The following is a 57,671-nucleotide window of genomic DNA, read 5'->3' on the forward strand; positions in this document are numbered from 1 at the left end:
TCGTGCGCGAGACGACGCCATTTGCGGAGGTCATGCGCGATTACAAGCCGCAGATCGTACTAGCGCTCTCTATGATCAGCGTGGTCGGCACCTATAACGCGTTCTTGCTGGCGTACCTGCCCGCGTACCTGATCCGGGTTTTGCACTACAGTGGCGCGGAAACTGCGGCCGGCGTTGGAGTCGGCATCACGTCACTGGCCATCTTCGTGATTGGGATGGGCGCGCTCGCCGATGCCACGTCCAGAAAATGGATGTTCAGGCTTGGCGCTTTGTGCATGACTGCTGGCGCATGGCCAATGTTCCATGCGCTCGCGACGCATCATGTCAGCCTGACGGTGCTGTTCATACTGTATGGAATTTTCGGGGGCATGACGCACAGCTCGTTCGTCGCGATGCTCGCAAAGCTGTTCCCGACCCGTGTGCGCTTCACAGGCGTTGCGTTCTGCTACAACATCGGTCTGGCAGTGTTTCAGGGCTTGACGCCTATCATGGCTACGCTACTGCTTCTCCGGAGTGGTCATTCGTTGGAGGCGCCTGCGTTCGTGCTGATCGGCACCGCTTGCGTGGCACTAGCCGCATCATTTTTCGTGCATCGCTTTACGCCGCATTTGTGAACTGCGTTCGAGCCGGGGGGCGATCCGTCTTTGAGCGTGAACCGCCGCGACCGGTACCGCTCCGCCAGAGTTATCCGTACCGGTTCCGCGCGTTAAGCCGCATTATGCATGCGCAGGGATTGGCGTAATTGCACGCGTACCTGCGTAGGATTCGCTAGTTGGATTCGTGCAGCGTTTCCAGAATGACGTCTCTTAGCCATGCCGTTGCCGCGACATTATGTTGTCGCGTGTGCCAGTGCAGAGTTACATCGAACGTGGGCATCTCGATCGGAAGTTCCAGCACCCTTAAAGGGCCGTAAGTGAGAAAGACCTTTCCGACTCGGGACGGCACTATGGCAACGAGGTTGGTTCTGGCAAGCAAGCCGGGAAGTCCGGTGAAATTTGCGATCTTTGCTTTGATGTGCTGGGCCAGGCCGTGCTCTCGCAGTGCCTCCTCGATCATTCGATGGCCGGTAAACGGCGACGAGACAACGACGTGGCGCGCGGCGGTGAATGCGTCGAGTGTCATTTGATCGCCGATCGAACCGGAGTGCCTGCTTAGCAGGCAAACATACCGCTCTCTGAACAGAGTCGTGCGCGTTGTGCTGCCGAGCCGGACACCTGCCAGGTTTCCGATGGCAGCGTCTAGCCGTCCTGATGCAAGCATCTCGGGAATCGCTTCCACTACCGTTGGTACGACCTCGAGAGCGACGTGCGGAGCCTCGGCGGAGAGGCGCTCGAGCAAGGGAGGCAAAAACACCAGTTCGCCTATATCGGACATCGACACGCGGAAGCGGCGCTGCGACTGCGCCGCAACGAATACCTTGTTTGAGTCGACGGCGTGTTCGACCAATGCCAGGGCGCCGCAGAAATCGCCATAGATTCGTTCTCCGCTTTCCGTTGGGCGCATGCCACTTGGCGTACGTTCAAAAAGCGGATCGTCGAATAGCTCTCTTAGTTTGGCAAGTGAATAGCTGACGGTCGGCTGAGTCAGGCACAGGCGCTGCGCGGCGCGAGTGACGCTTCCCTCGTCGTAGATGGCGAGGAAAACCTTCACCAGATTCAGGTCGATGTTAGTAGGTAGCACGTGTCTGTCAGATCAGTTGGTGATAAGCAAATGGGTGAATCGACCGCCTCTATAACGGTATCAGAGTCGAACGCGTTTGCAGCACGTAAGAGATCACAAACTAGCAAGTAAAGCCCTTATTTCAGGGCATACCCTTATTATCGATGAGATCTATGAGGACCGTAAAATCATTCGATTAGATGGCGTTCGATTTCACGGTTAGCCTTGTATGCACATAAGGACACCACCCCGGCAAGAAAGAGGTGGCGGTCCGCCATACAAGGAGAAAACGTGGAACGCTCGTTTCAAGAAGAAGTGCGTAGTCTTTCACTGGGGAAGGGCGAAGTTTTTCGCGGCGAGGGCATTCTTGCCGTCACAAAAGCGCTGTTGCAATCTGGCGTTAGCTACATTGGCGGCTATCAGGGTGCGCCAGTCTCGCATTTGATCGATGTGCTCGGCGACGCGCGAGACATGCTCGACGAGCTCGGCATTTACTTCGAGAACAGCGCGTCCGAAGCGGGCGCTGCCGCCATGCTTGGCGCGTCGATCAACCATCCGGTGCGCGGAGCGGTCACCTGGAAGTCAACTGTCGGCACCAACGTTGCCTCGGATGCCTTGTCGAATCTCGCGTCGGCGGGCGTGATCGGCGGAGCGGTCGTCGTGCTCGGTGAAGACTATGGCGAAGGCTCCAGCATTATTCAGGAGCGGACTCATGCCTTCGCGATGAAATCGCAAATGTGGCTGCTTGATCCTCGGCCGAATCTCACGTCTATCGTCGATGCGGTCGAGCAGAGTTTCGAATTGTCGGAGGCGAGCAACACACCGGTCATGCTGCAGTTGCGCATTCGCGCGTGTCACGTGCACGGCGAATTCACGTGCAAGGATAATCGCGCTCCGGTGATCTCCCGAAAGCATCTGATCGAAAGCGCGAAATTCGACTACGGCAAGATTTGCCTTCCTCCGTCGACCTATGCGCACGAAAAGCAGAAGATCGAGCAGCGCTGGCCGGCGGCCGTGAATTTCATTCGGGATCGCCAATTAAATGAGACCTTCGAGGGTTCGTCCACGCAGTCGGTCGGCGTGATCCTGCAGGGCGGCCTTTATAACGGCGTATTGCGTGCGCTTCAGCAACTAGGACTTGCCGATGCGTTCGGCGACAGCCAGGTTCCGTTGCAGGTGCTCAATGTCGTCTATCCGCTTGTGCCCGACGAGATCATAACGTTCTGCAGGGGCAAGACCGACGTGCTGATCGTCGAAGAAGGACAGCCCAATTACATCGAGGACGCGATCGAAGCGATCCTTCGCAAGAGCGGTGTATCGACCCGGATCCTGGGAAAAAGCGTCTTGCCGATGGCAGGTGAATACACCGGCGAAGTCCTGTTGCGTGGCATTACCACCTTCCTGACGATGACCAGCCCTGAAGGCATCGACCTGCAGCGCTCGGTCGAAGTGTCGTCGGATCTTATCGCTCTGCGGGAAAGCGGTGCCAGGTTGCTCGACGGCGCCGTGCCGAACCGGCCGCCCGGTTTTTGCGTCGGTTGTCCGGAGCGGCCGGTGTTCTCGGCGGTCAAGCTCGTTCAGGAGACGCTCGGGCAGATTCACGTCAGCGCGGATATCGGTTGCCACACGTTCGGCACGCTGCCACCGTTCAACGTCGGCAGCACCGTGCTTGGCTATGGACTCGGATTAGCCAGTTCGTCAGGCATCGCACCTTTGATGAACACTCGCGTGCTCAGCATCATGGGCGACGGCGGGTTCTGGCATAACGGCTTCACCAGCGGCGTGATCAACGCGGTCCATAACAAGCACGATTCCGTGCTGTTGATCATGAAGAACGGCTACACCTCCGCGACCGGTACGCAGAACATTCCGTCTTCCGTCAAGGCCCGCGAAACGGTGCAGTTGCCACTGGATATCTCCAGGGCGCTCAAGAGCGTTGGAGTCGATTGGATCAAGACGGTGACGAGCTATAAGGTGTCTCACATGGTCGACGCCCTTACCGATGCCATGACCACCAACACACCCGGCCTGAAGGTGATCATCGCGGACGGCGAATGCCAGCTCGAGCGCCAGCGCCGCATCAAACCGGTCATTGCAAAGCGCCTGAAACAAGGCAAGCGGGTCGTTCGTACCCGCTTTGGTATTGATGACGACGTGTGTACTGGAGATCATTCATGCATCCGCTTGTCCGGCTGCCCGTCTCTGACGATCAAGCCTAATCCGAGCGCCTTGCGCACCGATCCCGTTGCGACCGTCAATCAGAACTGCGTGGGTTGCGGACTCTGCGGCGAGGTCTCGCACGCCGCAGTGTTGTGCCCGTCTTTCTACAAGGCCGACGTGGTACAGAATCCCGCGCTCGGTGAACGCATGCTCGCACGAATCAGGGCGTTCGTAATCGAGCGGTTGGCGAGCTCACGTTCACTTTCGATGACGGCCTGAGACCATGACAAAACCCATCACTATCCTCGTCGCGGCGCTCGGCGGCGAAGGCGGCAGCGTGCTGGCGGACTGGCTCATCAGTGCCGCGGACGCGCATGATTTCCCGGTGCAGAGCACGTCTATTCCCGGCGTCGCGCAACGCACCGGCGCAACGACGTATTACATCGAGATCTATCCCGTTCCACGTTCGGAGCTCGGCGGGCGTCAGCCGGTTTTCTCGTTGACGCCGAATCCCGGTGACGTTGATGTGGCGATGGCGTCGGAGCTGGTGGAGGCGGCCCGGATCGTTCAGAACGGCTTTGTGCATTCGCAGCGAACGGCGGTGATCGCATCGACTCATCGTGAATATTCGGTGTCCGAAAAAATGGCCATGGCCGACGGTCGCTACGAGTCGCACAAGGCACTGGACGCGCTGCGCACCATGGCTCGGATTTGCGTGTTGTTCGACATGCGCGAAATGGCCTGGAGAAACGGTACGGTCATCAATACAGTGATGTTCGGTGCCGCGGTCGGAACTGGCGTCCTGCCGTTGTCACGGCATTCATGTGAAGCGGCGATCCGCGCGTCGGGTAAGGCGGTCGAGGCGAGTCTCAAGGGATTCTCGGCAGGTTATGCGGTTGCCAAGGAGGCGCTTCGATCGTCTGGAGACGGTGCCGGGGCCGTAGTTTTACCGGCTGGCTTGCGTGAGGTGATCCAGTCGGGCGCAGACCTGACTGCCGACTATCAGGACGAACGTTATGCCCGGGACTATCGCTCGACAGTAGAGTCGTTATTGCACTTTGAGATTGATGCGGGCGGCGGCCCTGCCGAGTGCCCGGTCACGCGGGAAACCGCACGTTTCCTTGCGCTCTGGATGAGCTACGAAGACGTGATACGCGTGGCGGATCTGAAGACACGGCGCACGCGGCTGGAGAAGGTTCGAAAGGAAGTGTCGGCACGACCGGAGGACGTGGTGAAGGTGACTGAGTTCCTTAAGCCGGGCCTCGAAGAAATGCTCTCTGTCCTCCCTCCGAGGCTTGCTCACTGGGCTGCACAACGCAAGGTGCTGACGCGCAGGCCCCTCAATGTCGGCCTGCATATCCGCACGGACACCGTGACCGGTTTCATGATGTTATGCGCGTTGCGCAGCCTGCGGCGCGTTCGCCGCCACACATCGCGCTTTCGCAGCGAACATGAGTTGATCGTTAAGTGGCTCGACGCCATCCGCCGCTTGCTGGCTACGCCGAAGCTGACGCAGGCTGCGTATGAACTGGCGCTCTCCGGCAATCTGGTCAAGGGGTATGGCCAGACGCATGCACGCGGCAGGAAGAATCTCCAGGCCATTCTCGCCGATGTCGACAGGCAGGATTTGACCCAGGCCGGCGGACTGGCCGCACGCATCAAGCAGGCGAGGGAGGCGGCGCTAGCCGATCCAGAAGGACGCAAGCTTGCTCAGGCGCTGGGGTTGCCTGTGCCGGAACCAGCGTTCAAGCCGATTAACTTTGTTCGCAACAAGCGCGCGGCATAGACGCTGCGAAATCTTGAGCATGACGTCATGGGAGCTGCACCGGCTATCTTTGCCTGCGGCAGCTTCTCAAGAATTCAATGAATCCATTGCCGAATGATGGGATCGCGGAGACGTTGACGAGGGAACCGGTACTGGTTGCCCTCGGTATCCAGGTTCGCCTGTTACGCGCTCGCCGTGGCATGACGCGGCGTGATTTGGCGCGGCAAGCGAGCGTGTCCGAACGCTATCTGGCAAATCTTGAAATGGGTGCGGGCAATTCATCAATCCTCGTGCTGGAGCGCCTCGCACAGGCGCTCGGAAGTCCGCTGGTCAACCTGCTCGGCGATCCGCTGACCCGCTCGGCACAAGGGGCGCAGATTCGAGAATTGCTGTGCGATCAACCACCCGCTACGTTACAGATCGTTCTTGACACGCTCAAACACGTGCTCGCCGCGGTACCGGCAGACCCTGGCCGTCATCGTCGCATCGCGCTGGTCGGTCTGCGTGGCGCTGGCAAATCGACGCTGGGCAGGATGTTGGCCGACGAACTATCGGTGCCATTCATCGAGATCACGAGTGAAATCGAGCGAATCGCCGGATGCGTGCCCTCGGAGATTCATGCGCTGTACGGAGCGACCGCTTATCACCGGTATGAATATCGCGCACTCAAAGAAGTGCTGGAGCGCCATTCGAAGGTGATCATTGCATCGCCATGTGCGCTCTTGCCGGAGACCCGGACACTCAACTTCTTGCTCTCGCACTGCTTCACCGTATGGCTGCGTGCGACGCCGGAGGATCACATAAAGCGGGTGATCGGCCAGGCTGCCCCGAGCCTGATGCAAGATACGAGCGAAGCGATGAGTGACCTGCGGACCATCCTCGCTAGCCGCTCGGCGCATTACGATCGTGCGGATATCTCATACGACACGAGCGGCAAGACATTGGCCGAGTGCTATATCGGTATGCGTGATTTGATTCTGACGAGCACCGGCGACGGCACTCGGCCATCGCGGGATTGAGTTGTGGGGTCGTTCAGGACCTTGACGCGGACGTACGTGTCGCTTTTCTTAAACTCTGGTTTTTCAGATCGACCGCTAGCGAAGTGGAAAAGCGGTCATCCTCGGCGTTAATGGAATGGGGAATCGGGAATGGACGCCCTATTGAGCACGGAAAAAATAGGCGGGGAGTCTCCGGGTCGGTCAGGTCTGCCCGGATCGGCGCTCTGGCAACGCCTCCACCGCACTCAGTTTTTCCACCACCAGCCCAATAAACGCCGACACCGCGGTCGGCAAGTGCCGCCGGCTCGGATACAGCACGATCATGCCGCCGCTCGTGCGCTGGTACTGCGGCAGCACCGGCATGAGCAGGCCGGCCTGAACGTCGAGCCTGGCCATGGTGGGCGGCAGCAGCGCGATGCCCAGGCCAGCCACAGCGGCTCTGCGCAGTGCCAGGGCAGTGTTGCCGCTGAAGCGGCCGGCGACCTGCACTTCCTCCTCCACGCCATCGGGGCCGGCCAGGCGCCACGTGGCGCGGCCGCTGGGGTGGGCGGAGATCACGCACCCGTGCTTCGCCAGGTCTTGCAGCGTGCCGGGTGTGCCGCACGCGGCAATGTAGGCGGGGCTGGCCACCATGCCATCGGAGTGGGTGCCGAGGAGCTGGCGGCCGACGTAGCCCGAGTCGCTCAACGGCCCGCCGCGAAAAGCGACGTCGATCTGCTCGGCAATCAGATCGGCTTTGGCATCACTGAGCACGAAGTCAAGCCGCACCAGCGGATGTGCGGCCAGAAATTCGGCCACCCACTCCATCGGGAAGAAGTCGAAGAAATCGGCAGGCGCCGCCACGCGCACCAGGCCACTGGGTTGCTGGCTACCGATAAGCAACTCCTGGCCTGCTTCGAGCAGTCCGTCGACCGCGCCTGCGCAGCGCTCGTGAAAGGCCTGGCCAGCGCTGGTCAGCGTGAGCTTGCGGGTCGAGCGTTGCATCAGCCGCGTGCCCAGCTGGGTCTCCAGATGCTGGATGCGCCGGCTCACGGTGTTGGGCGGCAGGCCCACCCGCCGGGCCGCCTCGGCAAAGCTGCCGCAGCGCACCACCTGCACAAACATGGCGATGTCGTTCAGGTCGAACACGAGGTTATTCCTTCTATATATGGATGAGTTCAATACTACTACGCTATCTATTAAAGTAATTGATGCGATCCTAAACTCGTGAGCATTGGACCGAAAAGCCCTTCAGCGGCGCCAGGTACCCTTTTTCATCCATTTTTTCAGGAACAGCTCATGAGCTCACAAACACCCCGTATCGGCATCGTTATCGGCTCGACCCGCGAAGGCCGCTTCGGCGAAAAACCGGCACAGTGGATTCACGAGATCGCCCAGCAGCGCACCGACCTGGCCTTCGAGCTCATCGACCTGCGCGACCACCCGCTGCCTTTCTTTAACGAACCGATGTCGCCGATCTACGCGCCGGTGAAGAATGAGGCCGCGCAGCGCTGGGGCGCGAAGCTCGCCACGCTGGACGGGCTGATCGTGGTGACGCCGGAATACAACCATGGCCCGACCGCGGTGCTGAAAAACGCACTGGACTACGCCTACAAGGAATTCATCCGCAAGCCGATCGGCTTCGTCGGCTACGGCGGCGTGGGCGCGGCACGTGCCGTGGAGCAGCTACGCCTGGTGGCGACCGAGTTGCAGATGGCGCCGGTGCGCAACGCCGTGCACGTCGGCATGGTCGAATTCCTCGGCATCTGGCAGCAGGGCAAGAGCTTCGACGACTACCCGCACCTGGCGCAGGCTGCCATCGGGCTGCTCGACGACATGGCCTGGTGGGCCAAGGCGCTTAAGACCGCGAGAGAGGCCATATGAACGCCGCCGTCGCCACGAAAATCCGCGCCATCGTTCATCGCACGCGCGGCAGCGCACATGGGCCGATCACGCGGCTTGTGAGTCCGGGCGACCTGGGCGAGTTTCTGAAGCCCTTCGTGTTTCTCGACCTCGTCGACCATGACGGCGCGCCGTTCAACGGCAGCCTGCACCCCCACTCGGGTATCGCCACCTTGACCTACATCATGGAAGGTGCGGTCAGCTATATCGACCCGGACAACGCGAGGGGGACACTGCCGGCTGGCAGCATCGAATGGATGCAGGCTGGACGCGGCATGTGGCACGGCGGCGGTCTGGACAAGGCAGGGCGGACACGCGGCTTCCAGTTGTGGATCGCGTTACCGCCGGAGTTCGAATTGGGCCCGACCGTATCCATCTATCAGTCCCCTGAGGATGTGCCGGAAGACGGTCCGGCGCGAGTCCTCCTGGGCAGCTACGGGTCCGCATCAAGCGCCATCGCATCCCCTTCGCCGATCAACTATCTGGCAGTGCGCCTGAAAGCCGGCGAGCATTGGCGTTACCAGCCGCCGGCGGGCCACACGGTTCTTTGGACCGCCATCGCATCGGGTGTCGTGTCGGTTCCCGACGAACTGAGGCACGGCGATCTCGCCGCTTTCGAACCGTCGAGCGAATCGGTCGAATTCACCGCGCTAACCGACGCCGAATTCGTTCTCGGGTCGGCGGCGCCACACGAGCACGACCTCGTGCTGGGCTACTACTCTGTCCATACGAGCCCGTCAGCCCTGCGGGATGGAGAGGCGCACATCAATGCTATCAAGACCGGCCTTGTCCGCGAGGGTCGACTCTGATGGCCACCAGCAGGCCGGCCCAGCCTTCAAAGCCGCGCACCAACGGTTTTGTCGCGATGAGAAAGCACGGTTGGACGAAGCCTGCTGGTGGATGCGCTGTTTTATGGAACCAGGAAATAGAATTGCTGTGCGGCGCGGACAAAGGGGTTCTTCTGAGGGATTTCATCTGCCCCTTGGCGATCATGTGCATGTCTCGATACCACCCAAAATGATGCGCGCACAACGGAAGTCCTTGAAGCAGCCCAGCATTGGTGTGAGGATCTTCATCGCGCCGTCTTGACTCAGGCTTCCGGCACGTCCGGAATCGGCCCTGTGGCGTCCATATCGGTAGACACCGAGAAATCGCGCCAGCAATCCGCAGCGGCGCCTCGTGCCTGCTCTGCTTGGCGAGCGAACTGGAACGCGTCACTTCCGAGAAGAATGTGTGGCGGCAAAGTCTCCGCTTCCGCGACCTTGAGCACGACCTGCGCGACCTTGACGGGATCGCACGATTCGTTACCCCAGTATTGTTCCAACATCTTCGTGGTTGCACCGACAGATGCCTCGTAGTCGGGCAGCAATGGGGCTCGATCTGCATTGGCACGTTTGCCCCAATTCGTCCGCATCCCGCCCGGCTCTAGTGCGGTGACCTTCACGCCGAAGGGCGCAGTTTCGAGCGCGACGCCCTCGGTAAAGCCACCCACTGCCCACTTGGAGGCGAAATATGCCGCATTGCCCGGCACAGCGAAGCGTCCGCCAACCGAGGAAATCTGAATGATGTGCCCGCTGCGTTGTTGGCGCATCACCGGCAGTGCAGCGCGGGTGAGGTTGACGACCCCAAAGAAGCAGGTTTCAACAAGCATGCGAAAGTCGTCAGATGGAACCTGCTCAAACGGTCGCGTGTCGCCGTAGCCTGCATTGTTGACAAGCACGTCGATGCGCCCGAACGCCTCGACAGCCAAGTGAACTGCTGCGATGCCCTGCGACTCGTCCGTCACATCCAGCGATGCGGTTCGCACTCGCTCGCCGTATCTCTCGACGAGATCTGCCAGCGCGTTCGTATCGCGTGCCGTTGCCAGCACCTTGTGCCCTGCCTCGAGCGCCGCTTCAGCGATGTGGCGGCCAAGACCGCTTGCACTTCCGGTGATCAACCAAACTTTCGACATTTTCCAGCTCCTTAAAGTGCATAAATAGGTGACTAGACAGTCATAAAATGATGAAAATTAAATCGATTTCATGGGGACGGACCGTAAAGCGAACGCACGGCACGTTTCTGCACCTCGATGCCCGATTCGACGGTCTGAGAAGGGCAACTGCTCTCATCAGATTATTCACGGTGTGTCGTTACCAGGACACAAGAAACCAATAAATGAGTGACTAGACAAGTATTATAATGATAAAATTAGCTTCGATTGTCAAGCTCTTCCTGCATTGTGTGACGACCGGCTCGAATCAGGCATATAGCGGAGTCCTGACCTGTTCGCGACGTAAGGGTTTCTGTCCGCGCCGCGCGCCAATGCTCCGTATGGCGCCGGAATCAGCAGAACCGCAGGCCGATCCGGTGGCATCGGATTCTATGTCGACAGGCGCAGAAGCTTAGATGGTCTTTGCGGGAAAACGTGTGACGCCAATTCATCGCACGTACAAATGAATGGTCATATAGTTATCTAATTGAGTCGGAGAATCGCCTAATCATGGCCAGACAAAAGAATGAAGGCAGGCGCCAGGCAATCATCGACGCTGCGATCGTACTAATCGCGCGCGAAGGCCTTGGGGCTGCCACGGCAGCGATCGCTAAAGAGGCCAATATACCCAACGGATCATTGTTTACCTATTTCCCCACCAAGAACGACCTGCTCAATCAGCTCTATCTGGAGATCAAGTCAGAGGTGATCGAATCAGTCGACGAAGGTTTCTCGGACGCCATAGGCGAACGGGCGCAGATGCTGCACATGTGGACGCGTTGGACGGCCTGGGGCGCAAGGAACGCGGAGAAGCGGCGCGTACTCGCCCAGCTCAGCGCATCGGATCTGATACCTGAGGAGGTCAAATTAGCTGGCTATACCGCGGCCAATCGGTCTGTGAACCTTGTTCAACAGGTCGCGAGTCAAGGGGCTCTAAGAGATCAAGCGCCGGCCTTCGCTGGAGCGATTGTCGAGTCCTTCGCCGCCACGACGATGGACTTTATGATCCGCGATCCGGCACGTGCTGATGAGATTTCATTGTCTGCATTCGAGGCGCTTTGGAAGGCATTGCGTTGAGGATGTTGTGTTCATTGCGTCCGTGCCGCGAACTCTTCGCGCTTATTGCCCGGTGCCTCACCAATGATGGCAGAACGCCCGTAAAAACATAAAGGCAGCGCTACACGATACAAAGTGCGCAACGGTACTCACGCATGTGATGCTCGATGTGCAGTTCGAGCGCAGCGAGGTATGAATGGCGTGACGGCGTATGAGACCTTGATGCGCGGATGTCAGATCGTTAGCCGCGCGGGCAGCAAGATTCGTGGACTTGGTCATGACTCATCTCTGCGCGGGATTACAGTGTGCGGGCAACGTGCACGGCGAAGGTGTGACGAACAGTTCGCTACGGGAATGGGTGTCATCAGGATTCCCGAGACCGGCGATCGGATTCCCGTGCCGGAGACCGGGAGAACCAATAGCGCACAGTGGAGTATGTCCAGGCCACGGGAATACCGACGGAGTTAGGCTGCGCGCACAGAGGGAGTCGTTGCTTAGAGGAGAGATGCTGCCCATGACTGGCAAGAGACGGGTGGTCCATAATGCGACTGCAGAAAGACGCGCGAGGCTGTCGAACTGGCGATGCTGGAATCGGTGGCCTGGTTTAACCACAATCGATTGATGGAGCCGGTCGGCTATATCCACCCGCTGAAGCTGAGGCAAACTACTGGTGGTAACTCAGCAATTCTGCTGCAGTGCTGGTATCAACCTAAATTAAGCAGCCTCCACGATTCCCGGGGCGGTCGAGCGCTTCAGTATCTGAAGGACTGCATTGATGAGCGTAGTGGCGGGGCGCGCTAAAGGCGCAGCAAGAACAAGCGAACTACGAATGACGGGTGAATCAATTAGCGCAATCTGTACCTCAGGCTGCACCCCATATGCCAATATAGCGCCCTCCGGCAATATGGTGCAGCCCATGCTCCTGGCCACCAGGGGAATGATTGTCTGGGTCGCACCCACCTCGGCTATCACATCGAATTGAATCCCATGCTCGGCCAACTTTGAATCGATCAGCACGCGCAATGCGTTGGGTGGTGCAGGCAAGATCATGGAATATCGCGCCAGCGTATGCAGTGTCACGGGTTTCGAGATGGTCTGGTGTTCTGGTGCCACGAGGAAGAGGCGCTCCGTACGCACGGTCTCAAATGATAGAGCTGGTGACGGCTGTGGATCGAAGAGCAACGCAACGTCGAGCCGTCCGCCAATCAGCAGTTCCCGGAGATTGACGCTCAACCCTTCCTGGATCGACAGGGATGCGCGGGGAAAGAGTTTTCTGTACTGCTGCACTAGCGGCATTGTCAAGCCCCGAGCTATGCGCGGCGGCAAGCCTATGGTTACCTTGCCTGCGGGGCTGGATTGGAATTCCCGCAGCTCATCCCGTGCATCGCGCGCGAGGCTTAACATCGCTCGCGCATGAGGCAGCAGTGCACGCCCCGCCTCGGTCGGGATCACGCCTCTGCCGGTTCGGTCCAACAGACGCTGTCCAAGATCTCCCTCCAGCATCGCGATTTGCCTGCTGATCGTGGGCTGGGTAAGGTTCAGGCTGGCAGCGGCGCGGCTAAGACTACCTGCGTCGCACACGCTAACGAAATATTTCAGCTGAAGAAACTCCATGGTGCTTTCGGCAAGGACCTGTGAGTGAATGGAGCACTCCCCATAGAGAAGACGTATATCTGATATAGATGGGGCTTCACTTCCGCGTGGTAGTGCGGAGGGTCACAATGGTTCGAAACCCTCCCAGACGGATATGTCCATTATTTATAGCACAGATGCCGATAGGCACGATAAGTGTTTGGCTCCGCCAGTCAGCCAGCCACCAAGGAAAATCGAATTACCCGCCCATTCTTGGGATTGTCATGTCCATGTTTTTGGGCCATTTTCCGAGTATCCATTAAAGTCAGAAAGAGGGTATACACCTCCTGAAAGTATGGCCGAATCATTACTGGCTCATTTGCACACGCTCGGATTGGAATATGGCGTTATCGTGCAGCCGAGTGTATATGGCAATGACAATTCATTGATTACTCGTGTCGTGCGAGAAAATTCCGAAAGGACGCGAGGGGTGGTGGTCCTGAGGGCGGATGTCGACAAGAATGAAATTGCCCACTTGCACGCCAATGGAGTTCGGGGGTTTCGCATTAATGCACTTTTCCCCGGTGGTGCTGACATGCAGTCCCTAGAGCGCACTGCTGCTATTGTGGCCGATTATGGATGGCATGTGCAGCTATTGATCGATATCCGCAATTTGTCTCAATTGAGTGCGCGCCTCAGTCAACTCCCGATTCCCGTTGTTTTTGATCACATGGGACATTTTCCATATGAGCTCGGCATTGAGTGTCCAGGCTTTGAATTACTGCTTAGGCATTTGGATTCCGGTAAAACATATGTGAAGCTCTCGGGTTCTTACCGTATGTCCAGCTACAGCTCACATATCACGGATGTGGCATCCATTGCCGGACAGTTGATAGCAGCAGCACCTGAACGTATGGTATGGGGCAGTGACTGGCCACATGTGGGCCTGAAAAGCGGTATGCCGAGCGCGGCCGATCTGCTCGATGGACTGTGTGTATGGTGCCCTAACGCTGCGATACGCCAAAAAATCCTGTCAATTAATCCATTGAATATTTATTTTTGAAAAACTGGGGATACAAGTGACAGAAAAGAAGGTCAAATTTTTCAGTGATGGAATTCGTCTGGCGGGCACGCTGATGTTTCCCGATGATTATCGGGCAGGGCAGAAAAGACCGGCTATATTGATTTGCCACGGTCGTTTCGCCATAAAAGAATGGGTTCCATCGAGATGGACGCCCCACTTTCTGGCGGCAGGCTACATCTGCATGAGTTTCGACTACCGCAATCTGGGTGAAAGCCAAGGTTCGCCCGGAAACATCATTCCTCAGGAAGAAGTACGAGACGTCAGCCATGCCATCACCTTTTTGCAACAGCAACCTGAAGTGGACGCGCAATCCGTGGGTGTGCTCGGATGGGGACTGGGCGGCGGCGTGGCGGTGTGTGCGGCTGCACGGGATGATCGTATTAAGGCGGTCGTGTGCGCCAGTGGAGTTGCTAATGGCCGCGATTATGGGAAGGTTGGGTTGACCGAAAACCAGTGGCAGGAACGTCAAAAGGAAATTCGCGAAGATCGGGTGCGCCGCGTTTTCGAAGGCAGTTCCAGAAAGATCCCTCGCGCTAATGTACGGGGAGCGCCTGATCAGAGGACCGAGACGGTCAATCAGCGTCAAAGCTGGTTTGATAGCTTGGCCACCGTGGTAGGGGCAGAGCGCGCGGCTGATTCGGTAAAACTGGGTATTCCGGACGAAATCAGTCTAGAGTCGATGGAAGCCCTGTACGAATTTTTCCCCGATGCCCAAGTGCACCTGATCGCACCACGTCCGCTGCTCGTGATCCACTCCACTGAAGACCACGAGTTCCCCTTTGAGCATGTCCGCAAGCTCTACACCCTCGCGCAACAACCCAAGCAACTCATTGAAGTGCAAGGGGCAGGTCACCTTGATTGGATTGACCCGCAGCACCCGACCTGCCCGATCTACGTTCTCCAGGTGGTTTCGTGGATGCAGGCTCAGATCCCGTACCCCCTTATCACAAAGACCCAAGGCGCGAATGAAGCAAACGAAACGTAGTCGATCCATTACCGTAGCCGCTATTGAGTTGTCGACAAAAGCGTTGAGTCGTGCGACAGATTTGGCTGCGAAATAGTTTCGTGACGAGCAACCACTAGTGTCAGCGGACGCTGCTGGGCAAAGATAGGCTTCAGATTTTGGATCGTCAGCACATGCAGTCTACGCATTAATAGATGCAACATTCATTAAGAAGAGCTTAAGGGAAAAGATTTTACCGATTCGTGAAGAAAGGTGGCGCAAATGGTCGGCGTCAGCGCCTCTGTCTGGTGAAAAGGGGTCACCGGTGAGTTGCCGGGAAACACATATTTCGGCACGAGGTAGGAAAAGAATCGGAGCCAAACGTGGCCGGTACATGCATCGTTGCTCGTTAAGAAATCAAACGAAAGAGGTTGATGCGTGGATCGGAATCGCTCATCAAACTGTATCGATTTATTGATAGAAATGTTCTGGGCTAAAGGAGAGGCGAGACATGCATGCGAAAATGTCAACGATTCAGTTTTCAGGTGCTAAACCTAGGTTAAGAGAAGTTATTGCCGCGACGATCGGAACGTTATTCGAGTGGTATGATTTGGGGATATACGCGACTTTCACGGTAACCCTTTCTCATCAATTTTTCCCGGTGAGTGATAAAAAAATCTCGCTATTACTCGGACTGTTAACTTATGCTTCAGCTTATGTAATCCGTCCACTAGGCGCGGTTATCATTGGAAATTATGCAGACAAGGCTGGTAGGCGCCCAGCACTCGTACTTTCGGGTGGCCTAATGGCAATTGGAACGTTGATTACCGGAGTTCTTCCTAACTATGAAACTATCGGATTGGCTGCGCCTATTCTTCTTGTAGTTGCCCGACTCATACAAGGATTTTCTGCAGGAGGAGAGTTTGGTAGCGCAAATACTTATCTGACGGAACAGAATCCGAAGCGAAAGGGGTTTTACGCTAGTCTGCAGTTCTCCACCGTGGGTATTGCCATCTTGATGTCGTCGGCATTCGCCTATGTTTTGAATAACAGCATGTCCCACGAAAATTTTGAGTCTTGGGGATGGCGTCTACCATTTCTCTTCGGCCTAATCATTGCCCCGGTTACATATTATATTCGTAAGAATATTGATGAGTCACCGGAGTTCTCGAAAACACCGAATGAGTCTCCGTTACGACATGCCCTGCGGGATGATAAATGGAGTCTGCTTGTGGGCGCTATGATTGTAGCGGGAGGTACCGTCGCAAGTTACGTCAATATATATATGCCGACCTATGCGATGACTCATCTTCACTTACCGGCTTCGGCAGCGTTTATTGGTGGAATTACCGGAGGATTGGTGAGCGCCTTTTTTCCTCTCATCGCTGGTGCGTTAGCAGATCGCGTCGGCGCAGTGCGGGTCATGCGCATTGCAATGATCGTTGGTATAGCAATAGCGTACCCGATGTTCCTATTTCTCAATATGCATCCGTCCGCCGCGACGCTGGCACTTACCCAGGGAACGATGAGCTTCGTGTTTTTCAGTTTTTATTACTCGCCAGTCGGGTCCGTACTCACGCAACTTTACCCAGCAAGCCGCCGCACAACCTGCGTATCGATCAGCTATGTTGCGTCTCAAACTTTCTTTGGTGGAATCACGCCTGTCGTAGTCAACTGGATGATCACAAAAACTGGGAACCCAATGGCGCCAGGATTTTATTTGAGCGCGGTTGGAATTCTGAGTCTCTTTGCGCTTACCGCTGGAAAGAGGCTTGGTGCCCGATGAGATCAAAACGAATGTTAACCTGAACAGACCCGCAAGAAAGGTGAGATTTTTTCATCGTGTTAATCAGTATGCTGATAATTATAAAATTTCCTTGGAGATATCATGAAAAGGATCACGCGTTGCATGGTTGCTGCTGTGGCGGCCTCGTTGTCAGCAGCATCACACGCTCAAACTACAGTTACGCTTTACGGAATCATTGATGCAGGATTCGCCTACGTAAACAATGCGGCCGGCGGCAAGCTGTATACGATGAGCAGCGGCAATCTGCAAGGCAGCCGATGGGGCTTGCGCGGTAACGAAGACCTCGGCAGTGGCCTCAACGCCATGTTCGTGCTCGATAGCGGTTTCAACGTGTTCAATGGACGCCTCGGTCAGAGCGGCGACGAATTCGGGCGCCAAGCCTACGTCGGCCTCTCATCGTCGCGGCTCGGTAGCGTCACGCTCGGACGGCAATACGACTCGGTCGTTGATTTCACCGGTCCACTGGAAGCAGGCAGTCAATGGGCAACCTACTATGGCGCGCATCCTGGCGATCTCGACAATCTGAACAACTCAAACCGTGTGAATAACGCGATCAAATATACGAGTCCGGTAATCGCGGGATTCTCAGTCGGCGCGCTTTACAGTTTCGGCGGCGTGTCCGGCGATTTCAGCCGCAATCAGATCTGGTCGGTCGGCGCTGGCTATGCCATGGGCCCCCTCACACTGGGTGCTGGTTATCTACACGTGAAGGATCCGAACTTTTCGTTTTTCGGCAACAACGCGTTGTCGAGCGCGACTGCCTCGAATATGACTGGCTCCCCCGTCTATAGCGGCTATGCGTCAGCGGGCACTCAGGATGTGGTCTCGGTCGGCGGCTCATATGTATTTGGCGGTGCAACACTTGGTGCGACCTATACGAATACTGGCTTCAAGGATCTCGGGCAAGTGAATGCGGCCACGTTGGATCCATTGCATTATTCGGGCAGCGAACGCTTCCACAATGCCGAAGCCAACTTCAAGTATCAACTCACGACCAGTCTTCTGCTCGGTATCGCGTACGACTACACCAAAGGGTATGGCGTCCATGACGTGCAGTACCAACAGGTTATGCTTGGTGCCGACTACTTCCTGTCAAGGCGCACGGATCTGTTCCTTACCGGCGTATATCAGCATGCGAGCGGCACCGATTCAACCGGTGGTCAAGCGGTGGCGGCGATGAATTTCCTTACCCCGTCGTCGACATCGAGCCAGTTGCTGACGATCGCGGGCATTCGTCACAAGTTTTAATCGACGACGCGAGATAGCGCGTCAACATCGTTGGCAGGATCGTTTGATCGCGCCGATTCACCTCTTAGACGTACTGTGTCAGCGGCAAATGCGTTGTCGATTTGCCGGTTTGGACAGAACTCCTGCTAACGCATACATTCATTAGGATTACTTTAAAACTTACCGCTAACACTACACGACCTATTGTCATCGCAAGCGTCTCCTGCCAACCTGAATGGACAATGGCGCAGCCATCCGGCGGCCAAAGCCGAGATTCCCTATTGGATGGTGTCGAGCACGTCTTTGTCAAAGTCAGTGACCGGGGTGACGATCGGGCAAGGACAGCCGTCAAACAAGACGAAAACGCGAACACCGCACGCGTGGTCTCTTGATCTGAAGATCACTGCCCCGGTCTGATAACGTCGATTTTTTTAATCAACCGAAGCTCGCGGCTTGGACGCACGTCGGTGTTCCGACCTGGGCCGCATCGACTTGCTCGCCGAGCTGGCCCGTCAACGGATCGATGCGAAACGACACGAGCAAGTCGCTGTCCTGATTCGCCACGAGCAGGAATCTCCCCGATGGCGACAGTGTGAAGCTGCGCGGAGTCTTGCCACCGCTACTTTGAATGGTGGGAGGAAGAACGCGACCGTCGGGACCGAGTGGATAGCAGGCAATGCTGTCGTCGCCCCGGAACGACCCGTAGAGGAAACGCCCGTCCGCCGCGATCTGCAGTGCCGCAGAATGGCTTGGGGTGGCATGGTCCGGAAGCGCGGGCACTACATCGAGCAGGCGCAATGTGCCGTCCTGCGGCGAATAATCAAACCGGCCGATAGTGGTATTCAGTTCATTGATAACGTACACCAGGACGCCGTTTGGATGAAAGACGGCATGCCGTGGACCGGAACCGGGTGGCAGCTTGACGGGGGAGCCATCCACTCGGGTCAGGCAGCCGGCAGCAGCATCGAGCTGGTACGTGACCAATTCATCTGTGCCGAGATCCGTCACCACGGCGAAACGGTTGTCTGGACTGGGCATCACGCAATGCGCGTGCGGCAAGCTTTGCCGGGCTTCATCCGGCCCCCGTCCCCGATGAGAAAATGCACTTCTTGCAGGCCCTATCTCCCCATTTTCAAGGATCGGAAAACTCGCGACATGCCGCCCCGGTATCTCGTTTGCAACCGCGTGACCATAGTTCGCGACGAGCACGCACTGGCCATCCCTGTCAGTGTTGCAATGTGCGCTCAGGCTGCCGCGTGTCGCTTGCACATTGAGCAGCGTAAGCTCACCCGTTGCAGCAGTTATTCGATACGCGCTCACGCTTCCCTCGGCGCAGCCGAACACTTCGCTGGTTGCGAAGAGCAGGTGGCGGTGCGGAAGTATCGTGAGATACGAGGGGTTGGGGACATCGGCGTTTTCCGTGAGCGGCGTGAGCTTGCCTGTGGCATCGTCGAGACGGAAGGTCGCGACGCCTCGGCCGTTAGCGCTGACGAAATACGGCACTGCGCGATTGATACAACCAACAAACACGAGCGTTGTGGTCGTCATTGGATAGGAAGATGTTTGGCGTGAAGGTGCGGTCTATGACCGGTACCGGGGAATCGTGCGGCGGACCATAACGGCCGAGCATGGCCCGCTTTTTCTCGCCGCCTGGGCGTAACGTAATAGTTTCGCTTCGGCTGCCTTTCTTTAGAGCGAGTTAAATTGCCCAGCCGCCATCGATCACGTGGATTTGGCCGGTGGTGTAGGTAGCCTGAGCCAGATAAACCGCCAGGTCCGCTATTTCCTGCGGTGCGCCGATGCGTCCGATCGGCTGGCGCGCGATAAAGGCAGCGCGGGTTGTCTCGTAATCGCCCTGTGCTGCGAGGCGCGCCTGTAATGAGGGCGACTCCACTGTGCCGGGGCAGATCGCATTGCAGCGAATGTTCTCGCTGACGTAGTCAATCGCGACTGACTTCGTGAGGCCGATTACGGCGGCCTTGGTTACGCTGTAGGCGAAGCGGTTAGGCACCCCCTTGACACTGCTTGCCACGGAAGACATGTTGATGATGGCGCCGTCCTTGCGCTCACGCATGCCTGGTAGCACGGCACGGATGGTGCGCACCATCGCCTTGACGTTGAGGTCATAGGCAAAATCGAGATCTATGTCGCTGGCTTCGAGCACGCTGCCGCTGTGGACCACGCCGGCACAATTGAAGAGCACGTCAACGGTGCCGATTTGTACCACCAACGCCTTGACCGCATCCTCATCGAGCACGTCAAGTCGACACGTGGCGACGCCCGCCAACACAGCGAGCTCTGCCAGTGCACCCTCATTTACGTCAGTCGCCCATACGTTCGCGCCAGCGCGCGCAAATGCTTCTACGCTCGCGCGTCCGATTCCTTGCGCGGCAGCGGTGATAAGGACAGTTTTGCCAGCTAGACTCATGATCTCGATCCAGAGGGAAGTGGTGAGGAAACGGGGAGACCGAATTCGGCGCGGATGGCGGCGCTGTGTTGTCCTACGCGAGGTGCCGCACGATGACTGATGGCACGTCCACCGTCGATTCGCAACGGACTTCGCGTTGTATGGACGGCGATGCTGTCTTCGCGCACTACGGTCTGCAGCATGTCGAGCCGCCTGAACGATTCGCTTTCGAGGAGTCGCGGCCAGTCAAGCACTTCGGCACACCAAACGTCGGCAGGACGAAGGCGCGCGACCCAGTATGCAGTCGTATGCTGTATCAGCATTTTAGCAATAAGACGCTTGATCTCGTCACGCTGGCTAAATGCAGCCTTGGCATCGTACTGATGTAAGAGCGGTAGGGGCAGGGTGTCGGCCAGTTGCGCGAGGGGCATCATCGCCAAGGCGAGATAGCCGTCCGCCGTGGGGTACAGGCCGTAGGGCGCAGCCAGGTAGGCGTTGGCATTGCGAAATTCCGCGCGTGCGGGCAGACGGTGGCCGTCGTTGAGGTGGGTGGTCAGCAACTCGAACTGCAGATCGATCAGGGCCTCCATCAAGCTCGTCTGCACCACCGCGCCTTCGCCGGTAATGCCGCGCCGTACGAGTGCCGCGAGAATGCCTTCGGTCAGGACATGACCGGCCAGCATGTCGGCAATCGATAAGCCCAGCGGCACCGGACCGTCGTTGTCATGTCCATTGAGCCAGGTCACGCCCGAGAGTGACTGGGCTAGCAGATCCTGGCCCGGCATGTCGCTCCATGGACCGGCCTCTCCATAGCCGGAAATGCCGGCGTAGACGAGTCGAGGATTGAGCGCACGCACGCTTTCATAGCCGAGGCCGAGCCGATCAATCACACCAGGGCGGAAGTTCTGAATCAATACGTCCGCGGTTGCGATCAGCTGTCTTAGGGCAGCAAGATCCTCTGGCATCTTCAGGTCGAGTGCCAGACTTTCCTTGTTACGATTGATTGCGTGAAAGAGAGTGGAGTCACCGCCCACGTCCGTATCGGTCAAATACAGAGTGCGGCAGATATCGCCGCTAACGGGGCGCTCGATCTTGATGACTCGTGCTCCCAGATCGCCTAGTCGCAGTGCGGCCGAAGGTCCGGAAAGAAACTGCGAGATGTCAAGAACCAGTATTCCTTCAAGCGGAGCGCGCGATCGTGGCGGGTTGCTGGACTGCGAAAGGTCGTTCGAGGTGGAACTCATGCTGATAGACTTTCCCGAAACATGCGATTGATGTCGGCGATGAGTGCACGCCCAGGCTCGCCGCTTTGCAGCCCCTGCACCAGACGCTCAGACGCAGCGTGCTGGAACCGCATATATCCGTCATGACGCGGCCGCACCCAAGCTCCCTCAAGGGTAAGCCGTGTCGCGCTGTAAAAGTTGTGAGTCGTTGCATTGACGGCGTCATCATCCCATGCCGTTGTATGACCTGGCTGTCCGCCAGCAGCAGCAAATGGACCGCGTTGGGCTTCAGGACCTGCCACCCACAGCGCAAAGGCAACGGCTTCCGCTTGGTATGCGCTGAAAGCCGAGATCGCCATGCCAGTGCCACCTAGGGCTGAACCTGCGGGGGGGCGGCCGTCTATGGTCGGTATATCCGCGAAGCCGATCCTCACTGGCCGAAAGCCTGCGCATGCGTAGTTGACGTAGCCATAGATGAGGGGCACGCAATCAATCGTCGCTTCGGGTCGCGCCATCTGCTCGAGCATGGCAATCGGATCCTGCATGTAGCAGACCGGGTCGATGTGCCGCGTGAGAGCGCGCAAGCGAGCGCAGACCTCGGCGCCCACGGACAAATCGAACAGATCAGGCCCTTCAACGCAACCGGGGCTACCCAGTTGGGCACACAGTGTGTAAAGGCACATCAGGGAGTGGGGCGCCCGCATGGGAAGAGCCACGCGTCCATCGCGGGCAAGCTCCAGTACTTCGTCCCAGCCCGTCGGTGCGTTGATGAGCCGGTCGGGTCTCCACGCCAGTATTTGTGCGGCGGCGTCGATGGGGAGAGCCCACTGCCGTCCTTGCCATTCATAGCTGGGAAACGATTTACCGACCGTACCGCGAGCAACTTCCTCTAGATCGTAACCTTCGAATGGAAGCAGGCAGTCCTCGCGCGTGATCTGGCCGATGTGTGGATGATCGATCACGATCAGGTCGTATTGGCGTGCGAGCTTTTCGACCGGGTACGACTCGAAGTCCTGAAGTGATCGACGGTCCCAAGACAGCTCGATGCCGGTCCTTTCCTTCCAAAGCGCCGAACAAGCCTCTAGCGGGCCATAGCCGCGAGGATGATCCCAAGTCATTCCTTTGAGGATAATGGTCATGTTCCATGTATGCGTTGCTAGCTAGCCGCGTCGTCGTGGAGCGGTGCTGGTTGTGGGCCGATGTTTCCAAGGGAATGGAACTGCAGGCTGCTTCGGCAGTCCCGTATTCGGACAGGCTCTCTGAGCGCCCGGCACCGCAGCCAATTAGTTTTGCAGGTAAAATGAGAATTCATATACGAAATTATGATAACACTGAGAAGGCAAGTCGATTAGGGTTTTCCCAGAACTTCACGCGTATATTATTTTAGATATGAATGTTTATTTCATTAGCGATAGATATATGACCGTGCCGATTGCTGTACTTCCGGGGCTCTGATGCTCCACTGCGACCGTTCCTCGTCAACCTATTTCCCGCAAACCACCGTGCCCTTGCGCATCGCTGTCTGCTCCGATCAGATCCCCACGTGATGCTGTTACGGACGCACCGGGAACGGAGCCATATACAAGTGCCACTGTGCAGCGCATTCACCCCGTCGAACTTTGTCGATGTCTGATACTAAGGTATCCAGATCATGGCATGCAGGATCATCGCAAGTGCAATGCGACATTGCATTTGCGGTTGAGTTCGTTTGTGAAGACGTGAGAACTCTTTCCGTCGTTCAATGTTGCAGCTTGAGATCCGCCCTCGCAGGCCGCAGACGCACGAGCAGTAGCACACTGGCAAAACTTAGCAACGCCAAAACCAGGAATCCAGCATTGGGGCTGTGTAGCGTCGCGTCCGCATAGGTCTTGATCTGCGGCGAGACAAAGCTTCCGAGATTCCCAATCGAGACGATAAAAGCGATTCCGCTGGCCGCGCCGGTGCCACCAAGATATCGCATCGGCAGACTCCAGAACACCGGCTGCGACGCGGTCAGGCCGGGCACGGCTATGCAACAAGCGATCACCATGAGCCAAGGGTTTGAAATAAAAGCGATAGATGCCAGCGCGACTGTTCCCGCCGCTAACATCGCGATGGCGACGAAGCGATGGTTTTCATGACGATCGGCGTGAACCGTGGCCCAGCGCGTGGCGATCGCTGCGCATAACCATGGGATCGCCAGGAGCAGACCCGCTGCCAAATTTACCTCGCCCCCCATGATGGACGCGAGTCGCGACGGCAGATAGAACGTCAGGGGCGCAGCGCCAAGCTGGATCGAGAAGTACACGCCAATGAACAGCAGAACGCGCCGGTCCTTCAGTACCCCCAGGGCGGAATGCCGGATCTCGCGCAGCCTGTCCCGCTCTTCCATCTCGAGCATTGCCGCGAGCGCCGTCTTCTCCTCCGGATCAAGCCACTGCGCGTCCTGTGGCCGGTTATCGAGATAAAAGAACGCCACTACGCCCGCCGCTGCGGCGGCCAGTCCTTCGACCACGAACATCAGTTGCCATCCGGCAAGGCCAAACACACCATGCCATGTGAGCATCCACCCGGACAGAGGAGCCCCCAGCACTAGCGACAAGGGCACGCCCAGGTAGAACAACCCCGTTGCACGCGCACGCTGCCTGCTGGGGAACCAGTAAGTCAGATATAGCAGTACGCCTGGATAGAAACCCGCTTCGCAGACGCCTAGCAAAAAGCGCAACAGATAAAGCGAAATGGGTGACGTGGCGAACATCATTGCTGCGGATACCAGTCCCCATGTGACCATGATTCGGCTTAACCACGCACGTGCACCAGTGCGTTGCAGCATAAGGTTGCTTGGCACCTCAAAGAGCGCGTAACCGATAAAGAAGATGCCGGACCCAAGCGCGTAGGCGGCGTCGCTGATTCCGGTGTCAGCCTGATACGAGAGTTTGGCAAAGCCAATGTTGGCGCGGTCAAGAAAACATAGGACCAGCAACATTGTGAGGAATGGCAAGAGCCGACCGGTGGTTTTTCGTACTGCACGCTCAAGTGCCTGAGATTCGTTTACGGCTGCCTTGGACATGTCTCATCTCCGTTGATATGTCGTGCACCGCCAAATTGGGTGCGTGTTGCGTTCGCCATCACCACTCCTGTCATCACGCTTATCCAGACGTGTAACGCCATTCAACGAGACGGAGATGTTCGTGGCCAAGCCAGACTTCTTGAAGTGGATTGCCTACTGGCCGCTGGTTGTCCGGTGCGTCGATGTCACAGGTGCGATCTGACGAGCATCTGCAGCATCGACCTTGCGCTAACGATGTCTTACCGTGTTTAAGGCGCTGAGTAGTGAGGTGTCGCTAGAAGGAGTGCTGGATGCCGGCGTACACGCCAGTCTGGCCGCGGCCGGGCTCCGGATTTTCGTTAAGGGTGCCGTTGTTCAGGCCACCTGGGCCTTCATTGTTGGCGTCAAGACCGAAGTTTGCCGTCTTGCTGTTGCGCACGGTTGCAATCTGGATGTCGAACAAAGTCCGCTTCGACAGGTTGTACGAGCCGCCCAACGTGTAGATCGTTGCGTTGCCGCCGCCGTTGTTCGCGTTCACGTGATAGGCCGCCGCGATCAGCGCGGCAGCCGGCGTAGCTTGCCAGGTCACGCCGCCCCATTCCATGTCGGCTGTCGTCGGGGAGCCCTGTGAACCCGCTGGGGTGATCACGCCGCCGGAAGTGCGTTCGGCCGTATAGGCAGCCTGCAGCTTGAACTGGCCGAGAAACAGATTTGCGCCGATGAAGTATTCGCGTGAGGCCGTGAAGGGATTGTCGAGCTGTCCATTGAGCGGGTCCCGAATTTCGTCGTAAATGCCGCGCACCTGGAACAGCGCAGCGGAGTACGTCAGTTGCACGCCATCCTGGCGACCTTGGGGTGTCGTTCCGTTTCCATTCCAGCTCGTTGCGTTCGACAACGAATATTGCCCGTAGACATCCAGGCCGGAGAATTTCGGCGACTGGTATGAAATATTGTTGCTGGACTTCTGCCAGTTGCGTCCGCGCACCAGTGAACCCGAGGACCAACTGCTCTGGGAAAGCGGATCGAAGTCCCACACTCCATTGGCGATGGCCAGCTCGCGGCCGAGAAGCAGGGTGCCAAATGCATCGTTGGATGCGCCCACCGTCGCGTACCGGTCGAAGAAGCTGCTGCCGGCCCCCGCGGTGCCGTTCATGGAATTCAGATCCTGCTCCAGTTGAAATACGATCTTCGTCCTTCCGCCTATATCTTCGCTGCCCTTCAGCCCGAGTATGCTGCCGGACCAGTCACCAGGATCCGCGCGCACACGCGACTTTGTCCCACCGTTCGCAACCGGTATGCCGGACATGTATTCGATATCCCCATTGACTGCGCCATAGAGCGTGACGCTGCTCTGTGCGTGAGCGCCGACAGCGACAGACGCGAGCGAAACGATTAAAAGCAGCTTCTTCATTTGAAAGGTCTCCATATTCCTTGGTCTATAAAGCGATGGCGCGCGACTTCCCCAATCGGCGCCAGCGCGGCGACGATCTGCGTATAGGCGGGAGCAGTCAGGCGGATTGGGGTAAGGGCGCCTGTTTTAAATCAGGCGCAATTTCAATCCATGTGGAAAACCTCTTCCATCATGGTCCACTGCTCGGTGGGCAGGCGGGTGGAGAGCGGCAGCTGACAGGGCATGCATATCGCCCACCAGCGCTGGGTTTCCTGATCAGAAGCCATCGCTGCCATGTCGGCTTCGAAGTCGCCACCGTGATACTCGAAATAGCTGAACAACAGGTTCTCAGGCTCCCGCAGATAGATCGTGTAGTTGCGGATATTGGATTTGCGGAGCTGTTCCAGCACACCCGGCCAGACGGCTGCATGTAGGCGCTTGTATTCGGCAATCGCCTCGGACCTGATGCCAATCACCATGCCGTAACGCTTCATGACGGAGACTCCCTCCTGGTTATGAATGAAACATGTCCTGGCGGATTTCCGCCCAGGCGACGGTTAGCGCGCGGATTTGCTTCCAGTCCCATTCGATTGCGATTGCGATTCCAGGTGCTGACGGCGGGAGGGCGTATCCATCGCAAATAAGAAGGCGGTTTCCAACCAATACCAGTCGAACTGGGGACCGACATCAGGGAAAGCAGTCGCCGGTCCGGAGGCTCCCGATGCGGAAACGGTGTTCCAGGCATGCCGCCTCGCTAGTTTCATATATGGAAATTAATTTCATGATTGAAGATTTAATACATAAAAATGTGTTTCATCCATAAGTGTTTGCACGGGGAAGGCTTCCCGCGTCGAGCATGCGTAAGGTCGTCGTGCCCAGGATTGCTGCTCATCCAGGTTGGAGGATTCTCATTAAAATCGCTTGATTGACGATCGATCGGGCCATTGGAGCGCCTGAGGGCGACACCTTCTGGTCAAGGTGCATTAGAAGATGGTGTTCCTCGTGCCCAATCGACGTACTTCGATGAATCTGTCTGTGGTGTTTGTCGGGGTTATTGCCTATGGAAGTAACTTTCATATATGGAATAATCCAGTCATCCAATCTCGACTGTCTCCATGAACTTCCTGAGCATATCCATCAGTACCGGCAACGCTTTTTTCGGCCGGGGACGCACTAATTCGTCTGTCGCCCAGCTCGTCGCAGCGCGCCTGCATCGAGGGTGTCATTTCCACGTTGCGGGAGGCGTGCATGAGTGAGGCGGACACATCCACGCTGGACGGCTTGCTCGTGCTCGACTTCAGTCAATTTCTGTCGGGTCCGAGCGCGGCATTGCGGCTTGCCGACCTGGGCGCCACGGTAATCAAGATAGAGAGGCCACTAACTGGTGAACTGGGCCGCCAGTTGTACATTTCAGACCTTGAGACGGAGGGGGACAGCTCGCTGTTTCATACGATCAACCGTAACAAGCGCTCGTACGCAGCTGATCTCAAAGACCCTCAGGATTTGGCGAAGGTCAAGCGGCTGATCGCGCGCGCTGATGTGATGATCGAGAATTTCAGGCCTGGAGTGATGGCGCGCATCGGTCTTGACTTTGAGACTGTGCGCAAGCTGAACCCACGGATCGTCTACGGCAGCGTAACGGGTTACGGACCTCGCGGTCCCTGGGCGGATCTGCCGGGACAGGACCTGCTCGCGCAGAGCCGCAGCGGTCTGGTGTGGCTCAATGGCGACGGATCGCAAGGGCCTGTGCCAGTGGGCCTGGCGCTTGCCGACATCCTGACCGGCGCCCACCTGGTTCAGGGGATTCTGGCTTGTCTGTTGAGACGCTCGCTGCGCGGCGTTGGCGGCCAGGTCGAAGTCAGCCTTCTGGAGTCGACACTCGATTTCCAGTTCGAAGTGCTAACTACCCACCTGAACGACGGCGGAAAGGTGCCGCAGCGATCGTTCGTGAACAATGCGCATGCCTACCTTGGGGCACCATATGGCCTTTATGCCACCCGTGACGGACATATCGCGCTTGCAATGGGCCCGCTCGAGAAGCTCGCGCAGGCGATCGCCTGCTCATCGCTGGAACCTTACTTTGACCGCAGTCGCTGGTTCAGCGAGCGGGACGCGATCAAGGAGATCATTGCCGGGCATCTATCGAGCGAAACGACCCAGCACTGGATGGACCGGCTGGTGCCGGTGGACTATTGGTGCGCGCCGGTGATGACCTGGCCGGAACTGCTGGCGCACGAAGGGTTCCGCGTGCTCGACTTCCTGCAGGATGTGGTGCTCGACAGCGGCGCTACTGTTCACACCACACGCTGTCCGATCCGAATTGACGGTGTCCGGCCCGCATCAGCAATGGCCGCGCCGAAAGTGGGTGAACACAACGAATGGGTCGAGGCGCACTATCTGCGCGGCCCGAAGGAGAACAGTCATGGCTAAGGGACACCAGACACCCCGTGAACTACACGGCAGCATCCGCATCTGGAATGCGGAGGACTGGTACTGGGAGGACATCGTCCCGGGCACCCAGATCCGTTCGATCCGGCGCACCCTGTCGGAGGGGGAGAGCATGCAGTTCAATGCACTCGTGATGGACATGCATCCCTATGTTGCTGACGAACCGTTTGCCCGCGAGCAGGGGGCATTTGGACGTCGTCTGATCGCCGGCGCGATGGTCTTCAGTGTTGGACTGGGGTTGGTGGCAACAAACTGCTGCAACGCGTTCAGCTATGGCTATGATCGGCTGCGCTTTATCGGACCAGTATTCATTGGCGACACGATCTATACGATCAAGACCGATCTTGAGAAGGGCCCGAAGAGCGACACCATGGGGCTTTACCGTGCCTCCTATGAGGTTTTCAAGAATGACGGTGAACTGATCCTGTATTGCGAACACATTCAGACCGTGAAATACCGCGATCCAGAAGGAGTTCGAACGCACGCAAATGGGACCGATCATGCGTGAATGGATCGACACCCATTTGCACCTGCTGTACGTCGAATCGCTGCACTATGACTGGGCCTGTTCTTACGACGCCCTGAAAGGCCGGGTTGCGCTGGAGGACTATATGCCGCTCGCGCAGGCCAACGGCATTACGCGGGCGTTGCATATGGAAGCAGACGTGCGCGAGTCCGAAAGCGCGCTTGAGACCAGACTGATCAGCCAGCTGATGGATATCCCGGGTTCGCCGCTAGTTGGAGCGATTGCTGCGTGTCGGCCGGAAAGCGAACAGTTCCCGAGTTTTCTGGAGTCGCAGCAGGCCAATCCGCGTGTGCATGGTTTGCGTCGCGTGTTGCATACGATGCCCGACGATGTGTCGTTATCCGAAGTGTTTAGTCGCAACCTGCGACTTTTGCCAACAGTGGGTTACACCTTTGACCTGTGCGTGCTGGCCCGGCAACTGCCGCTTGCCATCGAGCTCGCTCGAGCCTGCCCGGACGTGACAATGGTGTTGGACCACTGTGGTGTGCCAAATGTGATGGCTCGGGAACTGTCGCCTTGGCGGGAGCACATCAAGGCCCTGGCCGCACTGCCGAACGTGTTCTGCAAGATCTCTGGCTTGATTGCCTATGGCGATGCGGCCCGCTGGCCTATTAACGACGTCGAGAGTGTTGCAGTGGATCTTCGGCCTTTCGTCGAGCACGCCATCGAGTGTTTCGGATGGGAACGCGTCGTCTGGGGAAGCGATTTCCCGATATGCAATCTGACGCGCGGCCTGCCCGTATGGAGGGCTGTAACGGACTGTCTGCTGCAGGGGTGCAGCGACGTGGAACTCGACGCGCTCGCACACGGCAACGCCATTCGACTGTATCGCCTGAAACCTGCCATGAGCACCGACATCATGAGGCAGAGATGACGTTCGACATTCGAACCCTGCGCCAGGGCTGGGACAAGCCGGCGAACCCGGCACCGATTGTAATCATTGGCGCTGGCGGCATCGTCAACGACGCCCATCTACCGGCCTACCGGAAGGCCGGTTTCCGCGTCGCCGGGGTGTACGACCTCGATGTCGAGAAGGCGCGCGACACGGCCGCCCGATGGAATATTCCTGTGGTATTCGAGCGTCTCGACGACGCCGTGCGCGAGCCGAACGTGGTGTTCGACCTCGCATCGCCGCCCTCGGCGATGCTCCCGGTGCTCGAAGCATTGCCGGATGGCGCCGCGGTGCTGATCCAGAAGCCGATGGGGCACGACCTTGCGCATGCGCAGGCCATTGTGCGGTGTTGCGAGCGCAAGCGTCTCGTCGCTGCGGTGAATCACCAGTTGCGCTTTGCTCCCTCCATGCTGGCGGTACGTGACGCGATACGACGTGGCTGGCTGGGGCGGATCAGCGACATTGACGTGCATCTCAACATCGCGGACCCGTGGCATCTGTTTCCGTTTCTCGAAACCCTGGACCGCGTCGAGATCCTGGTGCACTCGATCCACTACGTGGACCTGATCCGGTCGCTGCTTGGGGAACCGCAAGGCGTGTATGCGCTGACGGTGCCTGACGCGCGCTTCCCAAAGCTGACGAGCACGCGCTCATCGATTGTCCTCAACTACGGCGACAGTGCGCGTGTGTCTTTGTCGCTCAATCACAACTATGCGCACGGCGAGCATGGCCAGTCGGCGATGTTCAAGTTTGAAGGCACCGATGGCGTGATGTGGGTGCAGATCGGAGTCGTGCTCGATTATCCGAAGGGCAAGCCGGACAAGGTCGAGATCAAGTTGCGAGGCGAGGACTGGGCGGAACTGCCGCTCTCCGGGACCTGGTTTCCGGATGCTTTTATCGGTCCGATGAGCAACCTGCAACGTTTCGTTGCGGGCGAGGATCGCGAGCTGGTCACCTCGGTACGCGACGTGCTCAAGACGATGGCCGTTGTAGAGGCCGCGTACCAGTCCAGCGCCTCCGGCGGTACGCCGCTTCCCCGGCTGGACTGAATGTGTTGGCTACAAATCCGATATCAATGTGGCGTAACAGGAAACCTCATGGCTAGCGTGTCAATTCAATCCGTGAAGAAGCAATACGGCGGGGCCCAGATACTTCACGGTATCAGCCTGGACATCGTGGACGGCGAGTTTGTCGTGCTGGTCGGGCCCTCCGGGTGCGGCAAGTCGACGCTCCTGCGCATGGTGGCCGGGCTTGAGGAAATCTCTGAAGGACATATCGCGATCGATGGCAAGCGCATCAATAACCTTGCGCCAAAGGATCGCGACATCGCCATGGTGTTCCAGAGCTACGCGCTGTACCCGCACATGACGGTCGCGGAAAACTTGAGTTTCGCGTTGCGTTTGCGCAAGTTGGCCGAGTCAGAGGTGCAACGCCGCGCCGGGTCGGCCGCAGAGATCCTCGGCCTCACGCCGCTGCTCGCACGCTATCCGCGGCAGTTGTCGGGCGGCCAGCGCCAGCGCGTGGCCATGGGCCGCGCGATCGTACGCGAGCCCAAGGCCTTCTTGTTCGATGAACCGCTGTCAAATCTGGACGCGCAGTTGCGGGTGTCGATGCGCGCGGAGATCAAGGCGCTGCAACAACGGCTGCGGACTACCTCGATCTATGTCACGCACGACCAGGTGGAAGCCATGACGATGGCCGACCGGATCGTCGTCATGCGCGAGGGCAAGATCGAGCAGCAGGGTTCACCGCTCGATCTGTATGACGACCCGGATAACCGTTTCGTCGCCGGCTTTATCGGCTCGCCATCAATGAACTTCCTGCGGACGTCTGTGAGCGGTGCGCATGCCATCCTTGGCACTGCGGTCCGCATACCGGTGCGCGCGGGCCTGGCCGCCGAAGGCACCTTGGTCGATGTTGGCATTCGGCCGGAGCACCTGGTGCTCGCTGACGATGGGGCGATCGTTGGCCAGGTCCGGGTTCTCGAACCGACCGGTGCGGACACACTGCTGTATGTCGACTGCGACGGCGACGCCCTTTGCGCGCTGCTTCGCGAGCGTGTGCACTGCAGGCCCGGGGACACCGTCCGCCTGAATCTCACGAAGGCTGCACTGCTGTTCGACACGGCGACCGGTCAGCGCATGCGCGCCTGAGTGTGCGCTATCCGGTGGTGCGATTGAGCAGCCACACTTATACATAAGGGAGACATCTTGAAATTGATTCGGATTACTAGGCAAAAGTGCGCGTGTGCGATAGGTGCGGCGGCTGCGCTTGCTGCCATGATGTTGACGGTGTCCGCTGCGGCGCAGAGTTCTGCGCCGCAGGAGTTCAAAGGATACACGCTGAGGGTGAAACTCGTCGGCGGCGCGCAATACGAACCGCTGTACTCCGCCGTCATTCCGAAGTGGGAGCAGAAGACCGGCGCAAAAGTCGAGATTCTGTCGCGCAAGAACTTCTTCGATCTCAACAGGGAAATCAAGCAGGACATCGCAGCGGGCAAGATCGACTATTGCGTCATGTCCAATCACACGAGCTTCGCACCACAATACGGCGACATCTACCGCGACCTGCGGCAATTGCTGCCCGCGTCGTATCTTGCCCACTTCGGCGCGCTGGAGCTGCGTAATTCGACCGTGAATGGCGTGCTGGTGCAACTGCCGCGTAACGCGGACATCAGCGAGCTTTACTACAACAAGAAGTTCTACGAAGACGCCGGCAACAAAACCGCGTACAAGGCAAGGTATGGCAAGGATCTGGCGCCGCCACAGACCTGGGTGGAGATGGAGCAGCAGGCCCGGTTCTTCGCGAAGCCGCCGGCGGTCTACGGCACCGTGTTCCCGGGGAAGGATGAAGCGATCAACGGGCGATTCTACGAAATGCTGGTGGCTGACGGTGGGCAGTTGTTCGACAAGTCCTGGCATCCCACTTTCAACTCAGACGCGGGTGTGCGCGCGCTGAGCTTCTTCGTCGACCTTTACAAGTCGGGTGCGGTGCCGAAGGGAGTGCCGAACTACCTGTGGGACGACGTCGGCCAGGGGTTCGCCAGTGGCAATGTGGCGATGGATCTCGACTGGAGCGGCTGGGCAGGTTATTTCAACGACCCGAAAAACTCCAGGGTCGCCGGGAGTGTGGGCGTTGTACGCGCCCCGGCTGGAACGTCCGGCAAGCGCACGGGCTGGTCCGGGCTGCACGGCTTCTCGATCACCAGGACCTGTGACAATCCGAAGGCGGCAGCCGACTTCGTCATGGCTCTGACCAGTCTTGACGCCCAGGTCGGGGAGGCGCGCAGTGGGCTGCTTCCTACTCGCATTGATGCCCAGAAGCAGGTGCTCGACGAGCTGACCAGAAAGGGCGATCCGTACATGCTTGACGTCTACCGAACGTTCAGCAGCGGGATGACTGAGGATGCGTTCACGCCTCCGTTGATCCCGGAGTGGAACGAAGTGTCCGATGCAATGTGGCCGGAACTACAGAAGGCCATCATCGGCGACGTAACAGCTAAGCAGGCGCTTGACGACGCAGCCAGGAAGGTGACCGATATCCTGCAGGACTCCGGCCGGCTGAAGTGATGCGGGCGCCTTCCCGGTAGGGGGCGTGTCAGGCCCGGACTGCTGGACCGGCCTGATCCGGTGCCTGCGCCGGGCTACCTGAGCGCGCACCTGCCAGATCCATCCGTCAGTTGCTGCTTGAACCTGCCGGCAGCCTCCTGAGTGACCCGCTCCATTGACGAACCTCGACCTCATGCGCCGATCAACGCCTTACGTGTTGCTTTTACCCGCCATCGCAATTGTGACGGCGGTGGTGTTGTTGCCCCTGCTGCTATCGCTGTATTCCAGCTTCACGGCATACAGGCTCACGCGGCCCGAATCGATCGAAAACTTCATCGGCTGGGCGAACTACGTCCGCCTGTTACAGGACACCGACTTCTGGGCCGCACTCGGACGAACCGTGCTTTTCGTAACCGTGGTTCTCAACCTGGAGATGTTACTGGGGCTGGGACTCGCGATCCTGGTTAACCGAGTCACGTGGGGACAGCGTACGTTGCGTACGATCCTGATGTTCCCGATGATGTTCTCGCCGATCCTGGTCGGTTTCCAGTTCAAGTTCATGTTCAATGACAATATCGGTATCGTGAACTACCTGTTGAGGCGCCTGTTCCATTTCGATCATGCTGTAGCCTGGCTCGTCGATGGACGCCTCGCCTTCGTTTCGCTGGCAATGGCCGAAATATGGAACTCGACGCCGATCTTTGCCATCCTGTTGCTGGCGGGTTTGATGTCGATGCCGCAAGATCCGCTCGAGGCCGCGAGGGTTGACGGCTGCAATGCCTGGCAGGCATTCCGGCATGTCACGCTGCCGTACCTGATGCCCTTTGCCTGGATCGCGATGACGATCCGTTCGCTCGATGTGGGCCGCGCATTCGATATCGTGAAGATCATGACCGATGGTGGACCGGGTGGCCGGACGGAATTGCTCTGGACGCTGATGGCACGCGTCGGTTATGAGGACGGACGCATGGGGCCAGCCAACGCAATCGGCTACACGTCCATCCTCCTCTCGATCGGCTTCACGATCTACCTATTCCAGAAACTCACCGCAGCGCGCCGACACATGGACCCAGCCTGAAAACTCACGGATACAGTAACCGATGAACAAGACCATCCGCGCCACCGTACTCTGGCTAGCCATCTTTGCCGTCATGTGTGTCATCTGTCTGCCCGGCCTTTGGGTGGTGCTCAATGCCTTCAGGCCCAACGTGGCGATTCTCAGCAACGAGAGTGCGTTCAATATCTCCAGTTACACGCTGGACAACTTCCGCAACATCTTCGGCCTTGGCGACATGCAGGCTTTGCCGGTGCTGGACTATTTCCGCAACTCGCTGATCATTTCGCTGGCTAGCACCGTGATAGCTCTCATAGCCGGTCTGGCAGGAGGTTACGCATTTGCCCGCTTTTCGTTTGCGGGCAAAAACAAGCTGTTCGTCGGGCTGATGCTGACCCGTGCGATTCCCGGCGTCGCGCTGTCGTTGCCTGTGTTCATCATCTGGTCGCACCTCGGTTTCCTCGACACGAAGCCGGGCGTGATCCTCGTCTACCTTGCGATGAACGTGCCGTTCACGATCTGGCTGATTGACGGCTTCTTCCGCCAGATTCCACAGGAGCTTTCCCAAGCTGCCCAGATCGATGGCTGTACCGGTTGGCAGGCGTTCTGGAAAATCGAGCTGCCGCTGGCTCGCGGTGGCATTGCCGCTGCTGGCATCTTTGCGTTCCTGACCAGTTGGAACGAGTTTGCGCTGGCTTCTCAGCTCACCCGTTCGCCGGCGACAAAGACGATGCCCGTAGGCCTGATGGATTTCACCGCGCAGTTTACGGTTGATTGGGCGGGGATGTGCGCGATGGCTGTCATGATTATTGCGCCCGCGCTGGTGTTGACGTTTCTGGTTCAGAAACACCTGATCGCCGGGCTGACGCTTGGCGGCGTCAAGGGATAGGTGCCTCGCTTGGGATAATAAGGAGTGTGACAGTGAGGCTATACCGAAGCATTCGCATGGCGCACGCGCGCCTCGAATGCACGGTGCCAAAAAAGTTTGCGCATGCGTCGTCCGTTTCGGTTGTTGACGTGCTTTAGAATGGTAGGGGCTATCCGTGGCCCACTGGCCAGCTGTCAAGGACAATTCATGATCAAACCCGTAGATGAGCCCCATGTACCATCCCCGTCGCAAGGCTCGCGCCGGAAGCAATCTTCGCCCCCCACTCAGGAAGACGGCGATGGCGCCCAGTACATGGCTCCTGCGCTGACCAAGGGGCTCAATATTCTCGAGGCGCTGACCGACGCGGAGCACGGCCTGTCCATGGCCGAGATTGCCGAGCGACTTGGCCGCAGCATCAGCGAGATTTTCCGAATGGTTATTACCCTGCAACGCAGCGGCTGGATATCGGCGGATCAGGGTGATCGCTATCATCTGTCGTCAAAGATGTTTGAACTCGCGCACCGCAACCGCCCAGTGCGCACACTTGTCGAAGCAGCGTTGCCGACCATGCAGGCCATCACGCGACGCACTCATCAGTCATGCCATGTATCGGTACTTGCGGGCGGCCGCGTGCTTGTGATCGCCCACGTGGATGCACCAGGGACGCTGTCACTCAGTGTGCGTACCGGCTCGGTCGTCGGCTTGCTCGATACCGCTTCCGGTCAGGTGTTGCTCGCGTTTCGCCAGCCGGAGGAACGCATGAGGCTGGTCGAGGATTATGCTCTGCTGTCGGGAGAGCCGCGGATAAGTCATCACGCTGGCTGGAAGGCGGCGATAGAGTCTGTGGCGCGTGACGGTTATGCCAGCTCGCCTAGCCAGCAGGTGCGGGGTGTCACCAATATCGGCTACCCGGTGTGGGGCCGCAACGGCCCGGTGGTGGCCGCGCTCGCGATGCCTTACATGGAAAGCATTAGCCCGCAGCGCGGACCCTCTCTCGACGAAGCGCGCGAAATCTTGGGGGAGGGCGCTGTGGAGATCTCCCGGACGCTCGGTTACCAGGTGCCCGCAGGGGGCGCGGATTGAGGCCGCTGAACCATATATACCGGTAGCGCGGGCGGGGCTACGATGTCGATCGCCGATTTGGTTGAAATGTTTTGCGGCGAACCATGCCTGATCACGAGCAACTAATGAACGAAGTTCATGCACGTCTATTGGCTGGTCAAGAAGGTGCATGATTCGGACATCGCGGGAACGCTCGGTTGTACCTTTATCCACTCAGCTCGGTCAGATCATCTGACCAGAGCATAGCTGAGGACTACGCAAGGCATTTGCCTGTACGACGCCAATTGGGCCGATCAGCGATGGTTCGCCCGGAGTCTCGAATGGTGGTTGGGCTGAGACGTCGTCGCGGCAGGCAGTAGTTAGATCGTGCGCTCTTAACGACATGGCCACTTCGCGCCGCATCTGTCACAGGTGGCTTCCATTTGCGTTTAATTGTCAATTTTTCCGTCACATGAAACACATGACGATAGACGTCGGTGTCTGGTACCGCGTCTAATAGTTTCGGTACAAGTCGTGCATGTGTAACAGGTTTTGAAAAGCACAAATGGGTGGAATCGACGAGTGCTGCCCTAACCTAGGGACAAGTCGGGTAGGTGGCAATCGGCTCTCGTAACAAGACCTGCTTTTTAGCGGAACGGGAAAGATGAAGAAGCGTTCGCAACTTGCTGACCAGATACGATCGGCGAAACCAATAGTCGGCCCGTGGATGTCCATCCCACACCCCATAGTTGCCGAAGCCTTGGCACAAACCGGCGTAGATTTTCTGCTTCTTGACGGGGAGCATGCGCCCGTCCCACCGTACGTGCTCGGCACATTGCTACCTAGCGTTGAACTGTACGAATTGCCGGTGATTTATCGGGTATGCGCGAATCGTACCGAACTGATCAAGGCGGCTCTCGATCATGGCGTGGCAGGTGTCATGGTGCCAATGATTAGTTCGCCAGGCGAAGCAGAAAGTGCTGTGGCAGCGGCCAAATATGCTCCTTTAGGAAAGCGCGGTGTTGGTGCGTGGAGGGCGTCAAACTACTATGTCGACGAAGCGGCTTATATGGCGACGGCAAACACTCTGACGTCAATTATTCTCCAGATCGAAACAAAGGAGGCAATGCAAGCGTTGGACGAGATAGCTGCAGTCCCTGGGGTTGACGCCCTGTACGTAGGTCCAGCGGATCTTGCGATGTCAATGGGATTGAAGCATGGGGCAGACGGGGCGTTGCATCCTGCCTTTCTTGATGCCTGCGCCCGAGTCGCCGACGCAGCTCGTAAGAATGGCATAGCGGCCGGGATTGATGTTGCATCGCTGGAATATGTTCGTGCCTATCGTGACATGGGATTCAGTATCTTGACTTACGGGGCAGATTTCAATTTCATTCTTAGCGGTGGACGTGAGGCGCAAAGGAGCCTGAAGGCGATGCTTGTGTGAAGAAGCTCTGGCAACAAATGTATCTGCCCCGCAGTTATTTGGGGATGGGTTGAAATCTCGTTGACAAAGTTAGGCAAAAAAGTCCGGCGCGGGATGCTTTCTTTGTAATGGGAGTGGGGTTCATGGAGCTTCTCATGAATAGTGCAGAGACGTCATTGCGTTCGCTTGTCGACAAATGGATACCGCCGAATAGGGCGGCGCCGATTCGGATAACCCGTTTCAGTAGCGCGCGCAGGGGGCGTTACGTACGCGTTGAGGTTTCCAGGCCAGAGGGTCCGGTTGCGCTCTTTTTCTTTAGGCACGATGACGGCGTCTGGCACATTTTTCCGCCAGAGATTGGTCGTGCGATGCTGCGCACCGATTCAGTTCTTGTTTAAAGACATTACTCGACCCGTACAGATGGTTGCGAGTTGACCGGGGAGCGCTGCAGATTTTCCCGGCATGGACGACATTGCGCCAGGTAGCCAGTCTTTCTGTTCGCCCTGGGTGTAGGCTGGATATCCTGATTTTGGCCAGGCATGCATTCTTGCAAACCGCGCGCGAAGGGTGGGTCGTTCAGGTCTATTGGCGATCCGCCTGAAACGTGAAGAGGGCGCTTTCCAGCAGCCAGTCCCGAAACAGCTTCGCCGCTGGAGAGAGAGGGAAATCGTCCCGCCAGCATAGGTAATAGCTATTCTCTTCGTCAATGGTGTGATCAAAAAGTTTGATTAGCCTTCCCTCGGCGATGTCAGGCGCAATCAACGCAGATCGGCATAGGGCAATTCCTTGGCCGGCCAGTGCGGCCGAGATCACCATATGCTGGTCTTGAAATATGAGTTCGGCGCCAAGATATTCATTCTCGACGTCCATCTCGCGGAACCATGTCCTCCAATAGTTTAAGTTCTCGTCGTGGATTAGAACAAATTTTCTTAAATCTTCGGCGTTTTGTATCGGTTTTTCCCCTTTTATATAGTTAGGATTACAAACAACAACCAAGGATGTCTGTAGAAGCTTCCTGCATTCGTAGCCGAGCCAATTTCCGTCTCCGTAGCGCACTCGTAGATCCGCGGCATCATTGGGGGGGGCATCACCCATTATGAAATACTTGAGGTGAACATTGATGCCGGGCCGCTTTGTTCTGAAAAGGGCGAGTCTTGGGATTAGCCAGTTGATGCCGAACGAAGGTAATGTACTGACGGTTACGGTATCCCGCTCTCGATTGTTGATGAGAGATGTGGTGCGATCCCGGATCAGTGCCAAGGCTTGTACGACTGCTGAGAAATATTCGCGACCCGCTGATGTCAGGGCGAGCGAGCGCCCACGTCGCTCGAAAAGCTTAACGCCTAATGTCGTTTCCAATTGCCGCAATTGATGACTGATTGCTGACTGCGTCACGAAAAGCTCAAGCGCTGCATCTTTCACGGCACCTAGCCTACCCACGGCTTCAAACGCACGCAACGCATGAAGCGGAGGGAGGATGCCGGGCGACGAAGACATAGGTGTGTTCAGAACCGGATGGATTGTTGAATTGAGTTCATATGTTATACGAAATATCAATTGTTTCGAATCGGGACATCCCGTACCTTTTTGTCGGTCATCGTGTCCATCAACGGGTGGGCGTAGGAGTGTCTTTGGAGCGGTTTATGAAAATTAATCCAGAAGTTTTTGTCACATGTGCTGTTACGGGATCTGGCGATACGGTCAATCGAAATCCGAACGTTCCGGTTACGCCAGCCGAGATTGCCGACGCGGCGTTGGCGGCGGCCGAAGCAGGCGCGTCGATCGTGCATATTCATGCTCGCGACCCCGAAACAAAGAAAAATAGTCGTAACACAGCTCTCTTCAGAGAGGTCGTCGAACGAATTCGCGAACGAAACAGCGACGTTATCATCAATCTGACCGGTGGAAACGGTGGTGATCTGGTGTTAGGCGTGGAAGATCCCTTTGTCTTTGGTGCGGATACCGATGTTGTTGGTCCCGACGAGCGTATAACTCACATAGCTCAGTTGCGCCCGGAGATCGGTTCCCTGGACTGCGGGTCGTTGAACTTCGATGACATCATTTACGCAACGACACCTAGCTATCTTCGCCGGATGGCGGGAGTCATGCAGCGCATGGGAGTAAAGCCAGAAATCGAGGTGTTCGAACTTGGTCACATAGAGTTGGCGAAGCAACTCATCAGTGAAGGCCTTATCGATTTGCACCCTCATTTTCAGCTTTGCCTGGGGATCAAGTACGGTGCTCCGGCGACGCCCGATGCAATGAAAGCGCTTCGGGACGCTTTGCCCCTGGGCGCGACGTGGTCCGCATTCGGAATTGGTCGCTTGCAAATTCCTATGGTTGCCCAGTCGGTATTGATGGGAGGAAATGTGCGAGTAGGCCTGGAAGACAATCTTTACCTCGACAAGGGGACGCTGGCGAACAATGAGCAATTAGTGGAGCGAGCGGTGTCAATCATTGAGGCCATTGGATCGAAGGTAATCGGACCGGCAGAGACCCGGAAGAAGCTTGGGTTGCGCCCTTCTGGGAACATCATTTAGTCCCGCATTGACCGCTCAGTCGAGTGCGATATCGGGCATACCCATATCGCAGTTTGGAAAGTACTCGATATTGCCGTGAATTTCCGCTATACGAAACTCCCTCTCCTAGACTTCGATTGCGTCTTTACGGCATTGTTGCACTGACGTGTCGCACGCTAACCCAATTTCGAAATAATAGCTTCTGGACGATTCTTGGAGCAATTCTCTTTTTAGGAGCACACCCGTGAGTTCAAGCGAATCGACAATCGCTGGTTCCGTTATCGTCACCGGCGGCGCTGATGGTATAGGGGCGGCCATTGCAACGCGATTCTACAAGAGCGGTTACGCTGTTCATGTGTGTGACAACCGTGCTGCTCCTCTTGAGCAAATGCTGTTAGAGCATCCTGATATGCGCGGAACGCTTGCTGACGTTGGCGATCCTACCGATGTAGAGCGTCTGTTTGCAGAGGCAAACGAGTGGATGGGAGGCATTGGGGTTTTGGTCAACAATGTCGGAGTTGCAGGTCCACGAGAGGCCTTGGAATCTATAGCCTATCAAGACTGGATTCAGACGTTCCGGGTAAATGTCGGAGGAGCGTTGATCTGCATGCAGTATGCAATTTCCAGCATGAAGCAAAGTGGCGGTGGGGCGATCGTCAATATTTCGACTGCATCAACCCGGACTCGCTTGCCCATGCGAACCGCGTACATCGCGTCTAAGTTCGCCCTTGAAGGTCTAACCCTTAACGCAGCGCGAGAGCTGGGACGGTACGGAATACGGTGTAACGCGCTCCTTCCCGGAATAATGAATAACTCCCGGATGAACGGGATCATCGCGGCACGTGCAGAGAGGGAGGGCAGAGACGAGTCGGAGATTGAACAAGAGTTTTTGCGCTATGTCGCACTGGGTGAGCGGACGGAGCCTGCGGAGGTAGCTGACGCAGCTTTCTTCCTTGCATCGCCGGAGGGTGCTCGAATTACGGGCGAACTCATAAGCGTCAGTGGGTATATGGGTTGGGATGAGTAACGTCGTTCGGCTTGTTTCAGTGCAAGAGATGCACGTGCCAGGAAGATCGATGCCGAGCTTCCGGAGGTCTTCGTTTTGCCCTGCTCCTTGAACTTTCCGATCGAAGAAATCGTAATACCGAAAAATTCGATCCTTTGCATGGCAACGATCCTGATACCGGTTGGGGATGTAGCGAAGAGATAGCGCGAACAATTCGTGAAGGTATTTTCCACACCGCCAGACCAGGTGCCGTTGCGCGAGATCGAAAGCTCTTCGTAGATAGGAGGCGTCATTGAATCATGTGAGTGGAGTGCGGCGTTGCGCCGTAGCGTCTCCCTCGGGTCGAGGAACTATCATAGTGACGAATGTAATCGCCAAACTCCGCAGCATCGTTGGCGAAGATCATCTCCGCGTGGGCAGCGATATTTCCCCGCGCAATTGTGCCGACGCCGCTGAAATTCCTCCGGTGGTCCCCCGGGCTGTAGTCCTTCCAGGTGATACCCAGGAGGTGTCGCAAGTTCTGCAGTTTTGCCAATTGATTCGTCAGCCTTTGGTCATACAGGGCGGGATGACGGGTTTGGCTGGAGGTGCACAGCCGATGGCCGGGGAGATCGCGCTATCCCTGGAGCGTCTCAATGTCGTGGAGGATGTCGACATCGCGAGCCGAACGATGATTGTTCGTGCAGGTACTCCGCTTTTTGCCGTGCACGAGGCGGCCGAAGCAGCCGGGTTGTTTTACGGAGTTGATTTGGGTGCCCGGGGAAGTTGCACAATTGGCGGCAACGTAGCTACCAACGCGGGTGGAATTCACGTTATGCGTTACGGAATGACGCGTCGGAATGTCCTGGGATTGGAGGCTGTCTTGCCCGACGGTACGACCGTCACATGTCTTAACAGAATGTTGAAGAACAATGCCGGCTATGATTGGACGCAATTGCTGATCGGTAGTGAGGGAACCCTCGGGGTAGTGACCCGCGTCTCACTAGCACTGCAAGAGCGCCCAGCGGGGCCACAGACCGCTCTTTGTGCATGCGTGTCAGTCGACTCTGCGTTAGCGACTCTGCGAACTCTGGACCGACGTTTTCCAGGAAGGCTTATCGCCTTCGAGGCAATGTGGAAGGAATACATGGATCTCGCTTCGCGAATGGACGGGTTGTCGAAGCCGTTTGCAGGAGATCCCGAAATCACCGTACTGGTTGAGGCGGCGTTGGGGGAGGACGATTGGGCGCGAGAGGTATTCGCTGAAGCCCTGGCGGAGCTTCTGGACGCGGGGTTGATCGAGGACGCCGTGATAGCACAGTCACTACACGATCGGAAGCGGTTCTGGGATTATCGAGAGGCAAACTACGAATTCGACCGCTTTATGCCAAAGGGGCAGCATTTCGACGTCAGTCTGCCACTTGATCGCATGGATGAGGCAATCGAAACTCTGCGAGGTGCGCTCCACACGAACCGACCGCACGCCACTCTCGTGGTGTTTGGCCACTTGGCAGATAGCAACCTGCACCTGGCGGTATATCCAACGGACGATGACGATCAAGCTGAAGCTGTCTCGATTGTGTATCGGACAGTTGCTGCATTCGGGGCGAGCGTTTCCGCCGAACATGGAATTGGCGTACTGAAACTTCCGTATCTTGAGTTAAGCAGATCGGCGCCGGAACTCGAATTAATGCGCTTGCTGAAACGTACTCTCGATCCCGCTAATATTCTTAATCCGGGCCGTGTCCTGACTACGGTGAAAAGCGAACCGCGGCGTAACCGGGTGGCCGGCTGTTGAACGATCAAGCGATGCGATTCAGGATGCGAATGTTGGCGTAGGGGACAGCGGTCCCCTATCCGTCTCCCATAGCATACGCCGCCACGCAAAGATTAGTGGACCCCAGAACTTTGAGGCTGTGGGAAATGAGTCAGCGTCCTGTCATCGTCCCTGCCGATGCTGCTCCACAGTCGTGGTCTGCGTTGAAGCCACGACTGTCGACGCCAAGCTGCGTCACACACTTTGCCATCCTGTTGATCCGCTTAGTGCGGCGCGGCGACTTTATCCCCGGTGACTTCATCCCGTATCCCAAGTGTGCGCTCCAACCATCCCACCTCCATTTCTGGCACGGACCTCAGCAATAGATCGGTATAGTCGTCAAAGGGGGGAGATAGCACATGCGACTTGGACCCAAAGCGGACGACTTTCCCCCGGTGCATTACAGCGACACTGTCCGCGATGGCACGGACGATCGCTATGTCATGAGTTATAAAAATATAGGAAAGCTGTATTTCATCTTTCAGTCGCATCAGCAGGCTGAGAATTCCTTCGGCGACAAGGGGGTCAAGCGCAGACGTTGGTTCATCGCAAACGATAAGTTCGGGGTTTGCGGCAAGTGCCCGGGCAATGGCGACGCGCTGTTTCTGGCCGCCGGAAAGTTCTGCCGGATAACGGTCAATGAAGCCGTTGCTCATCTCGATCTGTTCAAGGAGTTCGTTAATGCGCCCCGTTTTCGCGGTACCGCCCAACCCATGGTAAAAAGTTAGTGGCCGGCCAATGATCTCGCCAACGGTTTGCCGCGGATTCATCGCGGTATCTGCCATTTGATAGATCAGCTGGATGCGGCGCAGGTCATCTTTCGTACGCGCATTCAAACGTGGCGGCAATGTACTACCGTCGAAGGATATGGAGCCTTGCAGCGGCGGTAACAGGCCGGTGATCACACGAGCAAGGGTTGATTTTCCCGAGCCGGATTCGCCAACAATCGCTAGCGTCTGTCCCCTCGGCACTTGAAGCGATACATCAAACAACACCTTCGATTGAGGGTAGCCGGCGCTTACGTTGATGACCTTCAACAGCGGATTTGTCTGATCAGCCGCTTCCTCGCATTTAGCCTGTCGGACATTGACGAGCGCTTTGGTATACGCTTCGCGTGGCGCCGAAATGATCTGCTGGGCAGTGCCGTATTCTACTTTCTTGCCATTGCGAAGTACCAGGATGTCGTCGGAGATCTGTGCAACTACCGCCAGATCGTGAGTAATGTAAAGGGCTGCTGTTTGCGTTTCTTCTATCGCGCGCTTAATTGCGGCGAGCACGTCGATCTGTGTTGTAACGTCGAGTGCTGTTGTGGGCTCGTCGAAGACAATGAGCTCGGGGTTGGAGCACAGTGCCATGGCCGTCATGGCGCGCTGGAGTTGACCGCCGGAGACCTGGTGAGGATAGCGGCCACCGAACGCGCCCGGATCTGGCAGACCTAGTACCTGGAAAAGATAGAGCGCACGGGCCCTTGCTTCCTTCTTGGACATTAGTCCATGTTTGATTGCGGCTTCGATCACCTGGTCACCGAGGCGGTGAGCGGGGTTGAAGGCTGCGGCCGCTGATTGTGCCACGTAGCAGACACGTGCTCCTCGAATCTCTCGAATTCCACGTTTTCCGAGAGCGAGGATGTTTTTGCCATCCAGGAGAACTTCTCCTCCGGTTATTGCTGCGCCGCCGCGACCGTAGCCGAGCGCGGAAAGACCGATCGTCGATTTCCCGGCGCCAGATTCGCCGATAAGCCCAAGCACTTTACCTTTTTTTAGCGTAAAGGAAACGTCGTCTACGATGGTTACACGCTTGTGCAACCCACCTGGCGTATAGACTGTCGCCTCGACTCTCAGGTCGCGGACAGATAGAAGCTCACGCGTCACCACGTCCTCCCTTTAGACTGCTCGTTCGTTTCAAAAGCCAGTCGACTACCAGATTCACACAGACGGCCAGAGCGGCAATGGCTGCTCCGGGTACGAGGGCTGCCGATACGCCAAATATGATCCCATCCTTATTGTCCTTCACCATTCCTCCCCAATCGGCCGTAGGCGGCTGTATGCCCAAGCCCAGGAATGAAAGACTTGATAGGAAGAGAATCGCGAAGGCGAAGCGCAATCCAAACTCGGATAGTAGGGGAGACAATGTGTTCGGAAGAAGCTCACGGAATACGATCCACATCCTACCTTCACCTCGGAGTTTTGCAGCTTCGACAAATTCCATCACGGTAATATCTAGCGCAACTGCGCGACCCAGACGATAGACACGGGTGGAGTCAAGTACGGCCATCACAAGGATCAGTACGATCAGGTTCTGCGGTAAAGCGGCGAGAACGACGAGTGCGAAAATGAGCGTTGGAACCGACATCATCAGATCGTTAAGACGTGAGAGCAGGGTGTCCACAATGCCGCCGGAAACCGCAGCGGTGAAGCTAAGAAGAATCCCGAGTGAGAACGATATGACAGTCGCACTCAGAGCGACAAACAAAGTTGTGCGCGCTCCAAAGATCAGCCGTGAAAAAATATCCCGGCCGAGATTGTCGAGGCCTAGCAGATAATGCGAGTCTGCCGGAGCCCAGACATTGCCAACCATCTGTGTCTCGGAATACGGGGCAATCCACGGTGCGAGCGAGGCGCAAACAACAACGGCGAAAATCCCGACGATGCCGATCCATGCGGTGAGGGGAATCCGTTTCAATCTCCTCATCGTGGGTGCCTCAGTCGTGGATTCGAAATGATCGCGATAATATCCGTAATCATGTTTAGTGAGATGTAGAGCGTGGCAAAGACGAGTCCGCAAGCTTGAACGACCGGCATGTCTCGAACGGTTACAGCATCGACCATATACTGTCCCATTCCTGGGTAGACAAAAACGACCTCGATAACGACAACGCCAACGACGAGATACGCAAGATTCAGGGCGACGACATTAACGATTGGCGCAATGGCATTTGGAGCCGCATGCTTGATGATTGCGCGGAAAGCCCCGATGCCTTTGAGTTCAGCGGTCTCCATATACGCGGACGACATAACCGAAAGAATCGCTGCCCGCGTCATACGCATCATGTGCGCCAGGACCACCAGCACGAGTGAAAAGGTCGGGAGGGCTGTGGCCTTTACTTTGCTAAAGAAGTCCATCCCATCGTAGACGGTGGCCGGATAGGGGGCGACCCCCAACTTTACCGAAAAGCAGAGAATCAGCAGATAGCCTATAAAAAATTCCGGAAGAGAGATTGCTCCGAGAGACACTATGTTTATCAACTTGTCAGGAAGGCGGTTGCGGAAATGTACCGACAACATACCTAAGCTTACAGCTAGAGGTACAGAGATGATTGCGGCAAATCCGGCGAGGAAAAGCGAATTACCGAGACGGTTTTTTATTTGCTCGCTGATTGAACTCTTGCTTGCCCATGACGTGCCGAAGTCGCCCCTGGATGCGTGACTGAGCCATTCGAAGTACCGCGTGGTGACTGGCCGGTCCAGACCCAGTTCCTGTCGGATGTTGGCGACAGCTTGGGGTGTCGCGGACTGGCCAAGATAGGTGCTGGCGAAGTCGCCGGGCAAAGCAGCGATGCCGCCGAAGATAAGGAAGGAAACGGAGAGTAACAGGACGACGCTCAAGACGAGCCGCTTCAGTATCAACAGCAGCAACGGGAAACGCACAAGCAGTCCCCGCTCTGGTTTGCTGCAGGTCTCTATATATTTCGACATGTGGAACGTTTCACTCACAGACTAGTAGGTCGGAACCGCACGGTACATCTACGGTTCCGGCTGTCTTATGCATTTAGATGACTGCCCCGAACACTCAGGTGTTTAGCCAAACGCGGCTCGCGACGTAGCCGCTGGACATATCTAGTCCAATGTCGTGCACGTAGCCTTTGACTTCCTTGGTCGCCGCGTTCAGGTAATTGTTGAACATCGGCAGAATTTCCCCCCCATCGTCCCGAACCATCATTGCCATGCTGCGATACATGTCTTTTCGCTTCTCCTCGTTTAACTCGGCCCTCGCCTCGAGAAGTAACTGGTCGAAATCCGGACGAACGAACCTGGATTCGTTCCATGTTGCTCCGGATTGGTAGACGAGCGAGTACATCTGGTCCTGAGTAGGCCGTCCGGTCCAAAAACACTGGCAAAACGGCACCTTCAGCCATACGTTGTTCCAGAAACCATCGTCTGGGTCGCGTTTAACGTCAATGCTGATTCCGGCTTTCTTCGCGCTTTCCTGGAAAAGTACCGCAGCGTCAACCGCTCCGGGGAATGCAATTTCAGCGGTGTGCAGAACAATGGAGCCGCTATAACCGGATTTTTTGTAATAGAACTTGGCTTTGTCCGGATCGTAGGTGCGTTGCTCGATCCCTTCGGGGAATAGGGCATAGGTATTATTGATCGGGAAATCGTTGCCGACCTTGCCGTATCCACCAAGGACTTTCCGGACCATCTCCTCACGATTAATCGCGTATTTGAGCGCCATTCGCAGATCATTGTTATTGAAGGGCGCGGTGTCGCAATGCATCGGGAAGGTGTAGTGAGCCCTCCCCGGAGTCGAAAGGATCTGAACGTTGGGCGATCTCTTAAGCAGGTCGATCGTTTTGGGATTAATCAGATTTATGAAGTGCACCTGGCCTGAAGTCAACGCCGCGATGCGTGCGGTGGCATCGTTCATAACCAGGAGTTCTACGGACTGAACGTGTCCACGATCGCTGCGCCAGTCATTTGTGTTCTTTTCGTAAGTAGACCTTACGCCTGCTGCCCACGACGTCAGCTTATACGGACCAGTTCCTACGCCGGACGCCGGATTGTCGTAGCCTCCGTTTGGTTGCATGACAAGACGCCAGTCTGAAAGTAGCAGCGGCAACTCGGCGTTTCCTGAAGGGAGTGTGATAACGAGTGTATCGCCCTGTTTACCGATGCTGCCCATCATCTTCATGACGCTCAGCGCCGTTGAGGCAGACTTCTCGTCGGAGTGGCGTTTAAGGGTTGCCAGGCAATCGTCAACGGTTAGCTCCTTGCCGTTGTGGAAATGGACTCCCTTCCTGATCTTGAAAGTCCACGTCTTCGCATCCGGCGTGTTGGTCCACGATTCCGCAAGGGAAGGGACTGCAGTTCCCTTCAGTGGATCAACCTCTACTAGCGTATCGCCCCAAATTCGAGAATTTACCAAGCTAACCTGCGAAATGAAGGTAGCCGGATCCTGACTGTCGGTGGTCGCTCCGCCTCCCAATCCGAGTTTGAGATGTCCTCCTTTTTTGGGCACCTGTGCAAACGCGGAACTGCCAAGCAGACCTTCGCCAACCAAGCCGACCATTCCCGCGGCGGCAGCCAGCTTGAGGAATTCTCTTCTGCTCAAAGTCGTCGTGGTTGAGTCTTGAGTGGTGTCATCTACAGCATTATTCATTGAAGTTTCCTCTTTGCCGACGTTGATTTTGGACTTACATCGAGAGCTGGCTTACGAGCTTTCCCGATTGAGCGTTCAATACGACTACATCTGGAGTTTCGAAAGACTAGCCGGGCGATTGCTTCAGTACCTTTGTGCTGATGGTCTCCATGGCGGGCCTTGGCCTCTACTTGGCAACGAAAGTGGATGGCACGTCGTGGACTGCTCAGAAAACGCGGTGATTCGTTTCTGCCGTGTGAACGAGGTCAGTAGATCAGAGCCATTTTTCCGGGGGTAGAAGTCGCTGTTTCGTCTCGCGAAAAAATGCCTCCCTGAAAACCCGACCATCGGTTCGAACTGAATTGTTGGTGAAGCATAAATCGCGACGAAATGTTGGCTCCGGCGGGATGGCTAACGAGCTGCATTAAGAATCAGACGTCGGAGGCGGACGACAACGGCGAGCGAATTCCAGCGCTAAATTCGTTGTTTTTTCTCGAAATCATGGCAGTTGGTAGTTTCCCGGGAGTCGGCAGGTACACGTTCCGATGAGCGATGCCGACGCGCCAATCAGCTTCGGGGCTCGTGTGCGAATTGATGCTGTCTGGTTCCGAAGAGCACTGTCAGTCATCTGACATATTTTCATGTGGCGAAACAGTGGGTCATTTTTTGACAACTTTGCATCTGCTACCGTTCGTCCATTCGACGTGCGTGCCTGAGAGGACATCGAGGGTGAAGTTAGATTTGGTGCTGGATGTGATTCTTATAACTTAGAAAAACTAATTTATCTAAGAATTAAATCGGGTTCGTTTCTATAGTCAGGGGATCGTTCGATACGGCAATGAATCAGCTCGTCGTGCTCATGAGCATGGCCGGTTTGTGGCGATGAATCGGGTCTTCTTTCAGCGCATAAATTGAGGGTATTGGACGATTGCCTTCAGTTGATACGCAGAAGTATTGATCCATAGGTGATTCCATTGAATAAGCTGATGGATATTTGGTTAGGTATACAAAATATATTGAAAACGACCGTCAAATAGCTGGCGATCGTATTGGAAATATGGGTCCAGGTTGCAGGATGGCTTGCCCCGTTCAGATTCGTAAATTAGCAAGGTTTCGTTGTTGTGGAAGGTTGGGAGATCAATTTGTCAATTCGAAAGAGGAGTTAGGAAGCTATGAAAAAAGGTTTGCTGTTCGTGGGAATTCCCGCACTTCTCCTGAGCGGAGTAAGTCATGCTCAGAATACCGTTACCCTTTACGGCACTATTGACGAGGGTTTTAACTTCACAAATAACGCGCAGGGAAACCGCGGGTATCAGATGCTCGACGGCGACGTCGCGGGCGCCCGCTGGGGCCTGAAGGGTACGGAGGACCTTGGTGGGGAGCTCTCTGCGATTTTCCGATTGGAAAGTGGCTTCAATGCGAACACCGGGGCACTGGGCCAGGGTGGGTTAGCGTTCGGCCGGCAGGCGTACGTAGGCCTTTCCTCTGCGAAATTTGGCACTCTCACAATGGGTCGTCAGTACGACCCAACCATTGACATGTGGAGCGGTTTCACGGGGGCAGGCAACAACATCGGTGATTTCGCAGCTCATCCCTTTGATAACGACAATTCTGACTACGATTTCCGAATCCAGAATTCGGTCAAGTATGTGTCGCCGACAGTTAGCGGACTTACAGGGGAAGCTCTATACGGCTTTAGCAATGCTGCCGGCGGGTTCGCCACAAACCGCGTTTACAGTGCTGCAGGCTCCTATCAGATGGGTGGTTTCTCTGCGGCGCTTGCGTATATGAAGATGAACAACGGGGGGGCAAATACGACCGGTGCCGTCTCCAGTGCTACCCAGGTGTTCACGGGGTCGTCGCAGCAGAATATTGATGCGGGGGTCTCGTATACTTTTGAAAACAAGGCTCAATTGGCGTTTGCCTATTCTCACGTCGATGTCTACAACCCGACGAGCAATGCGTATTTTACTGTGCAGCCGACCCCCGGTTCGCAGAAGTCGTGGAAATTCGACAATTTCGATATTAGCGGTCAGTGGTTTTTCAAGCCAGACCTCTGGCTCGCGGCTGATTATACGTACACGCTGGAGCACGTAACGACAACGGCGGGGCGTTCATCACCCAAGTGGCAACAGGTGGCGCTGATGCTCAATTACGATCTTAGCAAACGGACATCGGTATACATTCAGAGTGCATACCAGCACGTCAATGGTGACACGGGTACGCAATTTGATAACGCAAATATCGTCGGATCGTCGGGCATTTCATCGAATGGAAACCAGATGACATATCGAGTAGCGATGTTGCATAAATTTTGAATCCAGACCTTGCAATGCCGCTAAGCTTCGACCCATCCAGGTAGGTTGGTCGTCGCTACGGCGGTGGAGGCTTGCAGGTACGAAGCGCGGATGTTCAGATCTCCCCGCCGGCATCAAAGCAAGTGGGGTGCGTGCGGAGATTCGGTCTCGGAATGTCCAGGTTTGCTTCTTTCGCACGAGGGGAGCATGCCACCGTCCGGAAGTTTTCGGGTCGGAATGTTGTGCCGGTCCGTTGGATTCGGGCCGGTTTTTTTTGTAGCAACTGTGTTGGCGAATCTCGATAATAGATGACGCCTGCCATTTGAGCGGAAATGAAAGGCGTCAGTGAAAGGAACAATCTACGAACTTTTGGGCTGCCCCACCGACCGGCCCATTGCATCTGGCAACGGCAACTTCCGGTGATTTGCCAAGATATTGTCAATCTTTGCTAGTATCGCCGGCGGAGCTGGAACCGCCTTGCCGATCTTTGAGTCCACGTGTAGAAGCATCTGTTCCGCTGTGGCAATCTCCTCGCCCGTGTCGGTGAGAAAGATTCTGTGAAACACGTGCAGGCGCTTCTGATCTGCTGCAAGCACCTGGCATGTCGAGTGGATTGCGGTACCGAGCTTTGCTTCGCCGAGATGGCGGATATGGGTTTCGACCGTGTAGTAGCTCTGTCCCGCATCGACATAGGCAAGGTCAACACCGACCAATCGCAGCAGTGCGTCAGTGGTATCGCCAAACACCTGCAGGTAACGGTGTTCCGTCATATGCCCGTTGTAGTCTACCCATGTCGGGTTGACTTTTGTTTCGACTAGACGAAGGGGCAAATTGCTATCGGATGTTGCTTTATCATCGCAACTGTTGTCCCACAGCGTTTTTTCAAAATCCTTGAGTAGCTTGCCGGCGCCCCACCCTTTGCCAGCGTTAGAGCATTTCAGCGTTTGAAGAATTCCAACCAGATTTTCGTCACGCAATCGTTCGAGTTCTCGGATCGACATGCCTTTGGCCTGGTCGTCTGATTGATGAGCGATTTTCTCGATAAGTGTGTCGTTGAGATCTACGTTATTCGTGAGTTTTGACCAGGGCCAGGTGAGACTGGGGCCGAACTGAGCAAGGAAGTGGCGCATGCCTGCTTCACCGCCAGCAATACGATAAGTCTGGAAAAGGCCCATTTGAGCCCAACGCAAGCCAAACGAGTACCGGATCACGTCGTCCAAGACCTCTACCGTACAGATATCGTCTTTGATGAGCCACAACGCTTCACGCCAAATCGCTTCCAGCAAACGATCGCCGACGAACGCTTCAATCTCCTTCGCTATATGGACACCTTTCATGCCGATGGACGAGAGCTTATCTATTGCTTCCTCGACTGTCTTCGCAGAGGTTTGGTCGCCGCCTACAATTTCCACTAACGGGAGCAGATAGACCGGGTTGTAAGGATGGGCGACGAACATCCGTTCGGGGTGCTTCATGCCGCGCTGAAGATCTGTCGGCAAAAGACCGGACGTAGAGGATCCGATCAAAGCGTCAGGTTTCGCCGCCGCATTGATTTCCTCTAGCACGGGACGTTTTACATCAAGACGTTCGGGCACGCTCTCTTGGATCCAATCGGCATCACGGACGGCGTCGTCGATTCGGCTGGTAAAAGTTAGCTTGCCACGCTTGGGACGTGGCGCCGAGGTGAGCGCTGCGTATGCAATCTCAGCATTAGCGAGGATCTCCTCGATTATTCGCTGCGACTCCGGATTTGGATCAAACACCTTGACGTCGATACCTGCCAATAGAAAACGTGCAACCCATCCTCCACCAATGACACCGCTGCCGATGCAGGCGGCCTTGCCAATTTTTCTCATGATTTTCCTCAAGTCGTGTTGGCTCAAATTCGTGACAAACCTCTCTTACGGAACCGGAAAAGAGGATATGTGAAGGACGTTACGAATACAAATGAGATAATTTTGGAATGCTGAACATGATTCAATGATGACGTGACGCCGTGGGGCTCGACGAATCGGATGAGTGGTGTAAGGCATGATCAATCAAAGGCAGATTCGCAAATCTAGAAATATTTCGCATTCGCGGCCATTTTTGATCGATCCGCTACGAACCTGGACACCCTATGGGAGTTGAGTCTTCGTGAATTTTCGACGGGCTGGTGACCACAAGCATCAATGTTGCCGCAAAGAGCGTCGAACTAGCCTTCCTTGGAAAGCCGCGTAGTGGGGACGATTTGGTTTGCCACGGCGAACGCCGCTTGATGTCGACACCCTTCAACAGGCAGAAATCCGTCTCAAAACCCAGCGCGGTAGCTTTGATCGATGCGCTGGCGCCCGGAAAAGGCGTTGCGGCGACATTCAAACCTCTGACGGGGCAAGGGCGAGTCATAAATCTGTGAACCGCGACGTCCTCGTCATAGCATCGACCGACGTTTAGCGATAGGAGAGTTCATAAGTCTTGCGCTGCTGCAGCCGCCGGCTTTCCGAGAACGATGTCCGCGGCTTTCTCTGCGATGGCGATGACAGTCGCATTAGTGTTGCCGCGGACGATCGAGGGCATCACCGAAGCATCGATCACACGCAGCCTTTCCGTGCCAATAACGCGGAGATTCGCGTCGACGACGCGACCGATCGCGCACGAACTCGTCGGATGGAAATCCGTACCAATCCGTCGCTCGATAAATTTCGTGATGTCGTCGCACGCGTCGGATTCGGGGACGGAGAATGGCGCGCGGCGCAGGCTGGAGAGGGAGGCCTGCCCCAGCAGTTCCATCGCTCGGCGCACACCGCAGACCATGGTCTTACGATCATTTTCGGTGAGCAGATAGTTATGGTGAATTCGCGGCTTGGCATCGGGGCGCGCTGATCGCAACGAGACCTTTCCACGGCTCGTCGGTTTCAGCACGGTCACCGTCGCGACATAGGCGTGATCGAAGGGCGCCGTGAGTCCTTCGTCGTAGAACATCACCGGTCCCATTTCCAGTTGGCAGTCGGGCACGCGCGTGTCTCCGCTTGTTGAGAGGAATACGCCACCTTCCGCGACATTGGATGTCAACGGCCCGCGGCCTTGCTGGTAGAGGGCTACGTCCTCCGGCAAGCCAACGCCGAACAGCGATCGTTCGTTGGTAAGATAGCTGATCGGAAGGAGCAGGTGATCCTGCAAGTTGGATCCAACCGGAAGGTCGACAATGGGGGAAATGCCGAATTGAGCCAATTCATCGGCTGGCCCGATCCCGGACAACATTAGAATCTGCGGTGACGCATATGCGCCCGCCGAAAGGATGATTTCCTTTTCTGCAGTCAGCGTCCTATCCTCGCCATGTCGGTGAATCGAAACACCGGTCGCGCACAGCCCTTGAAACTGCACCTTCTGTACGAGACTGTCAGTGAATACGTGCAGATTGTTTCGCTCGAGCGCTGGATGGAGATAGGCCGATGCTGTGCTGCATCGAATACCGTTGCGCTGTGTCAGTTGAAATCGCCCGACCCCCAGTTGCGAAGCGCCGTTGAAATCGTCGTTCGGGCTATGACCCGCGTGCACGGCTGCTTCGATCAGGTGATCTACAAGAGGGTGCATGGAGCGGCCGTCCTGCACGGCCAGCGGTCCGGCGTCGCCGTGATAGCGAGAGGCGCCTCGCTCGTTTGTTTCGGACCGGATGAAGTATGGCAGCATCTCGCGGTACGACCATCCTGGTGCAGCCTCGCGCTGCGCCCAGTCGTCGAAATCAGCCGCGTTGCCGCGAACATAAATCATCGCATTCATCGACGAACTTCCACCGAGCATTTTGCCTCGGGGCAGATAAATCCTGCGTCCCCCCAGGCCCTGCTCCGGTTCAGTCGAGAAATCCCAATCGTATTTGGTTTTAAACAGAGTAGGGAAGGCGACTGGCATGCTGATCTCCGGGGCGTCATCTTGGTCGCCCGCTTCGACCAACGCGACCCGAATATTCGAATCTTCGCTGAGTCGCGCCGCCAGTACGCAGCCGGCTGAACCGGCGCCAACAATGATGTAGTCGTAGGGCCGATCTGCATTCATGTTATCCACCAATGTAAGAAGTACAATCCTACGGATTTCGCCAATCGGAGTCACTTTACTGTGAGTGACCTGCAATCTCGATCATGAAGACAGTGTTTAGCTCGAACGGTGCGAGCGGAACGCTGAGACGATCGTGTAGACGGAGGAGGACGGTGTTTCCGAATACGACTTGAGGCCCTAGAAAAACGGCACGCAATGCAACTTGTACCGAAGCGTGCCTCGGCTATCACTATCAGTTCGATATCCTAAATGGTAGTGCCGCGCAACGTCTCGATACCAGGGCCAGTTTTGCTCTGAAAAAAACGGGCTTACCGAATGGAGTCGTCATCTCATCGAGATCGTGCAGGCTTAGCGCGACAGCTCGATATTGCGACTGAACCCGCTGCACCGTCCTGCGGCAAGCGCCGGACGGATACCGACGCTTCGACGCGCCCTAGTCCTGGCACACCCGTGCTAAGGCGCGATCGAAGGCAACGACGTAGAGCGCATCCAAATGGTGTTCGACTGCATAAAGCGACGAAGCCTTGGCGATCCGCGTTGGGCAGTCCTTCTCTTTGCGCAGGTCCTGCGTTGCCACCAACTGCTGGATGAAGTCCACTTGCAGCCGGTCGAGACGCGGCCGGATATCTTCGACGAGGTTCGGCCTGGGTTCGTCGGGAGCCTTGCCCGCGCGTCGCCAGTTTGAAAGCAGACCGTATTGAACGACCTTGTTCGCTTCGATCTGATCCGAGAAGAACCGAACCGCGAAAGCACGAGACAAACCTTGTGCAGCCGCTTGGTTCGCCGCAGTCGAGATAACCACTTCCTCACGCGTCGGATCTTCGATCGCTTGATGACTGTCCCACTTGGCAAGCACCACCAGACGGGCTATTTGCAATCGGCCGGCGGTTGCATCGAACAGAGGAGTGAAGGCTTGGTCTTGCATCGGTTCCGCTCCGTATGAATAGCTGGCTGCACACACAAGCCCAATCGATAGCAGCCGGCAGGTACGCTTAAAGAAGGGAAGTTTGAAAGCAGGCATGTCGTCCTTGTAAGCCGGAATTTATGAAGTGGATATTTGCGGCATGGCTGGAACTGCGTCGATGGAATGGGGCCCGAATATAAGGAATTGCTGCCATCGGAAAGCTAGCATTGCTGTTACGGGCAACCTCTGGCACACGGTATTACTTGCGCGCTTTCTACGTTAACGCTCACCCCGATGCATATATTCCATCGAACACATTTTCAGGCAGCCATCATGGGTTGTGCTGTGGGCTGATATCGATATGATTCGGCGTGTCAATGACGATGTTAGGTTTCAGGTTGTTGCATCGACGCATGAATTTCCGCCCGCACCGTTGAGTCAGCCGCGAATAACAAGACTGACCAGCTTCTAAGACGAATAGATAAGGCCAGTGAGGTCGATTTCCGGCTTTCGACCTAGCATTAAGTCGCTGGTCACACGAGCCGTGCCGCAAGACCAAGTCCACCCCAGATGTCCGTGCCCGACATTGAAGAAGAGATTCCGATGACGAGACAGACCTAAGATCGGCGTGCCATTTGGCGTCATGGGTCTAAGACCCGCCCAGTAAGTAGGTTTCGAGTAATCAGCCCCATTCGGAAGCAGGTCGCGCGCGGCTTTTAGGGTATGCGTGAAATCACTGGGACGATGCTGGGTATTGAAGCCAGCAAACTCTGCAGTTGCAGTGAAGCGCAGGCGATTTCCGAACCGTGCCCACGCGATGAGATTGTGCTCGTCAAGGCCACCGATGATCGGAGCTTCGTGTCCCTCGGCGACCGGAAAAGTTACCGAATAGCCTTTGACCGGATATACGGGTAGCCGATAACCCAGCTTCCTGGCGAACGCGGGGGCATAGCATCCCATCGCTAGTACGAATCGATCCGCTGAAAACCGACCGCGAGAGGTTTCAACATATTCCACCGAGTCGGCGCTTGCTGAAACGGCTTGGATCGTTGTGTCGAACTCGAACTTCACACCTAACAGCAAGCAACGTTCGTAAAGCGCGTTCGTGAAGAGGTGCGCGTCACCACTTTCGTCGCTCGGACAGAAGATCGAACCAGCAAGTTTTGCACCGGCATTCGCAAGCGCCGGCTCGCGAGCAAGGGTTTCTGCTGCATTCAGCGTTTGGAGAATGAGGCCGCTATCCGTAAGGACAGACATGTTATCAATCGCACGAGCAAACGATGCTTCGTCCCGGTGAAGATAGAGAAGTCCTTGTGACGTCCGATCGTAATGGAGTTGCTCATCGGCGGTCACCTTTTGGATCTGCGCTTGTGAATAGCGCGATAACCTTACCTTGCGTGACGTGTTCAGATGTGCGCGTGCCGCCGTGCAGTTTTTGAGGAATTCCCAGCACCAGGCATACATTCGCCAGTCCGGTATTAGCTTAAGGCGCAAAGCCTGGTCTTCGCTGAACAGCGACTTCAGTAAGATTTTCGGCGCTTGGGGGGACGCCCATGTATAAGAATGGCCTGGCGAAATCAGTCCGGCATTCGCGAAGCTGGTTTCCTGGGCTACACCCGGATTGCGCTCGACCACAGTGACCTGATCGCCCGCCTTCGCAAGATAATATGCCGTCGTTACTCCAACGATCCCACCACCAAGTATTACCGTTTTCACCAACGCTTCCCCACGTAGTACCTGCTAAGACAGTCTAAGGCGGCACGAAAGCCGCGTTTAAGGTCGGCGTGT

At 56.6% G+C, this 57,671-nt stretch carries 45 protein-coding genes and 1 pseudogene (1 of these 46 running past the window's edge); 25 read left to right on the forward strand and 21 right to left on the reverse strand.

The genetic code is table 11. The features are described 5' to 3' along the window. A protein-coding gene (locus AWB69_RS17510; protein WP_062086944.1) for an MFS transporter crosses the window boundary here: on the forward strand, nucleotides 1–614 show its end. It extends 694 nt beyond the left edge of the window; only the last 614 of its 1,308 coding nucleotides appear in the window; its start codon lies beyond the left edge, outside the window; its stop codon occupies nucleotides 612–614. Between the two features lie 154 nt (nucleotides 615–768). Here the strand turns inward: AWB69_RS17510 and AWB69_RS17515 are convergent, their stop codons facing one another. Beyond that, nucleotides 769–1,650 (reverse strand): LysR family transcriptional regulator, encoded by an 882-nt coding sequence (locus AWB69_RS17515; RefSeq protein ID WP_062086946.1) that lies wholly within the window; start codon nucleotides 1,648–1,650, stop codon nucleotides 769–771. A 300-nt stretch (nucleotides 1,651–1,950) separates the two neighbouring features. On the opposite strand from AWB69_RS17515, the gene AWB69_RS17520 reads away from it, so the two are divergent. The 3 genes from AWB69_RS17520 to AWB69_RS17530 all read left to right on the forward strand — a co-directional run bounded on the left by AWB69_RS17520 (nucleotide 1,951) and on the right by AWB69_RS17530 (nucleotide 6,603). Continuing rightward, a complete protein-coding gene (locus tag AWB69_RS17520) occupies nucleotides 1,951–4,098 on the forward strand; it encodes a thiamine pyrophosphate-dependent enzyme (protein ID WP_062086948.1) in 2,148 nt (715 codons plus the stop codon). 4 nt (nucleotides 4,099–4,102) lie between these two features. Next, entirely contained in the window at nucleotides 4,103–5,605 is a 1,503-nt protein-coding gene (locus AWB69_RS17525) for a DUF6537 domain-containing protein (protein WP_062086950.1), read from the forward strand. A gap of 77 nt (nucleotides 5,606–5,682) precedes the next feature. Next, entirely contained in the window at nucleotides 5,683–6,603 is a 921-nt protein-coding gene (locus AWB69_RS17530) for a helix-turn-helix transcriptional regulator (RefSeq protein WP_062086953.1), read from the forward strand. A gap of 180 nt (nucleotides 6,604–6,783) precedes the next feature. Here AWB69_RS17530 and AWB69_RS17535 read toward each other — a convergent pair whose 3' ends face one another. After that, the gene (locus tag AWB69_RS17535) at nucleotides 6,784–7,710 is read right to left on the reverse strand and encodes a LysR family transcriptional regulator (protein ID WP_062086955.1); all 927 of its coding nucleotides are present in this window, start codon (nucleotides 7,708–7,710) and stop codon (nucleotides 6,784–6,786) included. A gap of 150 nt (nucleotides 7,711–7,860) precedes the next feature. Between AWB69_RS17535 and AWB69_RS17540 the strand changes: the two genes are divergently transcribed. Both AWB69_RS17540 and AWB69_RS17545 read left to right on the forward strand, forming a co-directional pair. Continuing rightward, nucleotides 7,861–8,445 (forward strand): NADPH-dependent FMN reductase, encoded by a 585-nt coding sequence (locus AWB69_RS17540; RefSeq protein ID WP_062086957.1) that lies wholly within the window; start codon nucleotides 7,861–7,863, stop codon nucleotides 8,443–8,445. Continuing rightward, nucleotides 8,442–9,272, forward strand: coding sequence for a pirin family protein (locus AWB69_RS17545; protein ID WP_062086959.1), 831 nt, complete (start codon nucleotides 8,442–8,444; stop codon nucleotides 9,270–9,272). Before AWB69_RS17540 ends, AWB69_RS17545 begins: the two co-directional genes overlap by 4 nt. Before the next feature lie 101 nt (nucleotides 9,273–9,373). Here the strand turns inward: AWB69_RS17545 and AWB69_RS48705 are convergent. Further along, a pseudogene (locus AWB69_RS48705) lies at nucleotides 9,374–9,524 on the reverse strand (IS6 family transposase); the annotation flags it as partial. 29 nt (nucleotides 9,525–9,553) lie between these two features. After that, a complete protein-coding gene (locus AWB69_RS17550; protein WP_062086961.1) occupies nucleotides 9,554–10,417 on the reverse strand; it encodes an SDR family NAD(P)-dependent oxidoreductase in 864 nt (287 codons plus the stop codon). A 528-nt stretch (nucleotides 10,418–10,945) separates the two neighbouring features. On the opposite strand from AWB69_RS17550, the gene AWB69_RS17555 reads away from it, so the two are divergent. Continuing rightward, on the forward strand, nucleotides 10,946–11,512 hold the full coding sequence (locus AWB69_RS17555) for a TetR/AcrR family transcriptional regulator (RefSeq protein WP_062086963.1): 567 nt from the start codon (nucleotides 10,946–10,948) through the stop codon (nucleotides 11,510–11,512). Between the two features lie 693 nt (nucleotides 11,513–12,205). Here AWB69_RS17555 and AWB69_RS17560 read toward each other — a convergent pair. After that, nucleotides 12,206–13,105: a LysR family transcriptional regulator gene (locus tag AWB69_RS17560; RefSeq protein ID WP_062086965.1), complete on the reverse strand. Its 900-nt coding sequence runs from the start codon at nucleotides 13,103–13,105 to the stop codon at nucleotides 12,206–12,208. A 133-nt stretch (nucleotides 13,106–13,238) separates the two neighbouring features. Here AWB69_RS17560 and AWB69_RS17565 point away from each other — a divergent pair, with 133 nt between their 5' ends. The 4 genes from AWB69_RS17565 (at nucleotide 13,239) to AWB69_RS17580 (ending at nucleotide 18,145) form a co-directional block, all read left to right on the forward strand. Then, on the forward strand, nucleotides 13,239–14,126 hold the full coding sequence (locus tag AWB69_RS17565; protein WP_062086967.1) for an amidohydrolase family protein: 888 nt from the start codon (nucleotides 13,239–13,241) through the stop codon (nucleotides 14,124–14,126). Nucleotides 14,127–14,142: 16 nt separating this feature from the next. After that, nucleotides 14,143–15,132 carry an alpha/beta hydrolase gene (locus AWB69_RS17570; protein ID WP_231937150.1) on the forward strand — a complete coding sequence of 330 codons (990 nt, stop codon included), beginning with the start codon at nucleotides 14,143–14,145 and terminating at the stop codon, nucleotides 15,130–15,132. Nucleotides 15,133–15,601: 469 nt separating this feature from the next. Then, complete coding sequence (locus AWB69_RS17575) at nucleotides 15,602–16,876, forward strand: MFS transporter (protein ID WP_062086969.1); 1,275 nt, start codon at nucleotides 15,602–15,604, stop codon at nucleotides 16,874–16,876. Between the two features lie 102 nt (nucleotides 16,877–16,978). Further along, complete coding sequence (locus AWB69_RS17580; RefSeq protein ID WP_156528883.1) at nucleotides 16,979–18,145, forward strand: porin; 1,167 nt, start codon at nucleotides 16,979–16,981, stop codon at nucleotides 18,143–18,145. Between the two features lie 414 nt (nucleotides 18,146–18,559). On the opposite strand, the gene AWB69_RS17585 is transcribed toward AWB69_RS17580, so the two are convergent. The 7 genes from AWB69_RS17585 to AWB69_RS17615 form a co-directional block, all read right to left on the reverse strand. Then, entirely contained in the window at nucleotides 18,560–19,672 is a 1,113-nt protein-coding gene (locus AWB69_RS17585; protein WP_062086971.1) for a lactonase family protein, read from the reverse strand. A gap of 151 nt (nucleotides 19,673–19,823) precedes the next feature. Further along, nucleotides 19,824–20,552: an SDR family oxidoreductase gene (locus AWB69_RS17590; protein WP_062086973.1), complete on the reverse strand. Its 729-nt coding sequence runs from the start codon at nucleotides 20,550–20,552 to the stop codon at nucleotides 19,824–19,826. Continuing rightward, complete coding sequence (locus AWB69_RS17595) at nucleotides 20,549–21,775, reverse strand: CaiB/BaiF CoA transferase family protein (RefSeq protein ID WP_062086975.1); 1,227 nt, start codon at nucleotides 21,773–21,775, stop codon at nucleotides 20,549–20,551. Before AWB69_RS17595 ends, AWB69_RS17590 begins: the two co-directional genes overlap by 4 nt. Further along, entirely contained in the window at nucleotides 21,772–22,893 is a 1,122-nt protein-coding gene (locus AWB69_RS17600) for an extracellular solute-binding protein (RefSeq protein WP_062086977.1), read from the reverse strand. The genes AWB69_RS17595 and AWB69_RS17600 overlap by 4 nt, the downstream gene beginning before the upstream one ends. Before the next feature lie 599 nt (nucleotides 22,894–23,492). Next, nucleotides 23,493–24,803 (reverse strand): MFS transporter, encoded by a 1,311-nt coding sequence (locus AWB69_RS17605; protein WP_062086979.1) that lies wholly within the window; start codon nucleotides 24,801–24,803, stop codon nucleotides 23,493–23,495. Nucleotides 24,804–25,077: 274 nt separating this feature from the next. Beyond that, nucleotides 25,078–26,193 carry a porin gene (locus AWB69_RS17610; RefSeq protein WP_062086981.1) on the reverse strand — a complete coding sequence of 372 codons (1,116 nt, stop codon included), beginning with the start codon at nucleotides 26,191–26,193 and terminating at the stop codon, nucleotides 25,078–25,080. 143 nt (nucleotides 26,194–26,336) lie between these two features. Further along, entirely contained in the window at nucleotides 26,337–26,666 is a 330-nt protein-coding gene (locus tag AWB69_RS17615) for an L-rhamnose mutarotase (protein ID WP_062086983.1), read from the reverse strand. Nucleotides 26,667–27,420: 754 nt separating this feature from the next. On the opposite strand from AWB69_RS17615, the gene AWB69_RS17620 reads away from it, so the two are divergent. From AWB69_RS17620 to AWB69_RS17665, 10 genes are all read left to right on the forward strand, one after another. Beyond that, nucleotides 27,421–28,602, forward strand: coding sequence for a CaiB/BaiF CoA transferase family protein (locus AWB69_RS17620; protein ID WP_062086985.1), 1,182 nt, complete (start codon nucleotides 27,421–27,423; stop codon nucleotides 28,600–28,602). Next, nucleotides 28,595–29,128 (forward strand): MaoC family dehydratase, encoded by a 534-nt coding sequence (locus AWB69_RS17625; RefSeq protein WP_062086987.1) that lies wholly within the window; start codon nucleotides 28,595–28,597, stop codon nucleotides 29,126–29,128. Before AWB69_RS17620 ends, AWB69_RS17625 begins: the two co-directional genes overlap by 8 nt. Then, nucleotides 29,121–30,020, forward strand: coding sequence for an amidohydrolase family protein (locus AWB69_RS17630; protein ID WP_062087062.1), 900 nt, complete (start codon nucleotides 29,121–29,123; stop codon nucleotides 30,018–30,020). Before AWB69_RS17625 ends, AWB69_RS17630 begins: the two co-directional genes overlap by 8 nt. Continuing rightward, nucleotides 30,017–31,087, forward strand: a complete 1,071-nt coding sequence (locus tag AWB69_RS17635; RefSeq protein WP_062086989.1) for a Gfo/Idh/MocA family protein — start codon at nucleotides 30,017–30,019, stop codon at nucleotides 31,085–31,087. Before AWB69_RS17630 ends, AWB69_RS17635 begins: the two co-directional genes overlap by 4 nt. A gap of 48 nt (nucleotides 31,088–31,135) precedes the next feature. Further along, on the forward strand, nucleotides 31,136–32,191 hold the full coding sequence (locus tag AWB69_RS17640; RefSeq protein WP_062086991.1) for an ABC transporter ATP-binding protein: 1,056 nt from the start codon (nucleotides 31,136–31,138) through the stop codon (nucleotides 32,189–32,191). A 57-nt stretch (nucleotides 32,192–32,248) separates the two neighbouring features. Next, entirely contained in the window at nucleotides 32,249–33,607 is a 1,359-nt protein-coding gene (locus AWB69_RS17645) for an ABC transporter substrate-binding protein (RefSeq protein ID WP_231937151.1), read from the forward strand. A 172-nt stretch (nucleotides 33,608–33,779) separates the two neighbouring features. Further along, nucleotides 33,780–34,664: a carbohydrate ABC transporter permease gene (locus AWB69_RS17650; RefSeq protein WP_062087064.1), complete on the forward strand. Its 885-nt coding sequence runs from the start codon at nucleotides 33,780–33,782 to the stop codon at nucleotides 34,662–34,664. 22 nt (nucleotides 34,665–34,686) lie between these two features. After that, nucleotides 34,687–35,529, forward strand: a complete 843-nt coding sequence (locus AWB69_RS17655) for a carbohydrate ABC transporter permease (RefSeq protein ID WP_062086995.1) — start codon at nucleotides 34,687–34,689, stop codon at nucleotides 35,527–35,529. A gap of 186 nt (nucleotides 35,530–35,715) precedes the next feature. Next, complete coding sequence (locus AWB69_RS17660) at nucleotides 35,716–36,591, forward strand: IclR family transcriptional regulator (protein ID WP_197500267.1); 876 nt, start codon at nucleotides 35,716–35,718, stop codon at nucleotides 36,589–36,591. Nucleotides 36,592–37,213: 622 nt separating this feature from the next. Further along, the gene (locus AWB69_RS17665; protein ID WP_062086999.1) at nucleotides 37,214–37,993 is read left to right on the forward strand and encodes an HpcH/HpaI aldolase family protein; all 780 of its coding nucleotides are present in this window, start codon (nucleotides 37,214–37,216) and stop codon (nucleotides 37,991–37,993) included. Nucleotides 37,994–38,554: 561 nt separating this feature from the next. On the opposite strand, the gene gcvA is transcribed toward AWB69_RS17665, so the two are convergent. Continuing rightward, a complete protein-coding gene (gcvA, locus tag AWB69_RS17675; protein WP_062087001.1) occupies nucleotides 38,555–39,469 on the reverse strand; it encodes a transcriptional regulator GcvA in 915 nt (304 codons plus the stop codon). A gap of 152 nt (nucleotides 39,470–39,621) precedes the next feature. On the opposite strand from gcvA, the gene AWB69_RS17680 reads away from it, so the two are divergent. The 3 genes from AWB69_RS17680 (at nucleotide 39,622) to AWB69_RS17690 (ending at nucleotide 43,274) form a co-directional block, all read left to right on the forward strand. Beyond that, nucleotides 39,622–40,512 (forward strand): BKACE family enzyme, encoded by an 891-nt coding sequence (locus AWB69_RS17680; RefSeq protein ID WP_062087067.1) that lies wholly within the window; start codon nucleotides 39,622–39,624, stop codon nucleotides 40,510–40,512. Nucleotides 40,513–40,735: 223 nt separating this feature from the next. Beyond that, nucleotides 40,736–41,518 (forward strand): SDR family oxidoreductase, encoded by a 783-nt coding sequence (locus AWB69_RS17685; protein ID WP_062087003.1) that lies wholly within the window; start codon nucleotides 40,736–40,738, stop codon nucleotides 41,516–41,518. Between the two features lie 337 nt (nucleotides 41,519–41,855). Then, entirely contained in the window at nucleotides 41,856–43,274 is a 1,419-nt protein-coding gene (locus tag AWB69_RS17690) for an FAD-binding oxidoreductase (RefSeq protein ID WP_062087005.1), read from the forward strand. Between the two features lie 242 nt (nucleotides 43,275–43,516). On the opposite strand, the gene AWB69_RS17695 is transcribed toward AWB69_RS17690, so the two are convergent. The 4 genes from AWB69_RS17695 to AWB69_RS17710 all read right to left on the reverse strand — a co-directional run bounded on the left by AWB69_RS17695 (nucleotide 43,517) and on the right by AWB69_RS17710 (nucleotide 48,671). Further along, nucleotides 43,517–45,163, reverse strand: coding sequence for an ABC transporter ATP-binding protein (locus tag AWB69_RS17695; protein WP_062087007.1), 1,647 nt, complete (start codon nucleotides 45,161–45,163; stop codon nucleotides 43,517–43,519). Continuing rightward, a complete protein-coding gene (locus AWB69_RS17700) occupies nucleotides 45,153–45,974 on the reverse strand; it encodes an ABC transporter permease (protein ID WP_197500268.1) in 822 nt (273 codons plus the stop codon). Before AWB69_RS17700 ends, AWB69_RS17695 begins: the two co-directional genes overlap by 11 nt. 5 nt (nucleotides 45,975–45,979) lie before the next feature. Further along, nucleotides 45,980–46,987, reverse strand: a complete 1,008-nt coding sequence (locus AWB69_RS17705; RefSeq protein WP_062087011.1) for an ABC transporter permease — start codon at nucleotides 46,985–46,987, stop codon at nucleotides 45,980–45,982. Nucleotides 46,988–47,081: 94 nt separating this feature from the next. Then, on the reverse strand, nucleotides 47,082–48,671 hold the full coding sequence (locus tag AWB69_RS17710; RefSeq protein ID WP_062087013.1) for an ABC transporter substrate-binding protein: 1,590 nt from the start codon (nucleotides 48,669–48,671) through the stop codon (nucleotides 47,082–47,084). A gap of 1,151 nt (nucleotides 48,672–49,822) precedes the next feature. Between AWB69_RS17710 and AWB69_RS17715 the strand changes: the two genes are divergently transcribed. Continuing rightward, entirely contained in the window at nucleotides 49,823–50,968 is a 1,146-nt protein-coding gene (locus AWB69_RS17715; protein ID WP_062087015.1) for a porin, read from the forward strand. A gap of 338 nt (nucleotides 50,969–51,306) precedes the next feature. Here the strand turns inward: AWB69_RS17715 and AWB69_RS17720 are convergent, their stop codons facing one another. The 4 genes from AWB69_RS17720 to AWB69_RS17735 form a co-directional block, all read right to left on the reverse strand. Further along, complete coding sequence (locus AWB69_RS17720) at nucleotides 51,307–52,803, reverse strand: carnitine 3-dehydrogenase (RefSeq protein ID WP_062087017.1); 1,497 nt, start codon at nucleotides 52,801–52,803, stop codon at nucleotides 51,307–51,309. 589 nt (nucleotides 52,804–53,392) lie between these two features. Further along, complete coding sequence (locus tag AWB69_RS17725) at nucleotides 53,393–55,054, reverse strand: GMC family oxidoreductase (RefSeq protein WP_197500269.1); 1,662 nt, start codon at nucleotides 55,052–55,054, stop codon at nucleotides 53,393–53,395. A 358-nt stretch (nucleotides 55,055–55,412) separates the two neighbouring features. Continuing rightward, a complete protein-coding gene (locus AWB69_RS17730; RefSeq protein ID WP_063977836.1) occupies nucleotides 55,413–56,000 on the reverse strand; it encodes a chorismate mutase in 588 nt (195 codons plus the stop codon). 351 nt (nucleotides 56,001–56,351) lie between these two features. Beyond that, on the reverse strand, nucleotides 56,352–57,599 hold the full coding sequence (locus AWB69_RS17735) for a D-amino acid dehydrogenase (RefSeq protein ID WP_062087023.1): 1,248 nt from the start codon (nucleotides 57,597–57,599) through the stop codon (nucleotides 56,352–56,354). Nucleotides 57,600–57,671 lie beyond the last annotated feature (72 nt).

The organism is Caballeronia udeis (genome assembly GCF_001544555.2).
In the GTDB taxonomy this organism is placed as follows: domain Bacteria; phylum Pseudomonadota; class Gammaproteobacteria; order Burkholderiales; family Burkholderiaceae; genus Caballeronia; species Caballeronia udeis.

Coding starts and splice junctions, on each gene's coding strand:
- AWB69_RS17525 (WP_062086950.1), top strand. CDS start 4,103: ATGACAAAACCCATCACTATCCTCGTCGCGGCGCTCGGCGGCGAAGGC.
- AWB69_RS17530 (WP_062086953.1), top strand. CDS start 5,683: ATGAATCCATTGCCGAATGATGGGATCGCGGAGACGTTGACGAGGGAA.
- AWB69_RS17540 (WP_062086957.1), top strand. CDS start 7,861: ATGAGCTCACAAACACCCCGTATCGGCATCGTTATCGGCTCGACCCGC.
- AWB69_RS17545 (WP_062086959.1), top strand. CDS start 8,442: ATGAACGCCGCCGTCGCCACGAAAATCCGCGCCATCGTTCATCGCACG.
- AWB69_RS17550 (WP_062086961.1), bottom strand. CDS start 10,417: ATGTCGAAAGTTTGGTTGATCACCGGAAGTGCAAGCGGTCTTGGCCGC.
- AWB69_RS17555 (WP_062086963.1), top strand. CDS start 10,946: ATGGCCAGACAAAAGAATGAAGGCAGGCGCCAGGCAATCATCGACGCT.
- AWB69_RS17560 (WP_062086965.1), bottom strand. CDS start 13,105: ATGGAGTTTCTTCAGCTGAAATATTTCGTTAGCGTGTGCGACGCAGGT.
- AWB69_RS17565 (WP_062086967.1), top strand. CDS start 13,239: ATGTCCATTATTTATAGCACAGATGCCGATAGGCACGATAAGTGTTTG.
- AWB69_RS17575 (WP_062086969.1), top strand. CDS start 15,602: ATGCATGCGAAAATGTCAACGATTCAGTTTTCAGGTGCTAAACCTAGG.
- AWB69_RS17580 (WP_156528883.1), top strand. CDS start 16,979: ATGAAAAGGATCACGCGTTGCATGGTTGCTGCTGTGGCGGCCTCGTTG.
- AWB69_RS17585 (WP_062086971.1), bottom strand. CDS start 19,672: ATGACGACCACAACGCTCGTGTTTGTTGGTTGTATCAATCGCGCAGTG.
- AWB69_RS17590 (WP_062086973.1), bottom strand. CDS start 20,552: ATGAGTCTAGCTGGCAAAACTGTCCTTATCACCGCTGCCGCGCAAGGA.
- AWB69_RS17595 (WP_062086975.1), bottom strand. CDS start 21,775: ATGAGTTCCACCTCGAACGACCTTTCGCAGTCCAGCAACCCGCCACGA.
- AWB69_RS17600 (WP_062086977.1), bottom strand. CDS start 22,893: ATGACCATTATCCTCAAAGGAATGACTTGGGATCATCCTCGCGGCTAT.
- AWB69_RS17605 (WP_062086979.1), bottom strand. CDS start 24,803: ATGTCCAAGGCAGCCGTAAACGAATCTCAGGCACTTGAGCGTGCAGTA.
- AWB69_RS17610 (WP_062086981.1), bottom strand. CDS start 26,193: ATGAAGAAGCTGCTTTTAATCGTTTCGCTCGCGTCTGTCGCTGTCGGC.
- AWB69_RS17615 (WP_062086983.1), bottom strand. CDS start 26,666: ATGAAGCGTTACGGCATGGTGATTGGCATCAGGTCCGAGGCGATTGCC.
- AWB69_RS17620 (WP_062086985.1), top strand. CDS start 27,421: ATGAGTGAGGCGGACACATCCACGCTGGACGGCTTGCTCGTGCTCGAC.
- AWB69_RS17625 (WP_062086987.1), top strand. CDS start 28,595: ATGGCTAAGGGACACCAGACACCCCGTGAACTACACGGCAGCATCCGC.
- AWB69_RS17630 (WP_062087062.1), top strand. CDS start 29,121: ATGCGTGAATGGATCGACACCCATTTGCACCTGCTGTACGTCGAATCG.
- AWB69_RS17635 (WP_062086989.1), top strand. CDS start 30,017: ATGACGTTCGACATTCGAACCCTGCGCCAGGGCTGGGACAAGCCGGCG.
- AWB69_RS17640 (WP_062086991.1), top strand. CDS start 31,136: ATGGCTAGCGTGTCAATTCAATCCGTGAAGAAGCAATACGGCGGGGCC.
- AWB69_RS17650 (WP_062087064.1), top strand. CDS start 33,780: ATGCGCCGATCAACGCCTTACGTGTTGCTTTTACCCGCCATCGCAATT.
- AWB69_RS17655 (WP_062086995.1), top strand. CDS start 34,687: ATGAACAAGACCATCCGCGCCACCGTACTCTGGCTAGCCATCTTTGCC.
- AWB69_RS17660 (WP_197500267.1), top strand. CDS start 35,716: ATGATCAAACCCGTAGATGAGCCCCATGTACCATCCCCGTCGCAAGGC.
- AWB69_RS17665 (WP_062086999.1), top strand. CDS start 37,214: ATGAAGAAGCGTTCGCAACTTGCTGACCAGATACGATCGGCGAAACCA.
- gcvA (WP_062087001.1), bottom strand. CDS start 39,469: ATGTCTTCGTCGCCCGGCATCCTCCCTCCGCTTCATGCGTTGCGTGCG.
- AWB69_RS17705 (WP_062087011.1), bottom strand. CDS start 46,987: ATGTCGAAATATATAGAGACCTGCAGCAAACCAGAGCGGGGACTGCTT.
- AWB69_RS17710 (WP_062087013.1), bottom strand. CDS start 48,671: ATGAATAATGCTGTAGATGACACCACTCAAGACTCAACCACGACGACT.
- AWB69_RS17715 (WP_062087015.1), top strand. CDS start 49,823: ATGAAAAAAGGTTTGCTGTTCGTGGGAATTCCCGCACTTCTCCTGAGC.
- AWB69_RS17720 (WP_062087017.1), bottom strand. CDS start 52,803: ATGAGAAAAATTGGCAAGGCCGCCTGCATCGGCAGCGGTGTCATTGGT.
- AWB69_RS17730 (WP_063977836.1), bottom strand. CDS start 56,000: ATGCCTGCTTTCAAACTTCCCTTCTTTAAGCGTACCTGCCGGCTGCTA.